Annotated in this window: 46 protein-coding genes, 1 tRNA gene, 2 pseudogenes and 1 CRISPR repeat array (2 of these 50 cut by a window edge); of the genes and pseudogenes, 23 read left to right on the top strand and 26 right to left on the bottom strand. The window is 39.2% G+C overall.

The annotated features are described in order from the left end of the window. Positions 1–548, top strand: the end of a protein-coding gene (gene cbiE, locus IQ236_RS00530; RefSeq protein ID WP_322744060.1) for a precorrin-6y C5,15-methyltransferase (decarboxylating) subunit CbiE. 748 nt of this gene lie to the left of the window's left edge; the window shows 548 of its 1,296 coding nt (coding positions 749–1,296); its start codon lies off the left edge, out of view; its stop codon occupies positions 546–548. A gap of 178 nt (positions 549–726) precedes the next feature. Continuing rightward, positions 727–2,439: direct repeats of the CRISPR family, unit length 36 nt; unit sequence CTCCCCACTCGTTGGGGAAATTAATTGATTGGAAAC. A gap of 126 nt (positions 2,440–2,565) precedes the next feature. On the opposite strand, the gene IQ236_RS00525 is transcribed toward cbiE, so the two are convergent. Both IQ236_RS00525 and IQ236_RS00520 read right to left on the bottom strand, forming a co-directional pair. After that, entirely contained in the window at positions 2,566–5,310 is a 2,745-nt protein-coding gene (locus tag IQ236_RS00525) for an efflux RND transporter permease subunit (protein ID WP_193867473.1), read from the bottom strand. An 84-nt stretch (positions 5,311–5,394) separates the two neighbouring features. Continuing rightward, a complete protein-coding gene (locus IQ236_RS00520; RefSeq protein WP_193867472.1) occupies positions 5,395–5,754 on the bottom strand; it encodes a hypothetical protein in 360 nt (119 codons plus the stop codon). Positions 5,755–5,820: 66 nt separating this feature from the next. On the opposite strand from IQ236_RS00520, the gene IQ236_RS00515 reads away from it, so the two are divergent. The 8 genes from IQ236_RS00515 (at position 5,821) to IQ236_RS00480 (ending at position 15,536) form a co-directional block, all read left to right on the top strand. Further along, the gene (locus IQ236_RS00515) at positions 5,821–6,522 is read left to right on the top strand and encodes a YdcF family protein (protein ID WP_193867471.1); all 702 of its coding nucleotides are present in this window, start codon (positions 5,821–5,823) and stop codon (positions 6,520–6,522) included. 116 nt (positions 6,523–6,638) lie between these two features. Further along, on the top strand, positions 6,639–7,706 hold the full coding sequence (locus IQ236_RS00510; RefSeq protein WP_193867470.1) for an AAA family ATPase: 1,068 nt from the start codon (positions 6,639–6,641) through the stop codon (positions 7,704–7,706). Between the two features lie 3 nt (positions 7,707–7,709). Continuing rightward, a complete protein-coding gene (locus IQ236_RS00505) occupies positions 7,710–8,366 on the top strand; it encodes a DUF3226 domain-containing protein (protein WP_193867469.1) in 657 nt (218 codons plus the stop codon). Positions 8,367–8,953: 587 nt separating this feature from the next. Beyond that, positions 8,954–12,022, top strand: coding sequence for an ABC transporter transmembrane domain-containing protein (locus tag IQ236_RS00500; protein WP_193867468.1), 3,069 nt, complete (start codon positions 8,954–8,956; stop codon positions 12,020–12,022). A 361-nt stretch (positions 12,023–12,383) separates the two neighbouring features. Continuing rightward, entirely contained in the window at positions 12,384–14,069 is a 1,686-nt protein-coding gene (locus IQ236_RS00495) for an HlyD family efflux transporter periplasmic adaptor subunit (protein ID WP_193867467.1), read from the top strand. A gap of 30 nt (positions 14,070–14,099) precedes the next feature. Next, positions 14,100–14,486, top strand: coding sequence for a HetP family heterocyst commitment protein (locus IQ236_RS00490; RefSeq protein WP_193867466.1), 387 nt, complete (start codon positions 14,100–14,102; stop codon positions 14,484–14,486). A 436-nt stretch (positions 14,487–14,922) separates the two neighbouring features. Beyond that, positions 14,923–15,150: a hypothetical protein gene (locus IQ236_RS00485; protein ID WP_193867465.1), complete on the top strand. Its 228-nt coding sequence runs from the start codon at positions 14,923–14,925 to the stop codon at positions 15,148–15,150. 113 nt (positions 15,151–15,263) lie between these two features. Further along, entirely contained in the window at positions 15,264–15,536 is a 273-nt protein-coding gene (locus tag IQ236_RS00480; protein ID WP_193867464.1) for a hypothetical protein, read from the top strand. A gap of 124 nt (positions 15,537–15,660) precedes the next feature. Here the strand turns inward: IQ236_RS00480 and IQ236_RS00475 are convergent, their stop codons facing one another. Next, the gene (locus IQ236_RS00475) at positions 15,661–15,864 is read right to left on the bottom strand and encodes a hypothetical protein (RefSeq protein ID WP_193867463.1); all 204 of its coding nucleotides are present in this window, start codon (positions 15,862–15,864) and stop codon (positions 15,661–15,663) included. Between the two features lie 283 nt (positions 15,865–16,147). Here IQ236_RS00475 and IQ236_RS00470 point away from each other — a divergent pair, with 283 nt between their 5' ends. Next, entirely contained in the window at positions 16,148–16,888 is a 741-nt protein-coding gene (locus IQ236_RS00470) for a peptidylprolyl isomerase (RefSeq protein ID WP_322744057.1), read from the top strand. Between the two features lie 57 nt (positions 16,889–16,945). Here IQ236_RS00470 and IQ236_RS00465 read toward each other — a convergent pair. Continuing rightward, positions 16,946–17,032: transfer RNA gene (locus IQ236_RS00465), tRNA-Ser, on the bottom strand. Positions 17,033–17,117: 85 nt separating this feature from the next. Here IQ236_RS00465 and IQ236_RS00460 point away from each other — a divergent pair. Genes IQ236_RS00460 through IQ236_RS00450 form a run of 3 tightly spaced genes read left to right on the top strand, consistent with a single transcriptional unit; the run spans position 17,118 to position 19,006 of the window. Beyond that, the gene (locus IQ236_RS00460) at positions 17,118–17,486 is read left to right on the top strand and encodes a 2Fe-2S iron-sulfur cluster-binding protein (RefSeq protein WP_072721363.1); all 369 of its coding nucleotides are present in this window, start codon (positions 17,118–17,120) and stop codon (positions 17,484–17,486) included. Then, a complete protein-coding gene (locus tag IQ236_RS00455) occupies positions 17,416–18,144 on the top strand; it encodes a thermonuclease family protein (RefSeq protein WP_193867462.1) in 729 nt (242 codons plus the stop codon). Before IQ236_RS00460 ends, IQ236_RS00455 begins: the two co-directional genes overlap by 71 nt. 40 nt (positions 18,145–18,184) lie before the next feature. Further along, complete coding sequence (locus IQ236_RS00450) at positions 18,185–19,006, top strand: inositol monophosphatase family protein (RefSeq protein WP_193867461.1); 822 nt, start codon at positions 18,185–18,187, stop codon at positions 19,004–19,006. Between the two features lie 71 nt (positions 19,007–19,077). Here the strand turns inward: IQ236_RS00450 and IQ236_RS00445 are convergent, their stop codons facing one another. From IQ236_RS00445 to IQ236_RS00425, 5 genes are all read right to left on the bottom strand, one after another. Further along, positions 19,078–20,058, bottom strand: coding sequence for an AAA family ATPase (locus IQ236_RS00445; RefSeq protein ID WP_193867460.1), 981 nt, complete (start codon positions 20,056–20,058; stop codon positions 19,078–19,080). Between the two features lie 26 nt (positions 20,059–20,084). Beyond that, on the bottom strand, positions 20,085–20,747 hold the full coding sequence (gene pnuC, locus IQ236_RS00440) for a nicotinamide riboside transporter PnuC (RefSeq protein WP_193867459.1): 663 nt from the start codon (positions 20,745–20,747) through the stop codon (positions 20,085–20,087). A 254-nt stretch (positions 20,748–21,001) separates the two neighbouring features. Then, a complete protein-coding gene (locus IQ236_RS00435; protein ID WP_193867458.1) occupies positions 21,002–21,286 on the bottom strand; it encodes a translation initiation factor in 285 nt (94 codons plus the stop codon). Between the two features lie 63 nt (positions 21,287–21,349). Beyond that, positions 21,350–21,844 (bottom strand): hypothetical protein, encoded by a 495-nt coding sequence (locus tag IQ236_RS00430; protein ID WP_190524959.1) that lies wholly within the window; start codon positions 21,842–21,844, stop codon positions 21,350–21,352. A 347-nt stretch (positions 21,845–22,191) separates the two neighbouring features. Further along, positions 22,192–23,052, bottom strand: a complete 861-nt coding sequence (locus tag IQ236_RS00425) for an SDR family oxidoreductase (RefSeq protein WP_193867457.1) — start codon at positions 23,050–23,052, stop codon at positions 22,192–22,194. Between the two features lie 565 nt (positions 23,053–23,617). Between IQ236_RS00425 and IQ236_RS00420 the strand changes: the two genes are divergently transcribed. The 4 genes from IQ236_RS00420 (at position 23,618) to IQ236_RS00405 (ending at position 28,296) form a co-directional block, all read left to right on the top strand. Then, on the top strand, positions 23,618–27,127 hold the full coding sequence (locus IQ236_RS00420) for an N-6 DNA methylase (RefSeq protein WP_193867456.1): 3,510 nt from the start codon (positions 23,618–23,620) through the stop codon (positions 27,125–27,127). A 17-nt stretch (positions 27,128–27,144) separates the two neighbouring features. After that, complete coding sequence (locus tag IQ236_RS00415; protein WP_193867455.1) at positions 27,145–27,342, top strand: hypothetical protein; 198 nt, start codon at positions 27,145–27,147, stop codon at positions 27,340–27,342. Between the two features lie 111 nt (positions 27,343–27,453). Continuing rightward, a complete protein-coding gene (locus IQ236_RS00410) occupies positions 27,454–28,035 on the top strand; it encodes a Uma2 family endonuclease (protein ID WP_193867454.1) in 582 nt (193 codons plus the stop codon). A 51-nt stretch (positions 28,036–28,086) separates the two neighbouring features. Further along, entirely contained in the window at positions 28,087–28,296 is a 210-nt protein-coding gene (locus tag IQ236_RS00405; RefSeq protein WP_193867453.1) for a type II toxin-antitoxin system HicB family antitoxin, read from the top strand. A gap of 316 nt (positions 28,297–28,612) precedes the next feature. Here IQ236_RS00405 and dxr read toward each other — a convergent pair whose 3' ends face one another. Both dxr and ltrA read right to left on the bottom strand, forming a co-directional pair. Continuing rightward, complete coding sequence (dxr, locus tag IQ236_RS00400) at positions 28,613–29,797, bottom strand: 1-deoxy-D-xylulose-5-phosphate reductoisomerase (RefSeq protein WP_193867452.1); 1,185 nt, start codon at positions 29,795–29,797, stop codon at positions 28,613–28,615. A gap of 46 nt (positions 29,798–29,843) precedes the next feature. After that, positions 29,844–31,654: pseudogene (gene ltrA / locus IQ236_RS00395) on the bottom strand (group II intron reverse transcriptase/maturase). Between the two features lie 729 nt (positions 31,655–32,383). Here ltrA and IQ236_RS00390 point away from each other — a divergent pair. Further along, positions 32,384–33,979, top strand: a complete 1,596-nt coding sequence (locus IQ236_RS00390) for a DUF2079 domain-containing protein (RefSeq protein WP_193867450.1) — start codon at positions 32,384–32,386, stop codon at positions 33,977–33,979. Positions 33,980–34,053: 74 nt separating this feature from the next. Here the strand turns inward: IQ236_RS00390 and IQ236_RS00385 are convergent, their stop codons facing one another. The 3 genes from IQ236_RS00385 to IQ236_RS00375 are packed head-to-tail and all read right to left on the bottom strand — an operon-like array spanning position 34,054 to position 40,080. Continuing rightward, positions 34,054–35,232, bottom strand: a complete 1,179-nt coding sequence (locus IQ236_RS00385) for a hybrid sensor histidine kinase/response regulator (RefSeq protein WP_193867449.1) — start codon at positions 35,230–35,232, stop codon at positions 34,054–34,056. 13 nt (positions 35,233–35,245) lie between these two features. Next, positions 35,246–38,008, bottom strand: a complete 2,763-nt coding sequence (locus tag IQ236_RS00380) for a hybrid sensor histidine kinase/response regulator (protein WP_193867448.1) — start codon at positions 38,006–38,008, stop codon at positions 35,246–35,248. Positions 38,009–38,046: 38 nt separating this feature from the next. Beyond that, on the bottom strand, positions 38,047–40,080 hold the full coding sequence (locus IQ236_RS00375) for a GAF domain-containing protein (protein WP_193867447.1): 2,034 nt from the start codon (positions 40,078–40,080) through the stop codon (positions 38,047–38,049). A gap of 231 nt (positions 40,081–40,311) precedes the next feature. Between IQ236_RS00375 and IQ236_RS00370 the strand changes: the two genes are divergently transcribed. Continuing rightward, positions 40,312–41,058, top strand: coding sequence for a pantothenate kinase (locus IQ236_RS00370; protein ID WP_193867446.1), 747 nt, complete (start codon positions 40,312–40,314; stop codon positions 41,056–41,058). Here IQ236_RS00370 and IQ236_RS00365 read toward each other — a convergent pair. From IQ236_RS00365 to aat, 4 genes are all read right to left on the bottom strand, one after another. Further along, positions 40,961–41,860: an alpha/beta fold hydrolase gene (locus IQ236_RS00365; protein ID WP_190524929.1), complete on the bottom strand. Its 900-nt coding sequence runs from the start codon at positions 41,858–41,860 to the stop codon at positions 40,961–40,963. The genes IQ236_RS00370 and IQ236_RS00365 overlap by 98 nt on opposite strands. A 27-nt stretch (positions 41,861–41,887) precedes the next feature. Beyond that, a complete protein-coding gene (locus tag IQ236_RS00360) occupies positions 41,888–42,355 on the bottom strand; it encodes an NUDIX domain-containing protein (protein ID WP_193867445.1) in 468 nt (155 codons plus the stop codon). A gap of 54 nt (positions 42,356–42,409) precedes the next feature. Next, a complete protein-coding gene (locus IQ236_RS00355) occupies positions 42,410–42,571 on the bottom strand; it encodes a hypothetical protein (protein ID WP_228041350.1) in 162 nt (53 codons plus the stop codon). A 214-nt stretch (positions 42,572–42,785) separates the two neighbouring features. After that, the gene (gene aat / locus IQ236_RS00350; RefSeq protein WP_193867443.1) at positions 42,786–43,361 is read right to left on the bottom strand and encodes a leucyl/phenylalanyl-tRNA--protein transferase; all 576 of its coding nucleotides are present in this window, start codon (positions 43,359–43,361) and stop codon (positions 42,786–42,788) included. Between the two features lie 55 nt (positions 43,362–43,416). On the opposite strand from aat, the gene IQ236_RS00345 reads away from it, so the two are divergent. Together IQ236_RS00345 and IQ236_RS00340 are read left to right on the top strand one after the other, a co-directional pair. After that, positions 43,417–43,836: a hypothetical protein gene (locus IQ236_RS00345; protein ID WP_190524923.1), complete on the top strand. Its 420-nt coding sequence runs from the start codon at positions 43,417–43,419 to the stop codon at positions 43,834–43,836. Positions 43,837–43,885: 49 nt separating this feature from the next. Continuing rightward, positions 43,886–44,212: pseudogene (locus IQ236_RS00340) on the top strand (hypothetical protein); the annotation flags it as partial. Positions 44,213–44,282: 70 nt separating this feature from the next. On the opposite strand, the gene rpsN reads toward IQ236_RS00340, so the two are convergent. Genes rpsN through rseP form a run of 3 tightly spaced genes read right to left on the bottom strand, consistent with a single transcriptional unit; the run spans position 44,283 to position 46,419 of the window. Next, positions 44,283–44,585 carry a 30S ribosomal protein S14 gene (gene rpsN / locus IQ236_RS00335; RefSeq protein ID WP_072721335.1) on the bottom strand — a complete coding sequence of 101 codons (303 nt, stop codon included), beginning with the start codon at positions 44,583–44,585 and terminating at the stop codon, positions 44,283–44,285. Positions 44,586–44,622: 37 nt separating this feature from the next. Next, a complete protein-coding gene (gene nth, locus IQ236_RS00330; RefSeq protein WP_193867442.1) occupies positions 44,623–45,306 on the bottom strand; it encodes an endonuclease III in 684 nt (227 codons plus the stop codon). Positions 45,307–45,315: 9 nt separating this feature from the next. Continuing rightward, positions 45,316–46,419 carry an RIP metalloprotease RseP gene (gene rseP, locus IQ236_RS00325; RefSeq protein ID WP_193867441.1) on the bottom strand — a complete coding sequence of 368 codons (1,104 nt, stop codon included), beginning with the start codon at positions 46,417–46,419 and terminating at the stop codon, positions 45,316–45,318. A 290-nt stretch (positions 46,420–46,709) separates the two neighbouring features. On the opposite strand from rseP, the gene gcvT reads away from it, so the two are divergent. After that, a complete protein-coding gene (gcvT, locus tag IQ236_RS00320) occupies positions 46,710–47,831 on the top strand; it encodes a glycine cleavage system aminomethyltransferase GcvT (protein WP_193867440.1) in 1,122 nt (373 codons plus the stop codon). A 180-nt stretch (positions 47,832–48,011) separates the two neighbouring features. On the opposite strand, the gene mrdA is transcribed toward gcvT, so the two are convergent. Further along, a complete protein-coding gene (gene mrdA / locus IQ236_RS00315; protein WP_193867439.1) occupies positions 48,012–49,853 on the bottom strand; it encodes a penicillin-binding protein 2 in 1,842 nt (613 codons plus the stop codon). 942 nt (positions 49,854–50,795) lie between these two features. On the opposite strand from mrdA, the gene cysE reads away from it, so the two are divergent. Further along, positions 50,796–51,611 (top strand): serine O-acetyltransferase, encoded by an 816-nt coding sequence (cysE, locus tag IQ236_RS00310; protein ID WP_193867438.1) that lies wholly within the window; start codon positions 50,796–50,798, stop codon positions 51,609–51,611. Between the two features lie 74 nt (positions 51,612–51,685). On the opposite strand, the gene IQ236_RS00305 is transcribed toward cysE, so the two are convergent. From IQ236_RS00305 to zds, 4 genes are all read right to left on the bottom strand, one after another. After that, on the bottom strand, positions 51,686–55,954 hold the full coding sequence (locus IQ236_RS00305; protein ID WP_193867437.1) for a response regulator: 4,269 nt from the start codon (positions 55,952–55,954) through the stop codon (positions 51,686–51,688). A 336-nt stretch (positions 55,955–56,290) separates the two neighbouring features. Next, a complete protein-coding gene (locus IQ236_RS00300) occupies positions 56,291–56,728 on the bottom strand; it encodes a DUF4079 domain-containing protein (RefSeq protein WP_193867436.1) in 438 nt (145 codons plus the stop codon). Positions 56,729–56,945: 217 nt separating this feature from the next. Continuing rightward, entirely contained in the window at positions 56,946–57,398 is a 453-nt protein-coding gene (locus IQ236_RS00295) for an SRPBCC family protein (protein WP_193867435.1), read from the bottom strand. A gap of 102 nt (positions 57,399–57,500) precedes the next feature. Then, a protein-coding gene (gene zds, locus IQ236_RS00290) for a 9,9'-di-cis-zeta-carotene desaturase (RefSeq protein WP_193867434.1) crosses the window boundary here: on the bottom strand, positions 57,501–57,671 show its final stretch. The gene runs 1,296 nt beyond the window's last position; 171 of the gene's 1,467 nt are visible here — the last part of the coding sequence; the start codon falls outside the window, past its right edge; the stop codon is at positions 57,501–57,503.

Genomic DNA, 57,671 nt, shown 5'->3' with positions numbered 1-57,671 from the left:
TGACAAAACGGGAAGTTAGGACTTTAGTATTAGGAGAACTTGCTTTACAGCCGAAACAAACGATTTGGGATATTGGAGCCGGGACGGGTTCAGTTTCGATAGAAATTGCCAGACTTTTTCCTGATTCTACAGTTTATTCTATTGAAAAAACAGCCGCCGGAACAACTTTAATTGAACAAAATCGCCAACGATTTAAAGTTAATAATGTCGTTTCTATTCATGGGGAAGCTCCCGAAATTTTACACCATTTACGTTCACCAAATCGGATTTTTATTGGGGGAAGCGGAAATAATTTAAGCGAAATATTGGGGATTTGCAGTATTCGTTTATCTCCGGGTGGTGTGATGGTTTTAGCTTTAGCAACCATTGAACATTTAAACACGGCGTTAAGCTGGTTAGACCAACGAAAACGCATTGAGCGCAGTTGGAGTTATCGAATGTTAACGGTACAATTATCCCGTTCTGTTCCCGTTGCTAATTTAACCCGTTTTTCTCCCCTCAACCCCGTGACCCTATTAACGATTTTTCACCATAGTTTATTTGCTTGATGAGGCTCAAAGAAAATGGCTGGAGTGCTTATAGTTTCGTTGGGAGCCCCGACATCCCTCTAGGTAAGGGTTCTGGCGATTTTAGAAAAAGGCAAAATTCCGTTTCAGCCTCTGACTTTTCTCAGCCTCGAAAATGCCTACTAGACAGCCGATGGTGTATGGGTTTAAAATAGGAGGACTCCCCACTCGTTGGGGAAATTAATTGATTGGAAACTTGATAGCTCGTTCCGCTGATAGTGGTTTCAACCATCTCCCCACTCGTTGGGGAAATTAATTGATTGGAAACCTGACAGCTTCAGGATTCTTTTAAGGATAACTACTCGATGGTCTCCCCACTCGTTGGGGAAATTAATTGATTGGAAACAAGCAGCAGCAGTCAAAATGGCAACGGTCGTGGTGATAACTTCTCCCCACTCGTTGGGGAAATTAATTGATTGGAAACCCTGGAGCTGCAGACCGTGTTTCCATGATTGAAGAGTTTATATCTCCCCACTCGTTGGGGAAATTAATTGATTGGAAACCTTCTGGTGTCCTCCGGTTAGCAGTGGATTAAGTCCTCTCCCCACTCGTTGGGGAAATTAATTGATTGGAAACAATATCCTGATGGACTAACTTCTACACACATTTCATCATTACTCCCCACTCGTTGGGGAAATTAATTGATTGGAAACTGTCTGGGTGATACCCCAGAACTAACCGCTTGTCCCCTTCTCCCCACTCGTTGGGGAAATTAATTGATTGGAAACTAGAATTGGTACCCGGCCTGGTACAACTCTGCAATCCAAGTCTTTACTCCCCACTCGTTGGGGAAATTAATTGATTGGAAACTTCATTCAAGTTTCCATAATTGAGAATATGAAATTAATACACTCCCCACTCGTTGGGGAAATTAATTGATTGGAAACAAATGCACCACCAAACAACTCGTCAAAGAGTACCATCTCCCCACTCGTTGGGGAAATTAATTGATTGGAAACAATATTCCCATCCGAGTTTAGTTGTCATCGTCTACGCCCCCCTCCCCACTCGTTGGGGAAATTAATTGATTGGAAACTTGGACGGACGCGATCGCAGCTTCCCACGTCGATTTGGCGGTCACTCCCCACTCGTTGGGGAAATTAATTGATTGGAAACGGTTCTGATTTGTACCCAGTCACCAATCGCATATTTACCTCCCCACTCGTTGGGGAAATTAATTGATTGGAAACTTAATTGCCTTAATCCGTGCGCTATCTTCTTTCAGTCTCCCCACTCGTTGGGGAAATTAATTGATTGGAAACAAGCACCAGCGCGAACAAAATATTAGATCAATTAAAACAACTCAATCTCCCCACTCGTTGGGGAAATTAATTGATTGGAAATGTTCAGTCACATGAGGGTAAACATACTCCCCACGCAACTTACCTCCCCACTCGTTGGGGAAATTAATTGATTGGAAATTTCAACTACCTGCTTACGCATGGTAGTTTCTCCTTCAGCATACTCCCCACTCGTTGGGGAAATTAATTGATTGGAAATTTGTACTATAAGGAACTAACTGATAATTGGTTCCTTATTTTACCTCCCCACTCGTTGGGGAAATTAATTGATTGGAAATCATACTGGTATGTACAGGATACCGCCCTTCAGTCGTCTCCCCACTCGTTGGGGAAATTAATTGATTGGAAATTGATGTTCGCTTGAGATTGTTTGGACAATCCTTTCTCTCCCCACTCGTTGGGGAAATTAATTGATTGGAAATTGGATTGCAACTGCACCAACACTCACGCCTTTGATAACATTCACTCCCCACTCGTTGGGGAAATTAATTGATTGGAAATATGTCCATTCAACACATGTATCCCGGTTTTTAGCCCTCCCCACTCGTTGGGGAAATTAATTGATTGGAAACAAGAGTCCCCTGTAGAGACGTTGCATGCAACGTCTCTACAGGGGTTTAGGGAATAATCTGTAGCGCTGATTTAAGAATGGAATATTAATGAATTGGAAACCCAATATTTTCTAAATCTCCCTTTATCTATCGTTTAAATCGTTGTTTAATTTTTAACCATTCATCCTCTAACAACGTATTTAAAACAGGAACAACAATTAAACTTAATAAAGTCGAAGTCATTAACCCCCCAATAATAGCAACAGCCATCGGTTGTCTTAATTCTGCTCCGGCGCCTAATCCTAATGCAATGGGTAACATTCCTAAAATCGTTGAGGCGGTGGTCATAATAATCGGTCTTAAACGCACAACTCCGGTTTCAATAATGGCATCATTTCGACTCATGCCTTTTTGACGAAGTTGGTTGACATAATCCATCAGAAGTAAGACATTTTTATCTAATAATCCTAATAGAAAAATTAACCCAATTAACGAGATAATTCCAAAGGCACTTTGAGTAATTAATAAGGCTAACATAGCCCCAACTAAACATAAGGGAAGGGTTAACCCCACCACCGCAGGTTCGACCCAACGACCAAATAATAGGAATAGTAACCCCAACATACAAACCACAGAAAACAGCAGCGTTACCAGAAAACTATTTAAAACTTGACCAATTCTGGCAGAATCTCCAGTTAATTTTAAGGTTATCCCATTAGGAATTAAAGGTTTAGCAAGATTCAGAACTTGATTAGTGGCATCTCCTAATAATTGACCTTGGCTTAAATTAGCCGTAATATAAGCCGCCCGTTGACCATTAAAGCGTTCAATTTGGTTAATCTCATTGGATGTATTTTCTTCTCCCGTTGCTCGGACATCCACAAAACCGGGTAATTTTGCGACTTTTTCTTGCAGGGTTTTAGCAGTCTTTTTTAAAAGGTTAACATCATCTCCCACTAACACAATTTGTAAAGGTTTTTCATCTCCTGTTTCCACAAATTGTAAATCTTCCACACTCACCGTAACGTTATTAATAGAAGGTAAATTTTCTCTAATTTGATCTTGTGCTTCTAAGGTGGTGAGTTGACGATCATTTTTTAATTTTACATAAATTCTGCCTTTATTCGGTTGTCCTTTAATGCCAATAATAGTAAACGCTTCTTCCACATCAGGAGTATTTAAAACCACCTGTTCAATTTTGTTCCCCGTTGTCCGAGTTTTTCTCAGAAATAATTGAATAGGATTTCGAGCTAAATCAGTTAACCAATTAAACGCCCCAGGTTGTTGAAAAATATCCGTTTCTGCGGTTGGTGTATCGGTGGGGGTTTCTTTGGTTTGAGAATTATTTTGAACCTTAATATTAGAAATTTGAGGTAAAGGATAGGAATAATTAATCACAAATTCTCCTCGGTCTAATCGAGGTAAAAACCCTTGAGGAACTAAAGGAATTAAAGCTAAACCTGCTATAAAACTTAAAATAGCAATTAAAATAACCAGTTGACGATGGTGAAGTGACCATTGTAATAATCGACGATAGGTTTCGATGATAAGGTTAGATTGAGGATGATAATTTTCGGGTTTATTTTGAATCGGTTTTAACCAATACACGGCTAAAACTGGGGATAAAGTTCTAGCCACTAATAAAGAGATTAAAACCGCCGAAGAAATGGTTAAGGCAAAGGGTTTAAAAAACTGTCCTAACGCATCTCCCATAAAGGCAACGGGGAGAAAAACAGCCACAATTGTTAAGGTAGAAGCTGTCACCGTTAAACCAATTTCATCTGTTCCTTTAAGGGCGGCATCTCTGGGGTTTTCTCCCGCATCAATTAATCGGGCAATATTCTCCACATCAACAATAGCATCATCAATGACAATTCCAATCACTAACGCTAACGCTAATAGAGTAATGGTTTCTAAATTAAATCCCGCTATTGCCATTACAATACAAGTCCCTAATAACGATGTGGGAATGGCTAAGGCGGTGATGAAAGTAGCTCTTAAATTTCTTAAAAAAGGAAAAACAATGGCAATCGCTAAAATTATCGCTAATAAGAGTTCTTCAATTGTCGAATGGGTAGCTTTTCTAATATAATCCGCTTGAGTTTCTGCTAAATTTAGCTTGACATTTGGTAGGTTTTGTTGTATATTATTAATAACAGTTTCAACTTGATCTACAACTTCTAAGGTATTAGCATCACTGCGTTTGATCACCTGAACTGCTATAACATTTTCTCCCTGATATCGAACCAACGTTGGCGGGTCTTGAATTAAGGTTTGAGAACTGGATAAAGAAGCGATATCCGATGTTCCTTTCCGGGTTAATCCATCTCCTAATAAATTTACCTTGAGCACACCCGGTAAAGCGTTAAGTTGAGGAATAATTTCAGTTTTTGTTAGTTCTGTTAATTCTTTTAACGTTAGACTTTGACTTTGAATGGCGTAGGTAATGGCTGTTGATTCATTTAAGTTTAAGGGAATAACAGTATACGTTGTTTTCGTAGGGAATTGAATATTTTTTAAAGTTGTCTCTACCTGGTTTGTAGAAGATTCTAAACTCGTTCCGACTAAAAAAGCTAAACTGATAATACTTCGACCTGGATAAGTCGATGAGCGAAAATCATAAACTCCTTCAATAGATTTTACTTGATTTTCAATAGGTAAAGTCACCTTTAATTCCGTTTCTGTTGCGGTAGAAATCGGTGCAGTGGTACTGACGACAACCACCGGAAATGTCACCTCTGGAAATAAGGCATATTTGAGACTACTAAATGCCAGCATTCCTGCTATAATTACGCCAATCCAAAACCCAATCACAATTCGAGGATGAGCAATACAAACACGAGAAATATTAAACCGTTCTCGAACAGCAGGTTGTAGAGGAGACTGAATCATAGGGAATCTGGACAATTAATGAGCCTTAAACTATTTATTGTATCGTTAAGGGTTAATTTTGAAGGGTTAACCCTCAACATTCGTTTAGTTAAGCAATTGGGTCGCACAGTCAATGCCTACATCCACAAACTCATCAGGGGATTCTTTGGTTTTTTGAGCTTGAGTATAGAGCTTTAGAAATTGATCTAACCTATACTGAGATTGAAAGCGATTAATGGTACATTGACAAACAATTTTTGCCTGTTGTTCGGTTAAACCTTCCTGAACACTGCGTTGACTACAACCGTTTAGATAACCTTTAACAATTTCTTGCGGATATTGATATTTTGGCTTGGGTTGACTCGCATTATTTTGGGCAAAAGTCGAGAGCGGATAAAGTCCAAACCCCCAGAAGAATGTTAAAGAAAACAAACTAACAACAACAAGAGGATTGATAATATTCATAGAGAATTGGTTCTAAATCCTAGAATAACTTTCAATTTCCAATCCTAACGAGAACAAGACTCCCAGATGAATTGGCAACGTTTACAATTTAAACACAAATTCGGTCTCAAAATTTTACTCCTCAGCATTGTGGTGGTGTTGATTGTGTTGCTGAATCGTGTATTCCATCAAACTCAAGGGTTGTCTATGGCCTCTCAACAACCTGTGGATACATTTTTTGTCCTGGGGGGAAGTATTCGACGGGAAATGTATGTGACGCAACTGGCCAAACAAAATCCCGATATTCGCATTTTAATCTCAACGGGATCAGATGATCCTTGTATTGTAAAATTATTTGAACGCGAACAAGCATCAACGCAACAAGTTTGGTTAGAAAAGTGTGCAAAGTCTACCTTTGATAATTTTTTTTACAGTCAACCGATTCTCAGCCAATGGCACGCTCATCATGTTAAATTAATCACCTCTGGCACCCATTCACCCCGTGCAAAATGGATGGCTCAAATTTTGTTAGGATCTCATGGAATTTGGGTCGATGTAGAAACTGTAAAAGAAACGGGGGTTCCTGCTAATCGAGAATTATGGTTAAAAACAGGACTTGATCTCACCCGAACTGTTTTATGGGCCTTAGCCAGTCAAGTGATTCAACCGTCCTGTTCTAATTTTATTCAGCTTCAGGAAGTGAATCTTAAAAAGTGGTGTCAGGAAGAATTTAGTTGTGAATATCAAAGTGGTCTTAATCGGAAATCAATCTGTGAAGCTCAGAATTAAGATTTATTTTTTACAAGAAAGAGCTTGATTGAAGCAATTATATCTTAAAATAGAACAATCTAAGATCCATTCTCTTGAGTTAGCATGATTGATAATTCTTGTTGTTTGATTAAGTTATGTTAAAGTCATTAAAAATCGAAAATTTTCGATGTTTTTCCACGTTTGAGCTACAACAGCTTGGGCGGATTAATCTGTTAGTTGGAACTAATAATAGTGGGAAAACCTCTATTTTAGAAGCGATTCAACTTTTTTACAAACGAGATAGCCTAGAAGGTTTATCTGAAATTATGATCAGTCGAGGTGAATATCTTTGGAGTGATGAGGAACAAAAAACTCGTGAGCTTGATCTTCGCCATTTATTTTATGGTCATCAAATAAATTTAGGGAGTTCTTTCTCAATTTCTGGAGAATATGATGATTTTCGAGAAAATCTTTCGATTGTTATAGAACAAGATCAACAACTTCAATTATTTGATTATCTAAAAGATTTTGTCCTGTTGATCAAATGGCTGGGCAAAGAAAAGGGTAATTTAGAATTCCCCTTATCGTCTAATTTAGGTTTGTCTACAGATTTAATCAGAAGATTTCGTAGAAATCCTGTAAAATCAACACTAAAAACCCAATTTATTACCTCATCTTCTTTGAGAACTGAAACAATGATGGAGTTGTTTGATCAAGTTGTTTTAACCCCAGAAGAAGATTTGATTACAGACGCACTAAAAACCCTTGATCCTAAAATAGAACGAATTGCTGCCCTCGGTTCTGACAAAAATAGTTTCAGATCAAATAGAGGATTTGTTATTCGTTTATCGGATAGCGATCAACGCATTCCAATTGGAAGTATGGGAGATGGGATATGGAGAATTTTAGGTTTAACATTAGCCCTTGTCAATGCGAAAAATGGCGTTTTATTAGTTGATGAAATTGATACGGGATTACATTTTAGTGCCATGTCTGATATGTGGAAATTAGTCTGGAATACTGCCAAACGACTCAATATTCAAGTATTTGCTACAACTCATAATAGTGATTGTTGGACAAGTTTAGCTGATCTGGCTAATTCTGAAATCCTAGATGGAGATGGAATTAAAATTCATAGAATAGAGAAAAATAAACCCAACAGTATTGTTTTTAATGAAAATCAAATGGTAATTGCGGCTGAACGAGGGATTGAGGTACGATAAGAAATGACAAAAAATAGTCGTTCTCATAATGTATTACTGGTCGAAGGAAAGGAAGATGTTCGCGTCATCCCGGAATTAATCGAAGCTAATGGAATTGCTTGGGGAACAAAAAAGAATCCTGTTGTCTATATTAAAGAAAATAATGGTTATGATAACCTGATCAAGCCCGATGTGATTTGTACTGAATTAAAAGCATCGGGATTATCTGCTTTAGGTATTATGATTGATGCAGATGATGACCCTAGAGGACGATGGCAAAGTCTTAGAAATACTTGTTTGAGTAGTATCCCTGATCTTCCCGAAAAATTACCTGAAACAGGTTTAATTCATCTGACATCTAATCAAGTTAGATTTGGGGTTTGGATGATGCCGGATAATCAAATGCAGGGGATGTTAGAAAACTTTATTGCCTATATGATTCCTGATGAAAGTGAATTAATTTGGCAATTTGCTCAAAACATCACAATAGAAGCAAAACAAAAAGGAGCATTATTTAAAGAAACTCATCAGGATAAAGCAAATATTTATACTTGGTTAGCTTGGCAAAATCCTCCAGGACGACAACTTCATCAAGCAATTAATCAAAAAATTCTTAACCCTAAACATCCCAAGGCACAGAAATTCGTGAATTGGTTTAAAATTTTATACAATTTATCCTAGTTTTTGGGGTTGATTAACCCATTCAAGGGTCGATCAGCAAAAAAAGCAGCAAACCCTTGCCACTACTGGATTGTTTATCGTTCAAGCTGGAATCCTTTTCCTATATGCTTTTGAAGCCGTTTTTAAGGCAATTTTTGTCTAAGTTCCACTAACCGTAACCTCCGAATCCTAACTTTATATAAACTTTTGTTTCAAAAGTCCCTCAACCTTCCATCTCATAGGTATTACAAGCCCTAGGATTTCACCTATCAATGTAAAGATCAAGTTAAAGATTTAATTAACTTGAGCGCAATGTCCTGAAATGGAAGGACACCCTAGATCAATATATGCCATGATGGCAACAGATCTTACGTCTATAGACAACTGGGTTGAATATCAGAATCCTCTACTCATCTGAAAAGCAATCTTGTTGTTAGACCGCAGTTTTTACTGAATTCCGCTTGACTCTTGTTTGTGGGAATCTTCCTAATCAAGGGGGTTTCACCTTTGCTAAGAAGCATGGAACCGAAGGCTAGAGAAGCCTAATTTCATATTTCTACGGGTTGTTTCACGGATTGCTAATCTACACTATTTATTCCCTCGAAACAATGATTAATCCCAACTTTACAAAACGGGATCGGCTGTCTAGCTCTAGCTCAAACCGATCTCCATTTTTATTAATGACAACCTTAGAAAATTTATTAACACAAATCCAAGCCGATACTACTCATGTTAAAGCGTGGAGTCAACACTGGCATTTGCAATCGTTCCAATTCGGAGATTGTATTGATTGTTTACCGCCTTCGGCTGAAACAAAAGTTAGTAATGTTTACTTAGTGCTTGAAGGTCGAGTTCGACTTCTGGCTGAGGACAAACATCTCAATCGAGAGGTTTCGGTTTCAGTTGTTGAACCGGGTGAAACCTTTGGCGGAGATCAAGCAGGATGGAAATATGCACCTTTATCCTATCAAGCGATCGCCGCCAGTGATGTTATCGTTGCTTCAATTCCGATGGTCGAACTCCAGACCCAAATTAAACAGATTCCTCCGCTCCAAACCTATTTACAAACCACCCTTGAAAACCGACAACGGTTATTATTCTTTAAAACCCAAACCAACTTGCGACGGTTCACCAGTCACCGACTCCAAGAGATTTTATCGAACTGCACCGAACATCGCATCAGTGCTGGAACTGCCTTACAGAAGGCGATCCCAACGGAACAAGGACGATTTTGGCTGTATCAAGGACAAATTACAGGGGCCGATACTGTTCCCCAAGTGGGCGACAGTTGGGGAGAACCCGATCCTATCCCCCCAGAATGGATAGCGTTAACGGAGTTAGTTTTGTATCAACTTCCCTCTGAAACCTTACAGACCACATCTGTACACGGGGGGAAATCCCCGATTCGGAAACAACAGATCACCGTATCTTCTCAACCTGCAACCGTTAACCCCCCTGCGGTTATTGTTCCCCAAACCGCGCAAATTCTCAGCTTTCCCCAACCTAAACGTCAACGAGTCTGGCGAGGATTTTGGCAACGCTATCCGTTTATTGAACAGCAAAGCTCCTCCGACTGTGGGGTTGCTTGTTTAGCGATGATTAGTCAGTATTGGGGGAAATACTTGAGTATCAATACCCTGCGTAATATTGCGGATGTCGGACGCTCAGGGGTATCTTTAAAGAACCTCACCCTTACCTCCGAACGCTTAGGGTATCAGGCGCGACCTGTACGAGCCAGTTTGAATCGTTTAGAAACTGAAAAAAACCCTTGGATTGCCCATTGGCAGGGGGATCATTATATTGTGGTCTATAAAGTCCGTCGTCATCAAGTGGTGATTGCTGATCCCGCCGAAGGCAAAAAAACCCTCTCTCGTCAGGCGTTTTTAACAGGATGGACGGGTTATGCTTTACTGTTAGAACCCACCGATCAATTCTACGAACTTAAGGAGCAAAAACGCTCTCTCGGTCGGTTTGCGGGGGTAATTTGGCCTTATCGATTTTTGGGATTACAAATTATTCTGTTATCCCTCTTAATTCAGGTCTTTGGGATTGTCACTCCGTTATTAACCCAGATTATTTTAGATCGGGTTGTGGTGAATAAAAGCGTCACGGGTTTGAATGTATTTACCTTGGGATTGTTATTATTTGGTCTGTGGAGTTTAGGATTATCTTCGATTCGACAATATCTATTAAGTTACTTATCAAATCGTTTGGATTTAACCTTAATTGGGGGGTTTATTTATCACGCGCTACAACTTCCTTTAAAGTTCTTTGAGTCCCGTCGTGTCGGGGATATCATTACTCGCGTTCAAGAAAATCAGAAAATTCAACGGTTTCTCGTCGGTCAAATTTTGTTGTCTGCGTTGAATGTTATAACGGGGTTTGTGTATTTGGGATTGATGCTTTATTACAATTGGAAGCTGACAATCTTAATTTTAGGAATTGTGCCTTTAATTGTTATCCTAACTTTAGCAGCAACGCCAATGTTACGGCATATTTCCCGTCAAGTCTTTAATGCTGCGGCTGATCAAAATTCAACTTTAGTAGAAATGATGACGGGAATTAATACGGTAAAAGCCGTCGCGGCGGAACCGGAATTACGATGGCGTTGGGAAGAAAAATTAACCCAACAAATTAATGTTCAGTTTAAAGCCCAAAAATTAGGAATTAATTTGGGATTTATGAGTGGGTTAATTAATTCTATTGGCAGTACATTTTTACTGTGGTTTGGTGTCAATTTAGTGATTCAAGATCAATTAACAATTGGTCAGTTTGTCGCCTTTAATATGATGCAGGGTTATGTAATTAGTCCGATTCTGGCTTTAGTGGGATTATGGGATGAATTGCAAGAAGTTTTAATTTCTGTAGAACGGTTAAATGATGTATTTGAACAGGAACCGGAAGAAAGCCCTCAAAAACCGTTAATTATATTACCCAAAATTCAAGGAGAAATTCATTTCGATAACGTTACTTTTCGTTATCAAGAAGATGCAGAAACGAATACTTTGCAAAATATTTCCTTTCATTTTTTACCCGGTCAAACCATTGCCATTGTTGGGCGCAGTGGTTCAGGAAAAAGCACTCTAGTTAAATTACTGCAAGGGTTATATCATCCCACAACCGGACAGATTTATGTGGATGGACATGAAATTCGTCATGTTTCTCCCCCGTCTTTACGCACACAAATGGGCGTTGTTCCCCAAGACTGTTATTTATTTTCAGGAACGCTTTTAGAGAATATTACTCTCTATCGAGATGAATATAATTTAGATCAGGTGATTGAGGCGGCTAAATTAGCAGAAGTGCATGGGTTTATTCAGAGTTTACCATTAGGATATTATACCAAAGTTGGAGAACGGGGATCAAGTTTATCGGGAGGACAACGGCAACGAGTTGCGATCGCGAGAGCCTTATTAGGTCATCCTAGAATTTTAATTTTAGATGAGGCTACCAGTTCTTTAGATACTGAAAGTGAACACCGTTTTCAACGGAATTTAGAACAGATGCAACGAGATCGCACCACGATTATTATTGCCCATCGTCTTTCAACGGTCAGAAGTGCTGATTGTATTCTGGTTTTAGACCGAGGGATTTTAGTCGAAAAAGGAACCCATGAACACCTGATGGCGACTCAAGGACTCTACTACCATTTAGCCCAGCAACAACTCGATTTGTGAAAATCAACAAACCCGAAATAGAAACATCAAATTGAGACGTGAAGTTTCCCCTGTCTCCTCTGTTTACAAAACTTCGTAAATAAAGTTGCCAAATTGGCAGTCTCAAATTAGAAGTTACCCTAGTATAAATACAGAGGATTCTGATCAAAACCGAAACACTAGCCTAAACGTAAGATTACTGAAACCCTGGGTGGCAGGCTACAGCGCGTTTGTATGCGGTTGTGAGTCTCAGTCACCCTGTAATCTGTGCCGTTCTTTTTTTGTCAACAGTCAATTTTAAATCCCTGTTTTCCAATTCAACCTAATTTCATAAAAAACCATTGAACTATCAATTTTTATCGGCTAGTTTTTACATCACCTTATGAAACCGTATCAACTGTTTTCCTGTTTTAAGGCAAATCTTGATCATGACCCAGACCCCCAATTGTCGATAACTAAAGAGGAGGAATACTTACAGGATCTACAATTCAGTCGGGAAGAGCAAGAACAAATTGATCAGATTTATGGCGGGATAGCGGGTTCTGTTCCCTTTCCCGGAGTGACACCTCCCTTAACAGATTTTGTCGCCAAAAAATCTTCCCATTTACCCAGTTTTTCGGCTCCAAAAGAAGACTGGTCAAGTGCTTTACAATCTTTACTTGATCAACCGCCAGCGTCTTTTCCTCTGCAATTAATGTTAGGAGGATTGATTTTTTGTGTGGCGTTTGTCACCTGGGGATATTTTGGAACCGTTGATGAAGTAGGTCAAGCCAGAGGTCAATTAGCACCCCAAGGGAAAGTTTTCAAAATTCATCCCGTTGAGTTAGGAAAAGTTTCTCAAATTCTGATAAAAGAAGGACAAATTGTTAAAAAAGGTGAGGTTTTAGCCGAACTGGATCGACAGATTGCCACAACAGAATTAACGAGATTACAACAACAACTCACCGCCTTGAAAGCTGAACAAACTCAAAAACAAGGCTTAATTGAACGGATTGATTTAGAAGCACAAACTCAATCGGCAATTGCCAGAGCTCAAATTCAAGCTCAACAGGCAAGTATTGAACGAGTGAAAAGCCAAATTGCTTCAAATCAACGGTTACTAGATCAACTCGATTTTGAAGCCAAAGCTGCTCAAGAACGAGTTAAATCTTTACAACCCTTAACAGCAGAAACTCAAACCTTAATTGAAAAATTGCAGGAGGGAGAATTAGCGGCGCAAGAACGACTAGAACGGTTAAAACCTTTGTTAGAAAGTGGGGCTATTTCTAAAGACTTAGTGTTTCAAGCGGAACAAAATCTACGGGATCAACAACGAGCCATTGTTCAAGCGCAATTATCAGAAAAAAATAGTACCCAAGAACAGATTTTTCAAGCGGAACAAAGTTTCCGGGATCGACAACGATTAATCACCCAATCTCAAGGAGAATTACAACAATCGCAAGTTGAAATTGAACAATTAAATGCGGAATTAGCCCAAAGACAAGCGGAGGCGAAAACAATTCAAGTCGCAACCCAGCAAAAAATTCAACAAACTGAGTTAGAAGTGACGCAGTTGCAAGCCCAAATTAAAGATACTCAAAATTTGATCACAGTGGCTGAAGCAAAACTTCAAGAACGATACCTCTATTCCCCTGTTGATGGTATTGTTTCTACGTTGAATGTGTTTAATCAGGGAGAAGTGATTCAACCCGGACAAACCGTTGCTGAAATTACACCCAAAAATGCGGCCTTGATTTTAACCGCGAGTCTCCCCAACGACAAAGCTGGATTTGTGAAAACTGGAATGTCGGTTAAAGTCAAATTTGATGCTTATCCCTATCAAAATTATGGGGTGTTTGAAGGGAGGGTTAACTCCATTTCACCCGATACGAAAATTGATCAAGGAGTTGGCCCTGTTTATAAATTAGAAATTGTGTTAAAAAAGAACTATGTTTTGCAACAGGAGCAGAAAATTCAGTTAAAACCCGGACAAACGGCTAGTGCGGATATTATTATTCGTCGTCGTCGGATTCTGGATATTCTGCTTAACCCAATTCTGCAATTGCAGAAAAATGGTATAGATTTGTAGAACACCACTTACAGATTAGGAGTAAAGGAAATGTCGGCTCAATATTCCTACAATAACTCGAAAGTCGCTAAAACGATGAGTGAAGAACAATTTGAACAAATCCTAGATGCAATTCTATCAGGAAAATATTCTTGGGCTTGTGTTTTAATTCTTCGTTTTGCTGGGTATAATCCACTGCACTATATTCCGTATCGGACTTACAACCGACTGACTAAGGATAATAATTCTAATCGTCAGTCTCCCAGTAACCCTGTTCCGGTTCAGTCCAGCATTAAAACTAAGACCTCTGCTAATGTTACCCAAATTCGGGACTTAACTTATTTAGAGCCAGTTCCTGAAGTGGGTCATGGGGTTTCGGGGGGATGTCGGAATTTAGAGATTCACGAAGGTTTGTCTACCCATTGGACATTTAACTAAACCCCAAATCCAATTTCAATTTTCTGTTTGTCTGAATTTAAAATAATTTTTTTGAGTCTCTTTTTCAAAATTGTTTAAAAAACCACTTTTCTACATCTTTCCATCTTTTACAATCACCTGCGTTCAAGCAGGTTTTTTTTGAACCTTCTCTAAAAAAATGCCATTATGGCAACAAGCATCCTGAAACTTAATTACAATACTATTTGATGACCTTGAATAAAATGACCCACTCTGAAAGTTATTTTTAATTTTCAGAGCTTACTTATGGTCATAATTTATTGCAATAAATTTATTTTTATTTATTCCGCTCAATTCCAAAAATAATCTACAAATATGCCAGAATGGCAACACATCAAAGGGAAAGCAAATTATATTATAAACATCAACAAAAAACAAAGTTGAAACCTCAAAAACTTATCCTTTTAGGAGAAAAACAATGTTAATTCAAGATTTAAACCATTTAGAAGTCGTTACCGAAGAAACCAATGTTGAAGGCGGTATTGTTTTTGCTGATGCTTATGCTAATGCTAATGCACAGGGTAGTTCTTTTGCTGCCACTTTCACCAGCACTTATGCCTCTGCATATACAGGATATGACTGGTGGTCTGGAAGCTATTATACCTCCGCCAACTCTAGTTCTAGCAGTAATTCGGCTGCTGCTTAATCCAATTCCGAGTTTAGCTTGGATATAAAGCTAGTTGCAATACCATCGCTGAAAGCTAGTTCAATTTAATCATTGAAAGCTTTCAGTGCTTTTTTATATTTGTGGAGAAATTTATGACTAAGATGACCATTGCCGATTTAAGTTTTTGTGAAAATACGGGTACTAATGCACAGGAAATAAAAGGTGGCGATTATTTTTCTGTTCCTTCTACATCTGTCAGTACCGATCATAGTTCTAGTCACAATGCCTTCTACATTATTCAAAGATCTGATGACAGCTACTGGATATATGCTAGTTATAGTAGCTCTGTTTCTGGTGCGGTAGCTGGTGCGATTTCAGATGGAATTACATCTACCTATGCCTATGCTTCCACCTATGCCAGTTAACCTTTGATGGAGTGGTTTTGTTTCTCAAGATTCACTTTTTGATTAAGTAAAAATATTCAACACAGAAAAATCCCTATTCTTGATAAAATAGGGACTTTATTATTTTAAAAGTGTTAATCACAAATTAATTAGGATAACTAGAGGTTGAGGAAGAACTAGAACTCGATTTAGCCTGACTGTAACCCTTAACAGATGAACAATTGACAAAAACACTTTGACTAATTTTATTTTCTTGATCATCTGATGTTGAAACTACGCTTTTCGCCTCTGCAATAACTTGACCATCGGGTGAGACTATCCGTTTGAATACAACTTTATAGTTAGACATGATTTTAACCTCAATGATTAAAATATAATATAAACTAATTCATTAAACAAATATTGCCAAAATGGCAACATTGATCAAAATAATTTAGTTACACTATAATTTTATAACTTGGCTACAAAGAAAGTTAGGAAAATTATCTACTTTGAAAATAATCTAGTTTTTGTCGAAATCAATTAATAGGAGAAGCAGGTGCGGATGTATTTGTTGTCAACACAAATCCCGACTTCACCCTAATTTCTAACAGTCTGCTCATGTTAAGCTAAAAGAGTTGGGATTTCCACAAATGATCATGGTGCAACTTTCCAAGGATTTACTTGATGATGAAGAAATTATTAGCTTCCTGAAACGCAATCTGGAATTCAAGGAAGTTTATCAGAAAATATTGTCTCAAAAAGTTATTAATCAAGTCGCTGAGGAAAGAGGTATTATTGTAACGGCTGAAGAAATTCAAAACCAAGCGAACCAACAACGTTATGCTAAACGCTTAGAAAAAGCGGCGGATACCTTAGCTTGGTTAGCTGACCAAATGATCACCTCCGATGACTGGGAAGCGGGAATTCGAGAACATCTTTTAGCGCAAAAATTAGCGGAATCTTTATTTACTAAAGACGTTGAAAAATACTTTATTCAAAATCGCTTAAATTTTGAGCAAGTTTCCTTCTATGAAATTATTGTTCCCTATGAACGCTTGGCTAGAGAGTTATTTTATCAGATAGAAGAAGAAGAAATTAGTTTCTATCATGCCGCCCATTTATATGATATTGAGCCCAGACGTCGTGAACGCTGCGGATATGAAGGTAAACTCTATCGTTGGGAATTAAAAGCGGATTTTGCCGCCATTGTATTTGCTGCAACCCCTGGAGAAATATTAAGTCCCTTCAAAACTGACCAAGGTTATCATTTAATCTTAGTTGAAGAGTTTATTCAAGCTGAACTGACCCTTGAACGAACTCAAGAGATTATTCAAAAATTGTTTAAAGATTGGTTAGCGAGTGAGTTAAATTATCGGCTTTATAATGCTTAAAATACAAACAGAGACAGAGGCGCAGCTTGTTGATCAACTGCGCCTCTGAATTGAAAACGGAGAGGGAGGGATTCGAACCCTCGTTAGAGTCACCCCTAAACGACATTTCCAGTGTCGCGCCTTCAACCGCTCGGCCACCTCTCCAGGGGGAAATATTTCGTTTTTTACCCACAAAAATATATATTATCATAAGTTCTGGAAAGTCAACACTCTCTCAAAAAATTTTTTTATGTCCCGTTCCCACCGAATAGAAATTCATTATCGCCAGACGGGTGAACGCTATTACGTCAACGTTCCCGAAGATCGCTATATTCTGCAAAGTGCTGAAAATCAGGGGGTAGATTTGCCCTTTTCCTGTCGCAATGGTGCCTGTACGACCTGTGCGGTGCGGGTGGTTTCTGGCCAGTTGCACCAGTCGGAAGCGTTGGGACTCACCCCAGAGTTACAGAAACAGGGGTATGCGTTATTGTGCGTCAGTTATCCCCGTTCAGATTTAGTTGTGGAAACCCAAGACGAGGATGAAGTATATGAACTTCAATTCGGCCGCTACTTTGGTAAAGGCAAAGTTAAAACCGGATTACCCTTGGACGAAGATTAGTTTACTCAAATTAAGAAACTCTGAATATCAATTCAACTTCCTCAGCTTTTTTAATTGGGAAAGTCAAGGTCGGTTAATTGATTTCAGGTTTCCAGTAAAAGGGTATGGTGGAATATTCTTGGGAATTTTGCTGTTTTTAACCAGTTGTTCTCAACCTGACCTTCCTAAAGGAATCTTTACTAAAGTTGAACGAGTGATTAGTGGTCAAACCCTGGAAATTCTCGATAAAACGGGTAAAATTCCGGTATTGCAACAAGTTCGGTTAGCAGGAATTACTGCACCTGACTTGAAACAAGACCCTTGGGGGATTAATGCTAAACAATATTTAAAACAACTGTGTGAGGGTAAAAAAATTCTCTTAGAAGCGGATTTAAAAAATAAAGATCGCTATGGTCGTATTTCCGGCTATATTTGGTTAAATCAAACGTTGGTTAATGAAGAATTAGTTAAAAGCGGATCTGTCTTAGCAGAAATTTCATCCGTTTATCGATCTGTTACATCCAATTTTCAAACTCAGTATCGTCAACGGTTGAACTATGCTCAAGAATATGCTCGACTCATGGGAAATGGCATCTGGAACCCGGAAAAACCCATGCGTTTAACTCCAACTGAATTTCGACAACAACAGCCGCAGAGTCATTCTAATAGTCCTTTTTAACAGGCAAGATGCCTGTTCCACATACCTGGAATCTAATAATATGAGTAAAAACGAATTACAGTTTTTTTTAGATATTGCGACTTTAGCGGCTCAGGCGGGGGGTGCAGTTTTAAAAACTTATTTAGGGAATTTAGAAGATATTCAAGAAAAAGGACGGTCTGGGGATTTAGTCACGGAAGCGGATAAAGCTTCAGAAGCTGCAATTTTATCGGTGTTAGAACGTCATGTCCCTGAACATGGCATTTTAACAGAAGAATCTGGAGAATTAGGCGATCTAACAAGTCCCTACCTGTGGGCTATTGACCCGTTAGATGGAACTACAAATTTTGCTCATCAATATCCGTTCTTTTCGGCTTCCATTGGGTTATTAATTAATGGTGTTCCTCAAGTGGGAGCTATATATGATCCGTTTCATGATGAATTATTTCAAGCCGCCAAAGGATTAGGCGCAACTTGCAATAATCGTTTAATTAATGTTTCTAAAATTGATACTTTAGCTAACAGTTTATTAGTTACTGGCTTTGCTTATGATCGCCGAGAAACGGCGGATAATAATTATGCGGAATTTGCCCATTTAACCCATTTAACTCAAGGGGTTCGTCGTAGTGGTGCGGCTTCAATTGATTTAGCTCATACCGCCTGTGGACGTTTAGATGGCTATTGGGAACGGGGTTTATCTCCTTGGGATATGGCGGCGGGAATTGTATTAGTAGAAGAAGCCGGAGGGAAAGTAACGGCTTATGATACCAGTCCCTTTGAAATACGTTCGGGTCGAATTTTAGCAACTAATGGTTATTTACATGAACGTTTAAGTCAAGCGTTAATAGAAACCCCACCGTTATCGAGTTGGAAAGATAAATAAGTTACAGATGATCCCCTGTAGAGACGCGCCATGGCGCGTCTCTACAGTAGACTGTTCCCTATTGCTACGCACTATAGCTTCAAAATGGGGAAGTTTGGTAATGTATTAATAATAGCGATCGCATCAGCTAAACGCTTTTGGGGAGAACCTCCAACACTGATCCAAAATTTACCCAATTTTGTTAATTGTTCCCTAAACCATTGGTGCATTTCCAGCCGCAAATGTTCACTTTCTCTCGTGCCATCTTGAACAAACTCAAAATCCGGTTCTGTGAGTAAATATAACGCATAATTTCGGTGCTGTGCTATTGTTTCTAATTCCAGGTTATAAAACCCTAAATATCGTCGATGCCAAATATGGGTTGCTAAAGGATCAGTATCACAAATCATCCGTTGATTAGCTTGTAAAGCCAGGGCATCTTCCATCAGAATTTGAGTTTGAGCAATGTGTAAAAATTCATGACTTTGCCATTGTTCAGACTGGGGAATATATTGCCGTCCTTCCCAATAGTTGCGACCATATTCAGGAACCCAAACCGTTTGATAATATTCAGCTAAAGCTTGAGCCAGGGTTGTAGTTCCACTTGATTCTACTCCTAATACACAAATGCGTTGAGCAAAATAAGCTTTTGCAGGGGGAGTTAACATTAACCAATAGCGGGCTAAATCTTTCCGCAATTGAGTTCCTGAAATCGGAAATTGTTGACGATGTAAATCAATTGTGATCGGAATAGCCCCCATTGCTTTCGCCCAACGTTCCCCATAAAGTTCTGAAGTAAAAGCAAAATCTGGCTGACGACCTTCTAACAATTCTAACGCTTTTAACGCCCAAGGTTCAGGAGCTTCGGGTAAATCATCTAATACTTCTATGACCTCAACATCGGGGTGCATTTGCCTGATCCAATTGGCTCTAATTGCACCTGAAACTGTTTCATTAAGTTTATAACCCACTAAAACAACCAAATGATTAACTTGGGTTTTAGCAGTCTGAATTAAATAATCATGTCCGAGATGAAATGGATAAAACTTGCCAACGGTGATTCCTAGGGTCATGATAATTTGTAATTGAACAATAAGGGTTAAATTTTGGATTTAGATTGCTGTTTATAAAGCGCTTTAAAATGATATAATCCTGAAATTGCCATCCCTAAAAATACCGCATATAATCCACTGGTTAAGTATAACCCCCGTGAAGCATATAAGGGAACATAAATCACATCAACCGCAATCCATAAATACCAACTTTCCACATAGCGTTCCATTAAATACAGTTGAGCGATCGCACTGACAACAGTTGTTAACGCATCCCAAAATGGTGCCGCTCCTTGAATGGCAATTAATACAGTTCGTAATCCCAAAACACTGGGAATAAATGCGATCGCACTGATAATCAATCTGAATTGAGGAACATGACTAATCTGTTTTTCCGTTTGATTTTCTCCTCCTTGTAACCAAATTAAAATTCCTTGAATGCTGGTGATCAAATAAAAGATTTGAATTCCCACATCTGCATAGAGTTTAACTTGATAAAATACTATCGCATAAGTCACAACTCCGACTAACCCAATCCACCACCCTAAAGGATTATTTCGTGCTAATAATCCCACACTCCAGGCACAAGTTACACCCGCAACAGCTTCTAATAAACTCAGTTGTACGCTCCAAATTTGTTGAAAAGGTAAGATTAAAATCAATCCTGTTCCGATAACAGCAAAAACAAGCATTATTCTATTTTTATTCATGGTTTTTTAGGGATGGGGATTAGTTCAAAAACTCAGTCAAGTTCTTGAATCTAATCTGTAAACCATGATAATTTTATCAGAATTCCTATTAATTCTTCATCCATAAAAAAAATCGTCCTGATTATTCATCAAACGGACGATTATAAACCTTCGTAGAGATAATCTAGCCTGACTCAAGGTAACAAATGAGGGTAAATTTAATCCTCTATTTGAAGAAAGATTTACCCTTCACAGAAACCGGTGATCAAGCTTTACTAAGCCCAACGATTTTCCTCATCGGCGGGATCACCATAGGGATCTTCACTGGCTGGGCGAACATTGCCAAACTGTCCATATTGCCCATAATCGGCGGGATCACCATAGGGATCTTCACTGGCTGGGCGAACATTGCCAAACTGTCCAAATTGTCCCTGATCAGCCGGATCACCATAAGGATCTTCACTAGCGGGATAAACTCGCTGATTTTCATCATCATTGTATTGCTGCTCATCGGGATTTAAGAAAGAATCAGCCATTTTTCGTAAAAAACCATCAACCATGATTTTGTTCCTTTTTCTATGAATTGAATTAGTGAAAAAATTGTTAATGAAGCGATCGCTTTTTTAACGAGCCGGGACAGAATTTTGTACAACATCATTGATATCTAAACCTGAAGTTCTGCCGTTATATCCCTTAAAATCTTCATAGGCACGGGCTTCTTCTTCAGGAACCTGAATTCCTTCTGGCGGAGGAGTAACCCAATGGGCGCGACCTTCTGCATCTCGATAATAAACACGACCATTTTTAGATAAATAATGTTTACCTTGTGGCCCGTTTTCTGGTCGATTTTTATGCTGATTATAGATGTAGTAAAGAGCCGCCGCCCCGACTAAAATAGCCACTTTTTGACCATTAGATAATCCCGGTCTTGCTTGAGATTGTCGTGAAGGTGGAGGCGCAACAGTTCCCCCCCTGGTATCGTCCACCGGAGGCGGAGGACTATTATAACTTTGAGAACCGCCACAAGCATTTAAAAAGGGAACCATCAACAACCCAGACATTAATAACGCCATAGGTTGTGAAAATTTGTGACGTTTTGGGGGGGATAGTGTTTGCATTGCGCCTCCTATTTTTCAAGGGAAACAGGATAAAGGATAAAAACAGTTTTTTTGATTGGTGCTGTTATTAAATGTTTTAAAATTCAGGCTAAAAAAATTAAAACAAAAACAGCGTTCTGTCATCAAACAGCACGTAAACTATGGGCTGTTTATATGCTTTAATTTTGAACGAAATGATTTAATTAAACATCTGACTATAGAAATAAAAGCAAAAACAATATTGAACCAGAAGGACTATATAGAACGGTGTGTACTCCTGTCAGCTAGATCACAAAAACCCGGTTTCATAAAAGTTACCGGGTCTTTAATGTTCACTGTCTGAGAAGAGATTGAAAACGAATCAATGCTTATCCATTGACCACTTCACCCCCGTTGGGATGCAGCACTTGTCCGGTCATATAAGAGGCATCTTTTGAAGCTAAAAACACATAACAGGGGGCAACTTCCGCAGGTTGACCGACCCGTTGCATGGGGACTTGTTGACCGAAGGTGGCGACTTTATCTTCAGGGAAAGTTGCCGGAATTAACGGAGTCCAAATCGGGCCAGGAGCAACGGCATTGACCCGAATATTTTTCTCAACTAAATTTTGAGAAAGGGCGCGAGTAAAGGCAACAATAGCTCCTTTTGTTGAGGAATAATCGACTAAAGTGGGATTACCTTGATAAGCTGTAACCGAGGTGGTATTGATAATAACGCTACCTGGATGCAGGTGATTAATGGCCGCTTTGGAAAGATAAAACATTGAAAAAATATTGGTGCGGAAAGTCCGTTCTAACTGTTCTGCACTAATATCTTGGAAGTTTTCTTGAGGATGTTGTTCGGCTGCATTATTGACTAAAATATCGAGATGTCCGAACTCTTCGGCGGTTTGTTTAACGGCTTCCCGACAGAAATCTTCATCCCCAATATCACCCGGAATTAATAAACAACGCCGACCTTCTTGTTCGACGAGTTTTTTTGTTTCTTCTGCGTCTTCTGTTTCGTTTAAATAAATAATAGCAACATCAGCGCCTTCTTTAGCGTAGAGAACGGCAACAGACCGCCCAATTCCACTATCACCACCCGTAATTAAAGCGGCTTTATCTTTGAGTTTATTACTGCCTTGATAGTCAGGATCAACAATTAAGGGAGCCGGATTCATTTCCGTTTGCAATCCCGGTTGTTGATTTTGATGCTGGGGGGGTCTTTCTTGTTGTTGAGTTGGCATAATTAGATTCTTCAAAGATGAGGTTTACACCAGAAATTAGAATTCTTTTCTCTGTTAAAAACAGTAGGGATTTTAAGAGGCTTTCTTCCTCTGTCAGAAGTTATAAATTAATGTAAATTATAAAAATATAACGGTTTTAACTAGAGTTGGATAGCTACACCCATCACTCTGCTCATGATCAGGTTAAAACTTAACTGAATAATCCAACAGATCTAATTGTGAGATTAATTTTAAAAATATAGCAAGTCTAAATCAATCCTATAAAATAGTAAACTTGATTATTAATGCCCAAAAATACTGTAATTTCTAGGTAGGGGCGAGGCGCGCCTCGCCCCTACAATAATTTTGTAATCAAAACAGTTGTACAATTGATTTATACTTACTATAGATCTAATTAGATCAGGGGTTGAGTTATGAAAAAGATCATGGTAAAATTCATTCTATTAAAATGAATGATGATTTAAAATAAGGCTTTCAGGGTATTCATAAAATCTCTTGGGATTTTCCCTAACGGCGTTATAATTCTTAACTCATTAAACTTTGAAAATTGACTCTATAGTATCTCATGAACCTAGCCTATATTTTGAAAGACTCGAATTACAAGCTATCACAGTTTAACTCTAGGGAAATTGAACAACTAGAACAGTCAATTATCCTCAAGTCCAGTAAAAGCGGTGAAATTCCCTACACGGTTTGTTTGGTTCGCAAAAAAGATGTAAAACTGACACCAGAAGAAGCAATTCGGCAATTATATTTACGAGTGTTAACGGGACGATTTCACTATCCCATTGATCGTATTCAAGTAGAATATGGTGTGAATTTTGGGCGAGAAGTCAAACGGGCTGATATTGTGGTGATGGACAAAGACCGTTTGAATACGGTTTATATCATTATTGAACTCAAAAAGCCAAAACTCAAGGACGGTAAAGATCAGCTTCGCTCTTATTGTAACGCTACGGGCGCGCCTATTGCAGTCTGGACAAATGGCGATCAAATTTCTTATTACCAACGCAAAGATCCCAACTATTTTGAAGATATTCCGGGTTTACCTAATGCTAACCAAACCTTAGCCGATATTCTACAAATTAAGTTTACCCTAGAAGATTTAATCGCTAATGATAAGTTAGTCAAAGAAAAGAAATCTCTCAAAGCCTTAATTGAAGAAATGGAAGATGAGGTCTTAGCTAATGCGGGAGTAGATGTATTTGAGGAACTGTTTAAACTGATTTTTACTAAACTTTATGATGAGTGGTATTCAGGACAAGGAAACCGCCGCAAAACTCGCTCTTTAGAGTTTCGCAATACGGGACAAACGGAAGCAGCCCTCAAAACTAAGATACAAAGTTTATTTGATAGTGCCAAGAAGAAATGGGAAGGGGTTTTTAGCGACGATGCCAAAATTAGTCTCACGCCTTCTCACCTTTCCGTTTGTGTTTCATCTTTAGAAAATGTCAAACTCTTTAACTCTAATTTAGATGTTATTGATGAAGCATTTGAATATTTGATTAACCAAAGTAGCAAAGGAGAAAAAGGGCAGTTTTTCACGCCTCGTTATGTAATTGATATGTGTGTCAAAATGTTGAATCCTCAAGAGGATGAATACATGATTGATACGGCGGCTGGTTCTTCGGGGTTTCCTGTCCATACAATTTTTCATGTCTGGCGGCAGATTTTGGAGGATGAGGGATTATCAGCCAGCCATTTATTCTCATTAGAAGATAAGCCTCCCCGTTGTCGAGAATATGTAGAACAAAAGGTGTTTGCTATTGATTTTGATGAAAAGGCGGTGCGGGTTGCGCGGACATTAAACCTGATTGCTGGAGATGGACAAACCAATGTATTGCATTTGAATACTTTGGATTATGAAATGTGGGATGAAGTCACCCAGCAGGAAGATTGGCAAAACGTTTATTTTGAGGGTTTTAAGCGCTTAAAAAAATTGAGATTGAAAGGTAGTCAAGATTATCGAGAATTTCAGTTTGATGTGTTGATGGCTAATCCGCCTTTTGCTGGAGATATTAAAGAACCACGCATGATAGCCCGTTATGATTTGGCTAAAAAAAGCGATGGTAAATGGCAAACGAAAGTCGGGCGAGATATTTTATTTATTGAACGCAATCTCGATTTTTTGAAGCCGGGAGGACGAATGGCGATTGTTTTACCCCAAGGACGGTTTAACAATTCTTCTGATAAATATATTCGAGATTTTATTGCAGAACGTTGTCGAATTCTGGCAGTAGTTGGGCTACATGGAAATACGTTTAAGCCGCATACAGGGACTAAAACATCGGTGTTATTTGTGCAGAAGTGGAATGATGATCCCAAAGCTGGGGTACTCTGTCCACGTCAGGATGATTATAATATCTTTTTTGCCACGATGCAAAGGTCGGGTAAGGATAATTCGGGGGAAAAAATTTATGTTAAAAACTCTGATGAATCAGGTGAGTTTTTGTTAGATGATAACCTCCATTTGATTGTCGATCATGATTTATTTAATCATGAAGGAAAGACGCAAGATGGAATTGCTGAGGCGTTTATTGAGTTTGCAAAAAAGGAGAATCTCAGTTTTTTTAAGTTAAGCCCATCTGTTACGCCGTTTGATGCTGTGAAGTATCAAAGGTTGATGGATGGGCTGGAAGCGATTAATTTAACTCTCTCTGAAGTTCTCAAAGAAAATGATGTTTTTAGGATTGACAATGATTTCTTTCAAAAAGAGTTTTTGTTAATTAGTAAGAAATTTAAGAACAATCACACTTTAGAAGAGTACACAAAATCAATTGTATGCGGCCCATTTGGATCGACCATTCAGGACGATACATATCAAGAGACTGGCGTAATAGTAGTTAGACCTTTCAACTTGGTGGATTTCAAAGTTGAAAATACTAATCTAGTTTATATTTCTGAGAACGACATCGTAAAAAAGGGTTTAAAGCTCTTTAAAAAGGGAACTTTATTTTTCTCTAGAGTTGGCGACGTCAGATGTAGTGTTCTTACACAGAACGAAGTCACCATAAGCCCAAACATTATTGCTGCCGAACTAAACAACGAGCAATACAGTCCTTACTTCCTAAGTATATTTTTTAATTCAAGGTTTGGGATGTTACAGATTTTGAGAGCCGTCAAAACAGTTGCCCAACCAACAATATCTACCGATACTGTAAGGCGTTTAAAATTACCGAACATTAGTAAACAGTTTCAAAATCAGTGTGAGAAGTTACTGCTGTATGCCTTTGAAATAGAAATAAAAAGTCAAGAATTCTATCAACAAGCCGAAGACTTACTATTATCAGAACTCAACTTTAAAAACTGGCAACCTACTGAAGAAAATATTGCTGTCAAGAGTTTTAAAGAGTCTTTTTTGTCGTGCGATCGCCTAGACGCTGAGTATTACCACGCAAAATATGATCAAGCAGAAAAGGTCATTAAAGATTGTGGCTTTCCGACTCAAAAATTAGGTTCATTGATTGAACCCATTCAAAACGGTTTTGACTATCGAGAGTATACGGAGGAAGGTACACCTTACATTCGTGTTGGTGATATAAAAAACGGACTCATTAACCTCGAAAGTGCTGTAAAAATTCCAATTACAATGGCTGATGTTAATAAACCTGTCGGTTTACAATTAGGAGATATTCTTTTCACTCGTAAAGGTAGTTTTGGTAATTCCGCAGTTGTTACAGAACAAGAAATCAACGGGATTATTAGTAGTGAAATTATGCTTATACGTTTAGCCCCAATTTATAAAGAAGCAATTCTACCAGAATATGTCAGCTTATTTTTAAATTCAAAATTTGGCTATTTACAGGTTGAGCGTAGAGTTCATGGTGTGGCTTACTATAGTATTTCTCAACCAGATTTAGCCAATGTACTAATTCCAATCTTGCCGAAAATTCAACAGCAAAAGATTGTTGAGAAGATCAAATCATCATTTTTACTAAAACAAAAATCCAAACAACTCCTCGAAATTGCTAAAATAGGAGTAGAACAAGCAATAGAAACCGATGAGGAGACAGCGACTATTTGGATTAATCAGCAACTTAAATTATTAGGAGTCAATCTAAAAACTACCAGTTAAACCATTTTGGAGTAGCAATGAAAGCACTTAAAGTTATGGCAATGATTAATGAGCAAGGACAACTAACCTTAGATCATCCTCTCCTAACAGATAAAAATAGTCGTGTAGAAGTTATTATTTTAATTCCAGAACAGACAGATCTGGATGATAAATCTCAAGCAGAAGTCTTAAGAGAATTTGAACAACAGACGACACAAAGTAAAGAAGATGCCTAAAAAACTCCTCGAAATTGCTAAAATATGAGTAAAACGAGCAATGGAAACCGATGAAGAGACAGCGACTATTTGGATTAACCAGCAAATTAAACGATTAGGAGTTAACCTACCATGATTGCTCAAACTGAGACAAAAACCTATACCCCTGAAGAATATTTAGAACTTGAAATTGCCTCTGAAACCCGCAATGAATATCGCAATGGAGAAATTATTCCGATGACTGGTGGAACACCCGACCATAACGAAATTGCAGGAAACCTTCACACTTTGCTTAAACTAACCTTAAGAGGTCAATCTTATCGTATTTTTATCACGGATCAACGCCTTTGGATTCCAGCAGTTAGCCTCTATACCTATCCTGATGTAATGGTACTTCAAAAGCCCTTAGAACTGCAAACTGGACGCAAAGATACGGTATTAAATCCTTGCTTTATTGCGGAAGTTCTATCTAAATCCACCCAAAACTATGATCGTAGTGAAAAATTTGCTTCCTATCGCACCATTCCCACTTTCCAAGAATATCTGCTCATCGATCAATATCGAATTCATATCGAACATTATGTTAAAACTGCTGTCAATCAATGGATGTTTTCGGAATACGACGATCCCAATATTACCCTATCTTTTAGTAACTTTGAAACGCAAATTTTAATTGCTGATCTCTATGAAAATATCGACTTCGATAACCAATAATTTAACAATTTAAAAATCAGGAATTAATCTAATAAAATTAAGTATAAAATCATGAAAAATAGAGAATTTTATGTTGTTATTGAACGGGATGAAGAGGGAATTTATATGGGTGAAGTTCCACAACTGAAGGCTTGCTACAGCCAAGGAGAAACTATTGATGAACTCATCCAAAATATCCGTGAAGTGATTGAAATGTGTCTTGAAGAATTAGAAGAAGATTCAACCACCGAGTTTATTGGTGTGCAGAAGGTAGTGATCTAATGGCAAAACTTCCAAACCTAACTGGAGAAGAACTGATCGCTGCGCTGCAAAAAGTAGGCTTTTGTGTCGTCAGTCAAAATTATGATTTTAACTCAAATATTTAAGACGTTCAACAGCCTCTAAAGCTTTTAAATAGTAAGCAATATTTCCTGTGTCTTTAAATAAACTAGCTGCTTTCTCCAAAAATGAGTTAAATTCCAAAAAATACCGAGATTCCCTTGTAGGGGTGAGGCGCGCCTCACCCCTACAGTTTGTTGATCTCAGGTAATTTATAAAACAGATTCAGATTTAAGCTAACTACCCCTTTTATTAAAACTTAAACCGCAACTTTTTGACCCAGTTTTTCAGAAGCAGTAATCACTTCTTGTCTTGACCAACGATCTGCCTCTATAATATCTTCTAAAGTCGGATTTTGACGATTATCAACTTGATGGCGATCGCAAGTTAATTCAATCACACGAGGAATATCTAAAAACTCAATTTTTTCCTCTAAAAATAAAGCAACCGCCTGTTCATTTGCTGCATTTAAAACCGCAGGCATCGAACCCCCAGCCCTGCCAGCAGCATAAGCTAGAGACATACAAGGATATTTTTGATCATCCGGTGCTTTAAACGTTAAACTACCCGCTTTAACGAGATCCAAACGTTCCCAATTCGTGTAAATTCGTTCCGGCCAAGACATGGCATATAATATCGGTAAACGCATATCCGGCCAACCCAATTGAGCTAAAACAGACGTATCTTGTAATTCAATTAAAGAATGAATAATACTTTGAGGATGAATCACAATTTCAATATCATCATAATCCAATCCAAACAAGAAATGAGCTTCAATAACTTCTAAGCCTTTATTCATCATTGTTGCTGAATCAACGGTGATTTTTTTACCCATTGACCAGTTAGGATGGGTAATGGCATCCGCCACTTTTACGTCTTTTAATTTCTCAACAGGCCAATCTCGAAATGCACCCCCAGAAGCGGTTAAAATAATTTTCCTTAATCCTCCTTTGGGTACTCCTTGTAAACATTGAAAAATGGCTGAATGTTCGGAGTCGGCGGGTAATAATTTAACCCCATGTTTTTCGATTAACGGATTGACAACGGGCCCCCCAGCAATTAAAGTTTCTTTATTAGCCAAGGCGATATCTTTTCCGGCTTCAATGGCGGCAATGGTGGGTAATAATCCCGCACAACCGACGATTCCGGTAACAACCGCTTCCGAGTCTCCATACCGAGCAACTTCGATGATTCCCTCATCCCCAGCTAACAAAATCGGTTGGGGATTAATATCGGTGATGAGAGCTTTTAAGTCCGGTAACTGGTTGGAATCACAGATAGCAACAATCTGAGGGCGAAAGGCGCGAATTTGTTGGGCTAACAGGGTGATATTGCGTCCGGCGGCGAGTCCGACAATCCGAAACTGTTCGGGAGATTCTGCTACAATGTCTAAGGTTTGAGTCCCGATGGAACCTGTAGAACCCAAAAGTGTAATTGCTTTCATCTTTTCTTAAGAACTATTGTTAGAGTCGATAGGAGCGTTACCACTCCTACCTCTCGTTCAGAACCGTGCGTGAGACTTTCACCTCACACGGCTCCTTGATAATTCCATCCTTGTTATGGATACGATTCAAAACGGATTATTGTCATAGCTCTCAACTATTGTTTTAGCTAGAGAACTATCTTTAGCCGTTTTTGTGTCGTGACAATGTTTGTGTAGAAGTTGAAGGTTTTCGTAGGTGTCTTTTCCACCTAATGATGTTGGTTGAATATGGTCAACTTCTACAATGTCTGTACTTGTGAAATACAGACCACAGTGAGGACAAATCCCTTTTTGTTTCTTAATAAGTGTTGCCACTCTTTTAGGAGTTTCTGGATATTCGCCTCGTCGTTTACTCCAATAAATCCAGTTGCCATCGAACGGACTAGCTTTTCCCCTAACCTTTGTATGCCTTACGATTGGCGTACTGACATGAGTGATTAATTCTAATCCATCTTCTGTACTGAAACACCAATTTCTGTCGCCTACTGTTCTCCAGTATTTGTCTTTATTGATGCTCCCTTTTCCCCTCCTTCTTGTCCATGCTCTCAGCTTGTCACAAATTAGATGGTCAACTTTTGAGAAGGTTTCCTTACTAACTACTGTTGAGTAATAGTTTGACCAGCCTCTAATAATTGGATTCAGCTTACTAATTAAAGCTGCTTGTGGTGCGGTCTTATGGGTATCTATTACTTCAGCTATTTTGACAAGATGAGTTTTGATTTTAGTTTTTGAGGGTGTGATTAGTGTCTTAAAACCTAAAGGTGTTCCCTTCTTGTTTTTTGCACATCGGTAGTTGCCTACTTTGTGTTGTTGAATGTGGAATCCTAAAAACTCAAACCCAACGTTTCCATCAATTTCGTTGAAGGTGTGGGTTATTTTTGTTTTACTTGGTTTTAATTCTAGTCCCAAGTCACTTAACCAATCAGCGATTATCTCTTGACATTTTTTGACAACTTTTAAATCCTCATGGATGATTACAAAGTCATCAGCATATCGGATTAGACTAAGGGCATTACGGTTACTCTGTTTTTCCCCTTTTAGAGTTTCTGCATATTGCTTGACTCTTTCTTCCATTCCATGTAAGGCAATGTTTGCAAGTAGAGGTGATATTACCCCTCCTTGTGGTGTACCATCATGGGTAGGAAAAGGTTCTTTTCCTGCACAGTACCCTGCTTTAAGCCATGATTTAATTTGGCGGTTTAATGTAGGGTATGTGTGTATTTTTGAGATTAACGCTTTATGGTTAATGCGGTCAAAGCATTTTGAAATATCAGCATCTAGCACATATTTGGCTTTTTGATTGATACTGCTGAATATTGCTCCGATTGCATCGTGACAGGAACGTCCGGGTCTGAAACCATAGCTGTTTGGCTCGAATTTAGCTTCCCATTCTGGCTCTAACGCTAGTTTAACTAACGCTTGTAATGCACGGTCGTCTATTGTGGGTATCAAGAGTGGACGAGTTTCGGTTGTTCCCGGTTTGGGTATCATTACTCTACGAGTAGGTTTTACCTTGCCTGTCAACTTGAGTCGTCCTACAAGGCTCATCCGTTGTTTTGGTGTTAGAGATTGGATTCCATCCACCCCTGCGGTATTTTTGCCTTGATTATCTTGCGTTACCCGACGGACAGCGATACATTTTGCCGACCACGACCTAATCAGGGTTTTTTGAAGTTTGCGAACTGCTTTAACATCGCCTCGAGAACTCGCTTGAAATATGCGCTTTTGCAACTTGAAAGTCACCTTCTCTAGCTTGCGCCAGTTGATGTCTTTCCATTCCACCGTCTGATTTTTATTCAGCGTTTTAGATTTATTCATTGCTACTTGTTCTATTTCTTTGGAATTACCGAGTATCTGTCAGCATATCCTTGTCATTACAACAAGGCATTCGCTTCTGATACCATCCCTTCCCTACCTATCATTCGTTAGCTACTTACTGGTTATCGACCTTTACCAGAGATAGTTAGGGGTTACTTCGTTCCGATTACACATTTGTTTGAAGTCTTTAGCGTGATGCTATCCACCGGGTTTGTTGGGCGGTGCTTATAAGTCGATCATCAACTCGCTTATGCCCTATCCTTGCCTTTTTGGCTTGGTGTTTATCAGTTCTTTACCATGTTTTTCAATGGTTTTATTCCTGATTCAGCCATTACACCATTTACGGTCACGATGGTTCAGACACATCTTTGCTTACGCTACGCATGGACTTCTGGCTCGATAGTTACCAGATTTGGCTACCAGTAGTTCTACCTTTTAACCCCGCTTTAATCTGTTGGTTGCTACCCAGACAAACTAGGGGTTATGCTTTCACCTCCGCACTTGAGGGGTGGGACTTAACTCACGGAGTTTCACCCACAAATGTAATCAGTTGTCCTTAACTGTTTAGACAGTTAGGCTAACCGTCCCATAAGCCAAAAGGCTTATTTTAGGTTAAACGAATCGCACTGATATAACCATAGTACGATGGTTGATCCCCATTGCTGAATTCCCCTTGACAAATGTTTCAGAAGATTCACAACTCAGGTAGACTAAATTGCGGTGTGAATCATGAACAAAATGCAAACTTACCCTGACCATTCCGAAGTTTCAACGTCCATTAACACGAAGGGCTTATTTTCTTTTTCGATTTGGAAAATTATAGCGATTGCCACAATTATTCTATTTTTATATAGCAGTCTGCGTCATTTCTTATTTCAATCAACAGCTTATGATTTAGGAATTTATGATCAAATTATATACTTAATGAGCCAAGGAAGTCAACCTATTTCTTCCTTTTTAGGGTTTCATTTTTTAGGCGATCATGCTGCCTTAGCTATCTATCCTTTAGTCTTCTTATACAAGCTATATCCAACGGTTTATTGGTTATTTCTAGTTCAGGCAATTTGCTTGGCTTCAGCGGCTGGAATTACTTGGAAATTAGCGCGTTTATCGGGATTAGATCAACGATTAGCATTAGCGGTTGCCATTGCTTATTTGCTGTATCCTGAAATTTTTAATATTAATTTATTTGATTTTCACCCGGATGTTTTAGCTGTTCCGGCAATTTTTGGGGCAGTTTTAGCAGCCAAACAGAAAAAATTTATCTGGTTTATTCTAGCAATTCTTTGGATTTTAGCTTGTAAAGCGGTGTTTAGTTTAACGGTAATTGCCATTGGCTTTTGGTTAATCTTTTTTGAACAACGTCGTTTCTCTGGAATGATAGCCATTGCGTTAGGAATTGCTTGGTTTTTACTGGTGACTCAAGTTATGATTCCGTTTTATAGTGGTCAAGAAGCCGCCGGAGTCTCTCGCTATCCCTATTTAGGAAATTCAGTTTTAGAGGTTATTTTTAATACCCTTTTCAAACCTCAATTTGTTTTAGGGAAATTACTGTCTATTGAGACTTGGGTTTATTTCTTGGAATTTAGTATTGCAGTAATTTGGTGGCTAAATCCTCAAAAATTCATTGCTTTAATTCCAGCCATTCCCACGTTATTACTGAATCTATTATCTATTGACCCCATGCAACGCAGTTTAATCTATCAATATTCCCTTCCGGCTTTACCGTTTTTATTCTTAGTAATGATTAGAACCTTAGCCGCAGAAAAGCCGGGACTGGGGAATAGTTTATGGAGTTTATGGAAGAAATTTCAGAAGAATACTCTCCCCAAACCCCCCTTATCTTCAGAGGAAATGAATATAAATTCTCCCAATTCTCACCCTCCTTTAGCACAGAAGGGAATTGAAAAACCTTATTCTAATTTATTCACAATTCCCCATGAAAAACTCCCCCAATGGATTGTACTTTGGTCAAGTTTAGTCTTCTTATTATGGGGAGATCATACCCAAGTTTTAGGCTATTTTACTCGCATTGATAATTGGTCAGCAACCCGAAATGCCGTTACCCAAATCCAAACTAAAGGAGGCGTTTTAACCGATAACCGACTTGCACCCCATTTCACCCATCGAGAAACCATTAAATTACTGAATCAAGTGTCACCGGACTTTGATTTAAAAGAATTTGATTATGTCATTTTAAATTTACGCCATCCTTGGCCGGATACAAAAGATTTAGGGGAAAAATATGTCACTCAATTGAAAGCAAAATCTAATTTTAAATTATCCTATGAAAAAGATAATGTGTTAGTGTTTAAGCGAATTTAATCGAATTCCCATCGGTAAAAGCGAGAACAATACCTTAAAATATTGCCCTCGATTTTACCGATTTTATACTCTATTTATTCGAGCCAAACTGGAAGGGTAAACCAAAAAGTTGCCCCTTGGTTAGGACTAGAAATTACCCCAATTTTGCCCCCATGAGCGGTAATAATTTGCCGACACAGATATAAACCTAATCCTAACCCTTTTATTTTGCTGAGATGGTTTTCTCGTTGAGAAAGGTGAAACAAAGTTGACCGATCTTCGCTATTAATTCCCACCCCATTATCAGAAACAGTACAGCGAACGAAAGACGGATGATTTTCTACTGAAATTACTTCGGCTGCAACCGTTAAAGTAATCCCTGGAGCGTTATATTTAATTGCATTAGAAAATAAATGTTCAAATATTCGCAAAAGTTGGTGAGAATCTGCTTTAACTAAAGGTAAATTTTGAGAAATATTACTTTTTAATAAAGCTTGATTTTTGGTAATAATCGGTTGCCAATCTGCTACTAAAGTCTGAATGAAAGTATAGATAGACAGGGGTTTACACTCTAAAGAAACCCCTTGAATTTCGATATCCGTTGTTTCTACTAAAGAATTAATCAAGGTTAATTGGCGATCGCAACTATTCACCATCCGTGCTATAATATCTCTAGGGACGATAATACCCGATGAATCTGACACTAAATTTTTGGTCAGTAAACTTTTTAATCCTTTCAAGATTATTGTCATCGGATTTTTTAAATCCTGGGATATGGCATGAATCAACAAGCTTAATTTAGATTCTATATTTTGACGGTGTTGAATTTCCTGTTTTAACTGTTCATTTTGTGCTTGTAGTTGTTTTTGTTGTTGACGAATCATCAATTGAGTTTTCACCCGAACTAACACGTCCTGAACATGAAAAGGTTTACTAATATAATCGACTCCCCCCACATCAAACGCTAAAACTTTATCTAAAGGGTCATTTAAAGCACTCAGAAATATAATCGGAATATCCTGATAATTAACAGACTCTTTCAGAAATTTTGCCACTTCATAGCCATTCATTTCTGGCATCATAATATCTAATAAAATTAAATCAGGAAGAATCGCTTCCACCGCTTGAATAGCGCGTTTTCCATTCATGGCTTTGCGAACTTTATAACCTTGTTCTAATAACATGGAAGATAACAAACGTAAATTATCGGGGGTATCATCCACGATTAAAATATCTACAGGTTGAGCAGGAGAAGAATCAGAAGAATGAGTCATAACTTTAAAAAGATTAAATTACAAGTTTTGTGATATCACTAATGGTATCTAATCGAAATTCATCTACTAATAATGTCAGAATTTCTGCTAGTTCTACTTGAGAATCAGGAATTTGTTGAATTAACTCACTAACCCAGCTATCATCTCCACTCACCGCCGCCTGATGCAATTGTTGAACCCATGCTAACGGTATTTTCTGAAACATTTCTGGCGTTAAGGATTGAATTGAGTTGACCGATGGGGAATCCTGGGGACTTTCGTTTTCATAGATATATTGAATTCCCAAATATTGAGCCATTTTATCAAATAATTCCGCCTCTTGAAAAGGTTTTCTGACAATATCATCACATCCGGCTTCTAAAATAATATGTTCTTCATCCTGTAACGCACTCGCCGTTAAAGCAATAATCACCGTATTTTTTCCTTGGGGTCTTTGTTTAATCTGACGAGTTGCGGTATATCCATCCATCACAGGCATTCGCATATCCATCCAAATTAACTGCGGTTGATATTGTTCCCAAACTTGAATTGCTTCTAACCCATTCTCAGCCTCAAGAACTTCAAATCCGATGTTTGTTAATAACCGTTTCACTAATAACCGATTTTCAACAACTTCATCAACAACTAATATTTTATAGTTGGGTTGATTCGGTAATAAACCAATAACTTTACCGAGAGGTTGCTGGCGTGAACTTTCTGAAAATTCTGCCTGAGTTGTCAATATTGTAAATTGAAAAATACTCCCCACCCCAAATTGACTACTAACGGTAATATCTCCCCCCATCATCTGCACAAACTTTCGACTAATTGCTAACCCTAACCCTGTGCCTTGTTGGGATTTTTTGCCGGATTCTGTTTGCACAAAAGCATCAAATAAATCCTGAATTTCTTCGGGTCTAATTCCCATTCCAGTATCTTCTACTTCAAAACTCAGATACAGTTTATTATTGCTGTTTTCTCCAGGTAAATGTTCCTGAAAGGGTAAGGGTTTTACCCGCAATATTACTTGACCTTTTTTCGTAAATTTAATCGCATTCCCCAATAAATTAATTAACACCTGACGTAATTTTTTTTCATCACTAATAATATACCGAGGAACCTCCTCACTAGATTGAACTATAAACTGAAGTCCCTGAGAAGTCGCTCTAATTTTCAACATTCCTTCTAAGGTATCCAAGAATTGATAAAGATCAAAACTTTGTTCAATTAATATAATTTTTCCCGCTTCTATTTTGGATAAATCTAAAATATCGTTAATCAGTTCTAATAAATGTTCACCACTGCGATTAATAATCTTTAACTCTTGAGAACCTTGGGAAAAAGTGGGGTTGCGGGACATCAATTGACTAAACCCTAAAATGGCATTTAATGGCGTTCTTAACTCATGACTCATATTCGCCAAAAAGGTACTTTTAGCACGATTCGCTGCATCTGCGGCTTGTTTTGCTTCTTCTAATTCATGGGTTCGTTCTGCAACTTTCTGTTCTAAACTTTTTGAATATTCTTCTAATTTATTATAAGATTGTTTTAACTGAATTCGCATTTGATTAAACGCTTGTGCTAACCGTCTTAATTCATAAATGGGTTTGCGCTGAACAGGTGTTCCCCAATTTCCTTTGGATAACCCATCCGCCGCTTGACTGAGTTCAAAAATCGGTTGACTTACCCAACGACTGGTAATAATTCCTAAAATAATAGCGGCTCCTAACGCTCCTAAACATAATAAAATAGTAATGCGATTATTGTCATGGATATGTTTCATAAAATCTGATTCAGGAATCACCACGACGACGAACCAGTTTAAACCATACTGATCTTTGTAGGGAAGCACTTGTAGAAAATGTTTTTGTCCATTCCAAGTAAATTCTAATTGTTGTAATGTTTGAATTTGGTTAAATTGATGAAAATTTTGAATTAAATATTTCACCGTTGATTGAGTTAATTGATTAGAACTTTCAATCGCTTTTAAGGGTTTTGCGATTTGATTTTCTTCCGATTTAATATAGGGTTTTTCTTCTGTAGAAGTAGCGACTAACTGCCCTAACTCATCTACAATAAAAGTCTGAGCAGCAGGACTAATTTTAATATTATGTAAAAAATCTCCAATTAATTCTAATAGTAAATCAACCGCTATTAATCCTTTAAGATTACCCGTTTGATCATAAATCGGTGTAGCCAAAGTAATTCCTACATCCCCTCTGGAAAAAGTATAAACACCACTCCATTTTGTTTGATTCGCTTGCATTGCTTGTTGATACCAAGGTCGAGTTTTAGCATCATAAAGATCAGTAGCAATCCGTTGAGTTCGATTTCCTTTTTCATCTAATTGATAAATCGCTCGTTTGGGAAAATTTTCACTAATTAAAGAAAGAAATCCTTGAGAAGAAGTATAATTAACTAAAACAATTTCTCCTTGAGGATTAGCAAAATAAATCCCTTGAATAGATTTTAATAATTGAATTTGTTTAAAAAATCGTTGTTCTAAAAGCTGAGAATTGTTTAAATTTAAAATTCCCAATTGAACGGCTTCTGCATTAATTTGATTTAAAAAATAAGGTTTAGCTAAATAGTTATCCAAACGTTCTTGAATCCGATTGGCAATTTCTTGTTGTAATTGCGTGACTAAATCATTAATTGCTTTTTGTCCATTCCGATAGGATAAATACCCCGTTAATCCGACCGCAACAATAATTTGTAGCAGAAACGGAATAATTAAAACTGTTCGCAACCGAACTTTCCCTGATAGTTGCCTGATATAATGATTAAAAGGGTTCATGGTTAGCCCTCAAGGGGAATTGCCCTGATAATATCATGTTATTGGCAGGGAATCTCAATGATAAATTCTGTTCCTTGTCCGTCTTGACTCTTAAATTCCAACTTCCCGCCATGACCTTTAACAATCACTTGATAGCAGATAGCCAGTCCCATTCCTGTCCCTTGACCTACAGGTTTTGTTGTAAAGAAAGGATCAAAAATCCGAGATTTAATGTCATCGGGAATTCCTAAGCCATTATCCTGAATAATAATTTGGATAAAATCGGAGTTTTTATTAGCAATTTTAATCGTAATTTTTCCATCTTTACCTCGCTCCTTAACGGCATCAATCGCATTATTTAACATCTGAAAAAACACTTGATTAATTTGACCCGCAAAACACTTGATTTTAGGAATTTTTTCATATTGTTTATGGACACTAATTTGATTCATTTTATGTTCTAATAAACTTAGACTACTTTCTAACCCTTCTGTTAAATCAACAAATTTTAATTCCGATTCATCCAAACGAGCAAAATCTTTTAAACTATTCACAATTGAGCGAATTCGCACACTGCCTTGTTCCATAGAATCGATTAAGTTAGGAAAGTCTTCTTGAATAAAATCTAATTCGATTTCTTCACTAATTTGACTGACAAACTCTGCCATTTCAGGACTAAATTCTCGACATTGATTTAAAGCATTCACCAAATTATCAACATACCCTCTGGCATGGGAAATATTAGCATAAATAAAGTTATTAGGATTATTAATTTCATGGGCAACTCCCGCTACCATTTGACCTAAACTTGATAGCTTTTCACTTTGAATCAGTTGCATCTGGGCATTTTTGAGTTCTTCTAAGGTCGCTTGTAACTGTTGAGTTTGAAGTTGATATTGCCAAGCGGTTTCTTGAACTTGGGTATAAAGTTGTGCTTGTTTAATAGCAATAGCTAATTGATCTGCGAGTTGTTGTAATCCTTCAATTTCCCAGGATTTCCAATAGCGAGGATGACTACATTCATGAGCAATTAATAATCCCCAAAGTTGATTATTCGATTGATTTTGTTCGGTTTCTCCCCCCATTAATATCGGGACAACTAAATTAGCTCGGACTTGTAACGCAGCTAAAAAATTCAGATGACAGGGATCTAAATCCGATTGATGAATATCATTAATTGCCCGAACTCGTCCATTTTTATAGAGGTTTCCATGTTGTTCAGGAAAACAATTATCTGTGATTTTATCCCCAAAAATTGACGGCCAAGGCACTCGATAATCCTCAACTTTAATTTCTCCTTGCCAACCGTCTATAAACTGATAAATTACGACTCGATCTGTATTCAAAACCTGCCGAACCCCTTGAACAGCCGTTTTTAAAATGGTATTTAATTCTAAACTACTGCGAATTTGATTAATCACTAACCGTAATAACGCTTCTTGTTCCGCTTTACAGCGAGTTTCTTGATATAATTGAGCATGATGAATGGCGATCGCTAAGGGAGATGCAATTCCATCTAACAGTTGAATTTCCCAATCTTGCCATTCCCGTTCTCGATCACATTGCTGAAGTCCAATAATCCCTTGAACTTCCCCTTGATAACGAACAGCAATGGCTAACATGGATTGAATTTCTAACTGATCAATTAAAGCTTTTGTTGTTTCTCCTAAACCCGGAAAGTCTTGAAATTTTGTCACCGCCAAAGGTTGCGATTGAGACAATAAAACCTGTAAATGCCGATTATCATTGACGCTGAGTTTAATTCCCAGTTGACTCGAATATTCCCCCGAATTATATTCACCTCGCGTCATAAATTCCTGCTCAGAGTTAGATTCTTTGACTAAAACACTCACCCGACTACATTTTATAATTTGACCCAGTTGTTGACAGGCAGAACTTAAAACTTTATCTAAATCTAAGGTACTAATAATTTCTTTATTAATCTGATTGAGTAGATCATAAAATTGAATCTGATGTTGATCTATATCGTCTTGCGATAAGGCAATCGAAGCCAGTTTTTCAGATTCACAATAGCTGAACATAGAGTTTTTGGGCCATGAACAGTAAGGAGCATCTAAATGAAGTATAGACATAGGAATGTACCCCATAAAAATCAAACTTTGATTTCCAATTTTTTAAGTTAAAATGAAGAAAAAATATCAGGTTAAAGGGGTTGATATTAAGAGATTAATCATCCGGGCGATCATCAGATTTTCGTCTTCACCGGAAACAGATCAGGTTTGAAGATGCACCCTCAACCCCAAAGGTTCTGTAAAGATATCTTAAGATATTGTTACATAAAAAAAAACTATTTCTTAAGATAGATGCGTCAATTCTCTTCATCCTCGATAGTCAGTGAACAGCCTTGGTTTGGATTAATGCTGGGAAATTCCCGCCGCCATTGGGCCAAACTAGCGGGTACAACCGTATTAGAAGCTTGGGATGAGGAAAATACGGAGCAACCCCCAACCTTCACAGACAATCTGCCCTTACTGGTGGCCTCTGTGGTTTCCGAACCCACTGAATACGGGGCAACATCCCCCCAGGTGCGAGCGTTAACCTTGGCAGACGTTCCCCTGAAGGGGATGTATTCAACTTTAGGCATTGATCGAGCCTTAGCCGTTTTCGGAGGCGGAACCTGCTATGGATGGCCAATTTTAGTCATTGATGCCGGAACAGCCCTGACTTTAACTGGAGCAGATGCCCACCAACGGTTAGTCGGCGGCGCGATTTTGCCCGGTTTAGGTCTGCAACAATCTTCCTTAGCCCAAAGAACGGCCACGTTACCAACGATTGAATTTTCCCAAAATCTACCCCAACGCTGGGCAACCGACACCCCAGAAGCCATTCAGAGTGGAATTATTTATACGCTATTGGCGGGAATGCACGATTTTATCAAAGCATGGCAAACAGAATATCCTAATAGTGCTGTTATTCTCACAGGAGGGGATCGCACCCTCTTACACCGTTACTTTACCAAGCAGTTTCCTGATAGGAAGACTCATCTTTTGGTTGATCCTCATCTAATATTTCGGGGGATGGTGGCTCTGAAAACTGAACATGGGTGGTAATAAACGTTCTAATCGATTGAGCAATCACTTCTGGCATTTGTACGGGTAAATTCGGTTGTCCGCCCTCAATAATTTGACATTGAGCCATCGGTGTAATTTCGGAATAGGTTTTACTGTGTTGATCAGCAATGGCAGTATCTTCATTTCCTTGTAAAACCAAAGTCGGCAACCTCAACTCATGGAGACGTTGATTCAGCATTTCCCCGTGAATTTCCGCCCACCGACGCTGATATAACAATTTATTCGCAACGGGCCACTGCAACATCATCTGCCGTTGGTTTAACTCAGCCTTAATTTTTTTTCCTTTTCCAAATAGACACGCTAAGGGATAAATCAGTTTCAAAAACCAAACCAAGGGGGAAAAATTAGCCGCTAATTGTCGGATTCGTCCCCATTCTTTTTTATAGTTGGGAAATTCCACTCCCTCCGGGGCAATCACCACTAAGCCTTTGACAGCATCGGGATATTCTAAAGCATAACGAGTGGCAATCCATCCGCCCAAACCGTGACCCACTAAACAAAATTCCTTCAGTTTCAGGGATTTAATTTGTTCGGCTAAACACTCCACTTCCAAACTAATAGAAGGGTGAATTTTCGTAAAAGATCGAGATTCTCCGCATCCCAAAACATCCGGTGCAACACAATGATATTCAACACTTAAATGCTGCATTAACGGAATCCATTGACTACTATCAGCCCAAGACCCATGCAGAAAAATAATCGTAGGGCCATAGCCTGCTTCACGCCAAAAAATCTGGCCTTGAGGAATTTGAACCCGGAAATGATGGAATAATTGATACATCCTAATTATTAATACAGTGGACAAACCTTAAGCTAACGTCGTCAGACCGTTTAAATAGTCCTGAAGATGACGTTCACAGTCATGACTGAAATCCGTGGGCAGGGATGTGATATCAAAGGCTTTAACCTCCGTAATTTCATGGATGTCCTGAACTTGACAGTTTCCTTGAACATCCGCTTCCACAACCACACAGATAGAATGAATTCGAGGATCTCGATCTGGCGACGAATATACACCCACTAAACGTCGAATTTTCACCAATTCTAACCCAGTTTCTTCAGCCAATTCCCGTTGAATGGTGGTTGAGATTTCTTCGCCCCAGTCTACCATGCCTCCCGGTAAAGCCCATTTGCCATTATCTCGACGTCGCACCAAAACAATTTGGCCATTAGGCAGAATGGGAATAATACTGGTTCCAGGGACGGGATGACGAAAAATAATCCCTAATACCGTTTGTCCAAAATTCCAAAACTGTTTCGCCCGTGATAAAACCAAAGTGCCTTCCTTCTCCTCTGATTAGACAACTCTCAACCCTTTATAGCTAGATCTTCACAGTTTTACATTCTTGGGACTTTGCCTCCTATCCGTATAAAAAGCATCAAATTCAAACACCGCTATTCTTTCGCCTAGGGCTTGCAAAATTTCTCGGTTATGGGTTTCGGGTTTAACTGGGCGGTAGATGGCTTGAATGGCACTCTCAGCATCAATCACAAAGCTATGACAACACACACCGATAAACTCTCTAAGATAATAGTATTATTTTCTGGGTATTTTCCCTAGAGGGGAACAAGGTTAATCCTGTTGGCTGCTTCAGCAGATGTTGTGTAGGGGCGAGGCGCGCCTCGCCCTTACGATGAATTGGATTTTAAGTCATTTATACAATTGATTTAGACTTGCTATAGAACCATTAGCATATCAACTGAGCCTAAAAAGAACAAGGTTGAATAATGGCTTTTTTGAGAAGTTTTTTATAATCTTGATTTTTAATAATATAAGAGCCAAATCGTTCTAAATGGGGATTATTCATTTGAGCATCAAAGAGAATAAATTTTCTTTCAATTAATCGTTCTACTAATTTAACCATTGCCACTTTAGAACCATCAGGAATATTAAAAAACATCGATTCTCCAATAAACGCTCCCCCAATCACAATACCTAATATTCCTCCGGCTAACTCACCTTCTTTCCAGGTTTCAAAACTATAGGCAAATCCCGCTTGATTTAAGGCGTGATAAATTTGCTTTAATTCCGAGGATATCCACGTTTCTTCCCGATTAGCGCACCCTTCCACAACAGCGTTAAAATCTTGATTAATCGCAACCGTAAACCGATTTTGATTCAAAACCCGTTGCAAAGAACGCGGATAACGAAATTGTTCATTCAGGGGAATCAGCGCCCGTTCTCGACTAGAATACCATCCCAGGCTATCTTCCCCGTCATTTGCCATCAAAAAGTATCCTTGTGCATACCCTTGGATAATGGCGCTAACATCATATTGCATAGGTGACAAACTTTGCTATGATTTGAATACGATATTAACGGCTATTACCTCATCTATGCTAAATCTTAATTCATCCTTTATGTTGGAAAGTACCTTAACGAAACTCCTCAACAAAACCGAGAAAACTTGGGGTTATCTGCAAATCTATCAACGGGGGGAATTTTACTATCTCAGTATTCCCGGACATGGGGAAGATATTCTTAAATTTAAAGGAAATGATTCCACCTATTCTTATCAATTATATTGGTATAAACGTCCGAATCCTTCTGTCTTTGTCGAAGCCAAAACTCAAAAAACCTATAGAAAAGAAACGAAAACTTATGATAAAGCCAAAAGCTTTCAAGTTTGTTTTAAACGAGAAGCGAATTCTATAGAGTCTGCCATTAATCGACTATTTGCTGAATTAGTTAAAACTAAAATTTCTGAAGAATACACCGGAAAAGACTCTCCTATTATCACCCTGGTTCAAGACTAGAATCCTTCAATTTTATCGTCAACTATCAACTTTCAACTTTCAAGCCTATATGAATGAACCGATTACCCCAATTACCTTACCCCCTAGTGAAAATCTGCAACAGGAAGGAGAATGGTTAAAACAAACCTTACACACTTGGTTAGATGAACAATTTATCCCCGAAGCTGTCAATGAAACTATAGCAGAACGCGCCGCTAAAATTTATATTCGTCAGCGCATGGAAGGAGAAAATGATGTCGGTTCTTTAGTAATTGCTATTGTTACCGAAATGGAATCCTTTGATTTTTCCAAAAGCTTTTTTGGGGAATTTGCAATTGCCAATGCCGTTAGTGATTTGTTATTAGATAGTTTAGGCATTGAGCGCTGCTGTGGACGGGAACGATTCGTACACCAACCGTTATCAGGGCGAGAAAACCTCGCCCCGAAAACGGATGAGGAATAGTCTGTTACCAACTGGACTTGACAACGCCCGGTAATAACCCTTGGTGCGCCATTTCGCGGATGACGTTGCGAGATAATCCAAAATCCCGATAATAGCCTCTAGGACGTCCGGTTAACCAGCAACGGTTACGCACCCGGGTTTTAGAACTATTGCGAGGTAATTGTTGAATTTTGCGGTGAATTTCCATTTTTTCCAGTTGAGACTCTGCTTGCTCAAACTGTTCTTTTAGTTCAGCGCGTTTTTCAGCATATTTCTCTACTAATTTTTTGCGCTTTTTATCGCGCTCAATCATGCTTTTCTTAGCCATATTAAGGCTGTCTTCCTCCTAAATGATTATTTATGCTTTAGCCTAGACGTTTTTCTGCGTTGGGGACGGTTGCCCCTTGAACAGATGGGCATAAATCAGACAATTCACAATTATAACACGCTGGACTCCTGGCTGTACAGATAGCGCGACCGTGATAAATTAAGCGAATTGACCAATTTTCCCAGTCTTCTTGGGGAATCAACTCCATCAAATCCCGTTCTATGCGAATGGGGTCAGTCTGGGTTGTCAGTCCTAACCGTTGACTTAGGCGTTTGACATGGGTATCCACCGTGACCCCCAGATTAATCCCATAGCCATGACCTAACACCACATTAGCCGTTTTCCGAGCCACTCCAGGGAGTTCTAACAACTGTTCCATCAATTTTGGCGGTTGTCCCCCGTATTTTTCGGCGATGAGTTGACAGGCGGCTTTAATATGGCGAGCTTTATTGCGATAGAACCCCGTTGACCGGACTAAGGTTTCCAGTTCTGTAATATCGGCTTTCCCTAAACTTTCGGCGTCAGGAAATCGAGCAAATAAGGCTGGAGTCACTTGATTGACTCGTTCATCTGTACATTGGGCTGACAGAATTGTTGCCACTAATAATTGCACTGGAGTTTGATAATTTAAACTACAAGTGGCATCAGGATAAAGGCGTTTGAGTCGCAATAAAATTTCTAAAGCCCGTTGTTTTGTTCCCCGCTTTTTCTGAGTTACCATATTGATTCTTTACTGGGGAAAGAGCGATCGCACCCAACTCAAATCGGCTAAATTAACGGTATCTCGAATAATCAAGAAAACCCCTAATCCCAATAACAGCATTAACCCCGTTTGCATCACACTTTCTTGGACTTTATCGGGTAAGGGTTTCCCGCGCAACGCTTCAATTAATAAAAACGCTAATTGACCCCCATCTAAAGCCGGAAGGGGGAGAATATTAATGAACGCTAAGTTAATACTAATTAAAGCCGCAAATTGAAACAAATTTCCCGCATCTGAACGGGCAATATCAGCCCCAATTGCCACAATTCCTACAGGGCCAGATAACTGTTCTGCGGTTTCACTAAAGTTACTAATCAGTTGACCAAAACCGGATAGGGTTAAATTAATAATCCGTTGAAATTCCGTTGCTCCTTCGGTAAACGCCTGAATGGGGTTTGCAGCCCGATGACGAACGACAGTTCCATTAGACGTTAACTGTACTCCAATGCGACCTTTCCCATCATTTCCCGGTTCAGGAACGACTTTGACGGATACAAGTTGATCCTGTCGTTTAATCTCCATCGATAAGGGTTGATTCGGATTATTTTGAATCACATTAATTAAGGTTTTAATGGAAGTTTCCGAAGCTCCTAAATCCTGACCGTCTACAGCCAAAATAATATCTTTCGATTCAATTCCGGCTCGGTTAGCAGCAGAGTTGACATCTTGAGCGACTTCGGCAACTTTCACCCCCGGTTCATAATTAAAACTGGGAACCCCAATAATCCCAATTTGAGTCACCAATAGAAAATAGGCAAAAATTAAATTAGCAATCACCCCCGCACTAATCACAATTGCCCGATCTAAAACGGGACGATTACTCAGTAAATTGGGGTCATCTTTAGGAATGGTACTCTCAGGATCTTCATCAGGAAATCCTACATATCCTCCTAATGGAAGACCTCGAATAGCGTATTCGGTTTCTGGGCCTTGATATTTCCACAATATCGGGCCAAAACCAATGGAAAACCGATTAACATGAATATTTTGGAAACGAGCGGCTAAAAAATGCCCCAATTCATGAACGACAATTAACACTGCAAGAACTGCGATCGCTGCCAATACTGACATGAATAAGTCCCGTAAAACAACATAAGAGCGGTTCTAACTATTCTAATATCAGTTGCTGAAGGTTGACCGCTTTGCACTGAGCTCACGCTGAAGTATCGCAGTGTTGACTGTTGGCATGGGGTTATTCAACAATCGGTTTTAACAGTATTATGATCAAACAGGAGTAATTCAACGATTGACCTAAAACCCTATCAACAGTCAACAGTCAGTAGAGACGTGCCTTGGCGAAGCCATGCCGTAAGGCTTTTGGCACGTCTGTACACAGTCAACAGCTAACAGTCAACACCAATATGACAATGACCCTTTCTCGTACTCCCCTGTATAACGTCTCCGTTGAACTTAATGGCCGCATGGTACCTTTCGCCGGTTGGGAAATGGCGGTTCAGTTTACAGGAATTAACCGAGAACATGAAGCCGTCCGACAAACTGTAGGAATGTTCGATATTTCCCACATGGGTAAATTTATTCTGCGAGGAGAACATTTGATTGAGGCGTTACAGTCCCTTGTGCCATCAGATTTAAGCCGTTTACAACCGGGTGAAGCCCAATATAGCGCTTTGTTAAATGTTCAGGGAGGAATATTAGACGATATTATTTTTTATAACCAAGGTCTTGATCCGATTACCAACCTCCCCCAAGGGTTAATGATTGTGAATGCAGCAACTCGCTCACGGGATAAAGCTTGGATTAGTGCTCATATTGAGGATCACGGGGTAACATTAGAGGATTTATCCAAAGATCAAGTTTTATTAGCAGTTCAGGGGCCACAAGCAGAAGCAGTATTACAACCCTTCGTTAACCATAATCTTTCTGACGTTAAATTTTTTGGTCATATTAGTACAACAATTTTAGGACAATCTGCTTTTATTGCCCGCACAGGATACACCGGAGAAGATGGATTTGAAATTATGGTTGATCCGGCTATGGGTGTGGAATTATGGCAAAATTTAGCTACAGCCGGGGTAATGCCTTGCGGTTTAGGGGCAAGAGATACCCTGCGTTTAGAAGCAGCAATGGCTTTATATGGGCAAGATATTGATTTAACCACAACTCCTTTAGAAGCAGGTTTAGGTTGGATTATTCATTGGGAAACCAAAGGAAAATTTATTGGTCGTCGAGCATTAGAACAACAAAAAACAGCCGGAGTCAAGCAAAAATTAGTCGGGTTAGAAATGCAAGGAAGACATATTGCTCGTCACGGATATCCGGTTTTATTCGATGGAGAAAAAATCGGAGAAATTACCAGTGGAACCTTATCCCCAACTTTGGGAAAAGCCATTTCAATGACTTATGTTCCTACCCCATTATCCAAAATAGGTCAATCCTTAGACGTGGAAATTCGCGGTAAAACCTACCCCGCCGTTGTTGTCAAACGTCCTTTTTATCGTTCTCCTCATCGGATGAAGAAATAGGACAAGGGGATGAGGGGACAAGGGGATGAGGGGATGAGGGAAAAGTAAGTAATAGTCATTAGTCATCAGTCATTAGCTGATTGATGCTTAACTCTTAGACTGATAACTGGTAGAGACGCGCCATGGCGCGTCTCTACACTGATAACTGTCAACCGTCAATAGCCAAAGGTCAATCCTTGGTTATGGAGTTGGGGGTTCCTCGGTATTTTGGGCGTTGACGGCTTCAGAAGCGGGTTTGTTTTTATTAAAATAAGTTTGGAAAATAGCTTTAGCAATAGGGGCAGCGGATTTAGAGCCATAACCCCCATTTTCAACCACAACCGCGATCGCAATTTCAGGTTTGCTGGCGGGCCCAAAACCCACATACAGAGAGTGAGAGGTTTGTCCTAACACTTCTGAAGTTCCAGTTTTACCCCCCGTTAAAGGAATAGACCCATCATTCATCACAGTGGCTGTCCCATACTCAACTACAGAAATCAAGCCTTCTTTGATCACCTGAACAACTTCTGGCTTCATCCCAGTAGGCTCCGGTTTTGCTTGTGCCGTATGGGTTAATTCCTCTAACAAATGGGGTTTCACCCGATATCCCCCATTGGCAATGGAAGCCACCATGACCGCCAACTCTAATGGCGTTGCTAACACAGCACCTTGACCAATGGACATCGTAACAGTATCCCCTAAATACCAAGGTTCGCCATAGGTTTTTTCCTTATTCTCCGGGGTGGGAATAAATCCTTCTGACCCTTCTTGTAATCCTAAAAGGTCTAAACTGGTATTTCCAATCCCCAACCGTTTACCCCATTCGGCAATAGCTTCCGGGCCAACAGCCATCCCCAGTTGATAATAAAAGGTGTTACTACTGAAGGCTAGGGCATCTCGAAATCCAATCACCCCATAACCTCCACTATGTTCGTTAAAGGTAATCCCCCCCACCGTAATGGAACCATAGGTTGCTTGCATGGAATCAGGACTAAATTTACCCGAACCCATCCCCGCCGCCGAGGACACAATTTTAAAGGTACTCCCCGGTGGATAGCCTTGTAGCGCTCGATTTAAAAAGGGATCATCCTGGTTTTGTAGTTCTTCCCATTGTTTTTGGCTAATGGGTTTTGTAAACATATTGGGATCAAATCGGGGGCTACTAGCCATCACCAAAATTTCTCCCGTTTTGGCATTTAAGGCAACGGCGGCCCCCCGTTGATCTCCGAGGGCTGCTTCTGCTGTTTTTTGTAAGTCTAAATCGAGGGTTAATTTAACATTTTTTCCCCCTTTAGAGGGACGTTGACCTAATTCTCGCAATTCTTGGTTCAAACTATTCACTTCAATTAAGCGAGAACCCCAGACCCCAGAGAGGGCTTCATTGGCTCTGGCTTCAATCCCCAACTGTCCGACAATCATCCCCATCGGCCATTGTGGGTGTTTTTTCAACTCCTCCGCCGTCGCTTCACCAATATAGCCCAAGACCTGTGAAGCTAAACTTCCTTGAGGATAATAACGGTTAGATTCCGTTCGGACTTCCAATCCGGGTAACTCGGCCGATTTTTCTCCTAACCAAACAAAGGCCTCTGGCGTTAGAAACTGGGTAATTCTGACGGCCGTAGGGGACTGATACCCGGCTTTTTGAATGGGGGCTAAAATCTTTTCCGGGGTCATGTTCAGGACAGGATTAAGCATTGTGGCAATTTGTGACCATTGTTCCGGGGTTTGTTCCTTGGGCCAAACGTATAAGGCACGGGTTAAATGATTCGCTGCTAAGGGTTTATTGTTGCGATCTAAGATATAACCCCGATTAGAAGGAATGGGGATTAACCGAATCCGGTTTTCTTCGGCTCGTTCTCGGTTTTTCGGGCCATCTATCAGTTGCAATTGCACCAGACGAAAAGAATGCACACCCATTGCCAGGGTTGCTAATACCATCAATAACACCGCACGATATAACGGACGAATCTGTCGTCTTTGATGATTCCGCAAAGGAATTGTGGTTTGATGAACATCCGTACCCCAAGAATAATTGCTCTCCATATCCCCAAATTTATTACGGTATAGACTGTTAACTGTTGACAAATGGTTCGTGCGTGGTGCTTAGACCCCACCCGATTAGTTCCCCAAGCACCAAGATAGTACGACTAATATTACGACTAAACTTATCCAATGGGGCAAGTGTAGACTACCGATTACATCCAGGGGAAATAAAACAACCCCCTGAGTAATCCATAGCGTTGCCAATATGATCACACTCATGAAGAATAACAGCATAATCGTCAGGGAAAAAACGAATAATCAGTGGACTCAACCCAAAAAGCTGAATTTCAAAACCGGGAATTGCCCGTAAGTCGATGCAAAATCTGATATAATTTAGGTTCGATCTGCAACTTCAATACCATAAGCGATCATCAGAAAAATGGGTAAAAACCCCGTGCTAAAAGCACGACTTTACAGTAGAATTGTCTTAGACACATTGACCTCGAACGGTGGGTGAGACTCCCAGTAGCGGGACGCTGTAGTTAAAAGGCGGTTGACCGAAATGGTGAACCCGGTACTTCGGGACTCTACTTCTAGCCCCTACAAGTAAAGACATTCGAGCGAGTGAATCAAACAAGACCAAAAAGTAGCCCCAATGGTGGCAACACCGGAGGGAGTAGTGGCAATTGGCATCGCTAGGGGAGTAGGAGTAGTGTCCTAGTTCGTACACAATGGTTTTCCATGAGTGCCTTCCTAAAGAATCCCCTCGCATGACGGCAGGGGTGTGTCAACCAAGCTAATCGGTAGAGGTTGAAAGATAAAGTTTTTGGCTCTTGGGAACCTGGATTCCTGCCTTGGGAAGGAATGTAAGTCCAAAAAAACTACGGAGTTTTTAAGGTATTTCCTACTGAAGCGGGAAACCCATTAGCAACCGTATAGCGGAAGTTTGGGGAGTTCACAAGGGGAAAAGTGGTTTGTATAATAAAAATGGGTTATTAATCGATGCTCAAGACCCTTCAAGATGATTTTCGTATTATTTTTGAGCGTGATCCTGCCGCTCGCAATTGGTTAGAAGTCCTGTTTTGCTATCCAGGTCTTCAGGCTTTGGTCTTCCACCGTTTCGCCCATGGGTTGTATGTTTTGGGACTGCCCTTTATTCCTCGTCTGATTTCCCACATCGCTCGGTTTTTGACAGGAATTGAAATTCATCCGGGTGCTGTGATTGGTAAAGGGGTCTTTATTGATCATGGCATGGGTGTGGTCATTGGTGAGACGGCTATTCTAGGGGATTTCTGCCTAATTTATCAAGGAGTAACTTTAGGGGGAACCGGAAAGGAAAGCGGGAAACGTCATCCTACCCTGGGAGAAAATGTTGTTGTTGGAGCCGGAGCTAAAGTTTTAGGCAATATCCAACTGGGTAACAATGTTCGGATTGGGGCCGGATCGGTGGTACTGCGGGATGTTCCTTCTAATTGTACCGTTGTGGGTGTTCCTGGTCGCGTTGTCTATCGCTCTGGGGTTCGGATCGAACCTCTCGAACATGGCAGTCTTCCTGACTCAGAAGCCCAGGTGATTCGGATGTTAGTAGATCGGATTGAACTATTAGAACAGCAAGTCCAAACACTGCAACAACAATCTTCTACTGATCCGAATCAACTAGAAGCGGCTCTCAAATTAGACTACTCCCCTGACTCAAATCAGTTAACCTTTGGAGAACCGACAACCGATATTGATGAAGAATACTCGGTTTTGGCAGCAACCCATTGCCGTCTTAAAGATCGCACCATTCAAGAGTTTTTAGATGGTGCTGGAATTTAAAGCGGGCTTGTTATAGCACTCTAGGCTAAGGTACTAAAACCCTGCACTTTTGCTCAAACATAAGTGGGGGTCGTTTACTGATTACGGCTTAATTGCTCTTGCAAGGCAATTTTGACTTTCTCAAACTCGATTTCAATTTGGCCATAAATCGTTTCACTTTCACTTTGGGGTAAGAGATTTTGAGCTTGATTACAGTGACGAGCGAGGAGTTCTAATTTTTGACATTGTTCTGATAAGTTGAAAGCACCCAGAGTACCACTAATGGATTTTAAAGAATGAGCCGCCGGTTGTAATTCCTGAGCATCCAGATTAGCAATGGCAACGGCGATCGCTTCTAACAATTCCGGGGCGGTATGAAAGTAAATCTCAATCACTTCTTCTAAAGCTTCTACTTCCCTTAAACCCTGTAACACTTTATGATCTAAAATGGGGGGGTTGGGACTGATGAGGGTTAAAGAATAGGGGGAATTTAAAACTCCATTATATGTTTTATAGTTGGTTATTTCTGAGTCTAAGGTAACGGCAAGTTCTTGAAGTGGTTGACATTTACTCAGAACTTGGATCAATTGTTCCATGCGAATGGGCTTACTAATATAGTCATCCATACCTGCATTAATACATTCATTGCGATCGCTTTCCATGGCATTTGCCGTTACCGCAATAATTCGAGGTCGCATCACTTGAGATTTTTGGGGATTTCCATATAATTTTTGAATCTGACGAGACGCTTCTAACCCATCCATTTCTGGCATTTGCATATCCATTAAAATCACATCATAGGGTTGACGACGTAACGCTTCTAAGACTTCAAAACCATTTCCAGCGACATCCGCCCGATATCCCATTCGTTGTAAGATTTGTAAGGCAACTTTTTGATTAACCAGATGATCTTCTGCTAATAAAATGCGTAGGGGTAACTTCTCCGCTAATAACGGAATATCCTGAGATGCTCGCAAACTTCCTCGATTTCGACTATGTAAATAAGTTTGACTTTGAACATGAACCTCTAAAGGTTCGCCGCCTAAAATATTAATTAAAACGTTGTAAAGTTGGGATTGTTTAATCGGTTTATTTAAACAAGCTGCAATTTCAATCGATTTAGATTTCCCTAAGTTTTTTTCCCCTACGGATGTTAATAAAATTAAGGGTAAATTTTGACAGGTGGGTAATTGACGAATTTTTTTGGCTAAGGTTAATCCATCCATCGCAGCCATTTGCATTTCAATAATGGCAACATCAAACTGTTTGCGCTGTAAAAAGTCCAATGCTCTCGCCCCATTTTTAACAGTTTGGCTTGACATTCCCCAAGCTTGGGTTTGTAACTTTAACATTTGGCGACTGCTGCTGTTATCATCTACAATTAATAATCGTTTTCCGGCTAATTCATGCAGCGTTGACCATTCAGAAGATAAATTAGAACAGGACTGAGCCAAAACCGTAAAATAGAACGTTGAACCTTTGCGAGTTGTTTTGATTTTTTCCGTTTTATTTTCCTCCTCATCCCCCCCTTCTCCATCTAATAAACAAAAGGAATCTAAAGATTGTTCTAGTTTAAAATTAGCCGGGGGATCTCCGGCTGTTGCGCCTTGACTTTCAACCCACATTTGCCCCCCCATGAGTTCAGCTAATCGTTTACTAATCGCTAATCCTAAACCTGTACCCCCATATTGACGATTAATTGAAGAATCTACTTGACTAAAGGACTGAAAGAGACGTTCCATTCCGGTCGGAGAAATGCCAATTCCCGTATCCTGAACAGCCACTTTAATTTCATAAAAAGAACAAGGAAGGGGATAATGAATTGAACTGTCTTGATGGGGAGATTTTTCTCCGTTAATCTCTTTCTCAGCGATGGAGTCATCCAGTTTTTCGGCGGTGACAGACACAACCACTTCTCCCGCCTCCGTAAATTTCACCGCATTACTTAAAAGATTAACTAAAATTTGACGTAATCTTGCCATATCCCCAATAATTTGATTCGGGGTACACGGATCAATTAAATAAACTAAATCGAGATTTTTACTCGCCGCTTTGGTCACTAATAAATCTAAGGATTCTTCAATACAGGTTCTTAAATTAAAGGGATGATTTTCTAAATCCAACTTTCCTGATTCAATTTTAGAAAAATCCAAAATATCATTAATTAAACATAATAACGCATCACTACTACTGCGAATCGTTTCTACAAAATCTTGCTGAATAGGGGTTAAGGTTGTATCCAAAAGTAACCCGGTCATCCCAATGACAGCATTCATCGGAGTCCGAATTTCATGACTCATGGTGGCTAAAAATTCACTTTTTGCCCGGGTTGCTGCTAAGGCTTGATCTCGTGCTTTTGCTAAAGCCGTTGCTGTTTCTTGACGTTCAATTTCACCGCCAATCCATTGAGCCATTAATTTTAATAAATCTCGATCCACCGCTTGAAAGGGGTCAGATAAGGGTTGAGAACTCCAAAAACAGAGGGTTCCATAAACCTCTCCTTCAACAATCACAGGAGTCCCCATATAGGCTTCAATGGGAAAGATTTTATAGGCTGGACAAAAGGGTAAACCGGAAAATTTAATCGATTCAAAATAAAGAGGTTGTTTAGCTTGAATGGTAATTTTACAAAAGGTATCTTCTAATTTATAAATCTGTCCCTTTTGAATTGATTCATCGGGAGCAACAACGGCAATAATATGATAAAAATAGTTTCTTTCTTCTGGCAATTCTGAGAAGGAGGAAGGGTCAAGGGTTACATGGGATAAAATGCCATATTCTAAACAAAATTTAGCACAGCCTAATGCTAAAATTTGTTGCAGTCGTGTTTCAAAATTTAAGTCTTGACAGGACGTAATTTGATACAGGGATCGAATCGAGGCTTCACTGTCTTGAAGTTGTTGTTCTCGTTGTTTACGTTCGCTAATATCGCGGGATACCCCAATAATTTCATGAACGCTCCCTGTGGTGGAATTACGAATGGCACTACTGGTGGTTTCAAACCAAATATAATCCCCATTTTTATGACAAATTCGATATTCTATGGTGTAGATAACGTTCTGTTGTAGAATAATTCGATAGGCTTTAATAATCACATCTAAATCATCAGGATGGATGAAATGGGGTAAAGGATTTCCCACTAATTCTTCCGGTTCATATCCTAATAACGTGCGACAAGCAGGAGACGCATATAAAAAGACTCCTTCTGGAGAATGACGGGTAATCATATCTGTAGAGTTTTCCGCCATTAAACGATAACGCTGTTCACTTTCCTGTCCTTGAGATTGGGCCTCTGCTAAGGCTTGTAACATTCCATTAATCGCCTCTGCCAAACTTGATAATTCATCCTGTCCATTAACATCAATTCTTAAGGCTAAATTCCCACTTTCCCCAATTTCATTAACCGCAGTATTCAAATCGGTTAGGCGAGATAACACTAATTTTTCTAATAATAATAGGGTGATCCCTCCAAAAACTAACCCAACTACAAATAAAAATAACGTGAAATAAGCTAAGGTTGTTTGACCTTGTTTATAAATCGGACGATGAACTTTAACCCGTAAAAATAATTTCGGTTGACCATATAAATCCCCTACGGGAACCGATGCGATCGCCATTTCTGTATTCAAAGATTCCAGGCGAATGGCTTGGGTTGCAATAATGTCTTCCGTATAAGGTTGGGTTTGAGGAAATAATAAAAATTTATGATTTTCTGTGTCTTGAGTAATGGAGTCAACGGTTAAGGAGAGTTGAGTAATATCAGCTAATCGTTCAATTTCTGTTCCGGTCAAATACCGTCCTAAAATTAATATTCCTCGGCTTGGGCCCGATGCGGTACTGGTTAAAATCGGTCGGGCGACTACTAATAAAGGACTTTCAGGTAAAACAATAATACCTTGAATGGCAATGGGTGATAAATCGGATGGTTTGAGACTCGCTAAAAGGGGACTTTTTAAGGTAAGATGGGAAGATAGACTAGAGGGAATCGGTATTTCTTGGTGACGTTGCAAATCAAATCCTTTACTAAAAACAATTTCTCCTTGAGGATTGATTAAAATAAATAAATTCAGCCGCAGATCTGTAAAGGTGGTATCCACTAAGTTAGAAACCACATATTGAGCGTTATGAGCATCAATAAAGCGATAGGTATCATCCCATTTCGCTTGATCCTGAGCGATAATATCTAAACTATCTAAGTCATCATTAATCGCATTTAAAGCTCGCACTACATCTTGACGGACATACCGACTTTCCAGATGGCGGAAATCATGCACCAGCAACATCGATGCGGTAAGATACATAGCCACGATTAACCCAATCAGGGCTGCACCTATAATGAGCAGTGTTTTCTTTCGCAATTTCATGGCGGTGTGACCTTAGACGTGCTATTGAGCAATTAACGAGGTTGTATTTGCACCCATCCTCTAAAAACAGTGATTTTGGATCTAGGGAGATGTGGACATCAACAGTTACACCGATTTAAAGGGTTTAACGGGAGTTCCACAGATAGAATTTCTATCTTTTATTGTATCTTGGCTTTTAGAGTCCATAGAAATGCTCTTAAAACCTGTCGGATCACTGTCTCTGTTCCGGTTCTGTACAGCAGTCAAGAGTAAAACCGTTAACCTCAAAACTGACGGTTAAGATCGAGTGTAGGGAATGAAGCCAGACCAATGAGGTTGGACAATCGCTGAATCAAATTAAGGTAAATATTTCTGGACAATCACCCACCCGGATAAAGAAACCGCAGTAAAGGCAAAAAATAAACCGATATTCAAACTAATATGAAGCGATCGCGCCCAAGGATTTTTAGGATTAATTTGGGTGGCACTCCACGCTGATCCTAACACTAAACTCACCACAATTAATCCAGCAGCCAAATGAATCGAATGACCTAAACTGCCATAATATCCAAGGGTTCCCACTAAACCAATGGCCAGTAAAGCCAAAACTAAACACACCATCCCCCCACCCACAACATAATGGAGAGTTCTGAGTCCTTTGGGTCGAGGTTGCTTATTTTGGCGTGAATATAGCATCCATCCCCCGGTCATCGCTAATACAAGGTAAGCGAAGACCGAACATCCCATTGACCAAGCTGCTATTTTCCACAGCCACAAAAACGACGGTAAATTCATATAGCAATCCTATTTGATTTGTATCCAAAATTTCTGCTCAAAAGGGAATTACGAATTACGAATTACGAATTACGAATTACGAATGGGCAATGGGCAATAGGGAAAACTAGATAATACTTTTGACATGAAACAGCCAAAAGTAGAATGATTATTAATCTTATTAAAAAACTAGAAAATTAAAATCTGTTCCCTGTTAAGCTGTTCCCTCCGTTCAACATTAATTCAAAGAACCACTATAGGATTCTATGGCATAATCTCGAAACCGTTCTAAATCCTTTTGAATGGTAGACTCCACCACACCACCCAAAAATAAATTATCCATGAGTTGGCCTAAAATTCCGGGTATCGCATAAGAAATTGTCAATTTAACAATACTACTCCCATGTCGATCATAAAACCGAATTGCGCCTCGATTGGGCAAACCATCTACTGATTCCCATTGAATAATTTGATTGGGAATTTGTTTCAAAATTCGAGATAACCAACTAAATTCAAAATTTCCCGTTGCTAATTTCCAGCGAGATAAATCAGGATTATCCTCTAAAATTGTAACCGAATCAATCCATTTCATCCAACGCGGCATTTGTTCCAAATCTGACCATAAATTCCAAGAGATATCAATGGGAACGGGAACTTCAACTTGAACACTATGTTCTAACCAATCAGCCATAATATTGAATGATGTAATATAGAAACCGGGTTTCTGAAGGATATATGTTAATTTTATCCTAAATTACGATTAGAAACCCGGTTTCTTTAACGTGATCAATTCTTAAACAACGACAGGAGAAGGTTTAAGCGGAGGAAAGCTACTTTCTAATATCGCTTTAGCCGCTTGCCGTCCCGAAATCGTTGCCCCTTCCATACTATCAATATAATCCTGTTGTGTGTAACTTCCGGCTAAAAAGAAATTAGCAATGGGAGTTTTTTGACTCGGACGATA

This window comes from Planktothrix mougeotii LEGE 06226 (assembly GCF_015207485.1).
Taxonomy (GTDB): Bacteria; Cyanobacteriota; Cyanobacteriia; order Cyanobacteriales; family Microcoleaceae; genus Planktothrix.
Note: the sequence above shows the minus strand (reverse complement) of the source record. Positions and strands in the feature narration are given on the sequence as shown.

Coding starts and splice junctions, on each gene's coding strand:
- IQ236_RS00525 (WP_193867473.1), bottom strand. CDS start 5,310: ATGATTCAGTCTCCTCTACAACCTGCTGTTCGAGAACGGTTTAATATT.
- IQ236_RS00520 (WP_193867472.1), bottom strand. CDS start 5,754: ATGAATATTATCAATCCTCTTGTTGTTGTTAGTTTGTTTTCTTTAACA.
- IQ236_RS00515 (WP_193867471.1), top strand. CDS start 5,821: ATGAATTGGCAACGTTTACAATTTAAACACAAATTCGGTCTCAAAATT.
- IQ236_RS00510 (WP_193867470.1), top strand. CDS start 6,639: ATGTTAAAGTCATTAAAAATCGAAAATTTTCGATGTTTTTCCACGTTT.
- IQ236_RS00505 (WP_193867469.1), top strand. CDS start 7,710: ATGACAAAAAATAGTCGTTCTCATAATGTATTACTGGTCGAAGGAAAG.
- IQ236_RS00500 (WP_193867468.1), top strand. CDS start 8,954: ATGATTAATCCCAACTTTACAAAACGGGATCGGCTGTCTAGCTCTAGC.
- IQ236_RS00495 (WP_193867467.1), top strand. CDS start 12,384: ATGAAACCGTATCAACTGTTTTCCTGTTTTAAGGCAAATCTTGATCAT.
- IQ236_RS00490 (WP_193867466.1), top strand. CDS start 14,100: ATGTCGGCTCAATATTCCTACAATAACTCGAAAGTCGCTAAAACGATG.
- IQ236_RS00485 (WP_193867465.1), top strand. CDS start 14,923: ATGTTAATTCAAGATTTAAACCATTTAGAAGTCGTTACCGAAGAAACC.
- IQ236_RS00480 (WP_193867464.1), top strand. CDS start 15,264: ATGACTAAGATGACCATTGCCGATTTAAGTTTTTGTGAAAATACGGGT.
- IQ236_RS00475 (WP_193867463.1), bottom strand. CDS start 15,864: ATGTCTAACTATAAAGTTGTATTCAAACGGATAGTCTCACCCGATGGT.
- IQ236_RS00470 (WP_322744057.1), top strand. CDS start 16,148: ATGATCATGGTGCAACTTTCCAAGGATTTACTTGATGATGAAGAAATT.
- IQ236_RS00460 (WP_072721363.1), top strand. CDS start 17,118: ATGTCCCGTTCCCACCGAATAGAAATTCATTATCGCCAGACGGGTGAA.
- IQ236_RS00455 (WP_193867462.1), top strand. CDS start 17,416: ATGAACTTCAATTCGGCCGCTACTTTGGTAAAGGCAAAGTTAAAACCG.
- IQ236_RS00450 (WP_193867461.1), top strand. CDS start 18,185: ATGAGTAAAAACGAATTACAGTTTTTTTTAGATATTGCGACTTTAGCG.
- IQ236_RS00445 (WP_193867460.1), bottom strand. CDS start 20,058: ATGACCCTAGGAATCACCGTTGGCAAGTTTTATCCATTTCATCTCGGA.
- pnuC (WP_193867459.1), bottom strand. CDS start 20,747: ATGAATAAAAATAGAATAATGCTTGTTTTTGCTGTTATCGGAACAGGA.
- IQ236_RS00435 (WP_193867458.1), bottom strand. CDS start 21,286: ATGGTTGATGGTTTTTTACGAAAAATGGCTGATTCTTTCTTAAATCCC.
- IQ236_RS00430 (WP_190524959.1), bottom strand. CDS start 21,844: ATGCAAACACTATCCCCCCCAAAACGTCACAAATTTTCACAACCTATG.
- IQ236_RS00425 (WP_193867457.1), bottom strand. CDS start 23,052: ATGCCAACTCAACAACAAGAAAGACCCCCCCAGCATCAAAATCAACAA.
- IQ236_RS00420 (WP_193867456.1), top strand. CDS start 23,618: ATGAACCTAGCCTATATTTTGAAAGACTCGAATTACAAGCTATCACAG.
- IQ236_RS00415 (WP_193867455.1), top strand. CDS start 27,145: ATGAAAGCACTTAAAGTTATGGCAATGATTAATGAGCAAGGACAACTA.
- IQ236_RS00410 (WP_193867454.1), top strand. CDS start 27,454: ATGATTGCTCAAACTGAGACAAAAACCTATACCCCTGAAGAATATTTA.
- IQ236_RS00405 (WP_193867453.1), top strand. CDS start 28,087: ATGAAAAATAGAGAATTTTATGTTGTTATTGAACGGGATGAAGAGGGA.
- dxr (WP_193867452.1), bottom strand. CDS start 29,797: ATGAAAGCAATTACACTTTTGGGTTCTACAGGTTCCATCGGGACTCAA.
- IQ236_RS00390 (WP_193867450.1), top strand. CDS start 32,384: ATGAACAAAATGCAAACTTACCCTGACCATTCCGAAGTTTCAACGTCC.
- IQ236_RS00385 (WP_193867449.1), bottom strand. CDS start 35,232: ATGACTCATTCTTCTGATTCTTCTCCTGCTCAACCTGTAGATATTTTA.
- IQ236_RS00380 (WP_193867448.1), bottom strand. CDS start 38,008: ATGAACCCTTTTAATCATTATATCAGGCAACTATCAGGGAAAGTTCGG.
- IQ236_RS00375 (WP_193867447.1), bottom strand. CDS start 40,080: ATGTCTATACTTCATTTAGATGCTCCTTACTGTTCATGGCCCAAAAAC.
- IQ236_RS00370 (WP_193867446.1), top strand. CDS start 40,312: ATGCGTCAATTCTCTTCATCCTCGATAGTCAGTGAACAGCCTTGGTTT.
- IQ236_RS00365 (WP_190524929.1), bottom strand. CDS start 41,860: ATGTATCAATTATTCCATCATTTCCGGGTTCAAATTCCTCAAGGCCAG.
- aat (WP_193867443.1), bottom strand. CDS start 43,361: ATGCAATATGATGTTAGCGCCATTATCCAAGGGTATGCACAAGGATAC.
- IQ236_RS00345 (WP_190524923.1), top strand. CDS start 43,417: ATGCTAAATCTTAATTCATCCTTTATGTTGGAAAGTACCTTAACGAAA.
- rpsN (WP_072721335.1), bottom strand. CDS start 44,585: ATGGCTAAGAAAAGCATGATTGAGCGCGATAAAAAGCGCAAAAAATTA.
- nth (WP_193867442.1), bottom strand. CDS start 45,306: ATGGTAACTCAGAAAAAGCGGGGAACAAAACAACGGGCTTTAGAAATT.
- rseP (WP_193867441.1), bottom strand. CDS start 46,419: ATGTCAGTATTGGCAGCGATCGCAGTTCTTGCAGTGTTAATTGTCGTT.
- gcvT (WP_193867440.1), top strand. CDS start 46,710: ATGACAATGACCCTTTCTCGTACTCCCCTGTATAACGTCTCCGTTGAA.
- mrdA (WP_193867439.1), bottom strand. CDS start 49,853: ATGGAGAGCAATTATTCTTGGGGTACGGATGTTCATCAAACCACAATT.
- cysE (WP_193867438.1), top strand. CDS start 50,796: ATGCTCAAGACCCTTCAAGATGATTTTCGTATTATTTTTGAGCGTGAT.
- IQ236_RS00305 (WP_193867437.1), bottom strand. CDS start 55,954: ATGAAATTGCGAAAGAAAACACTGCTCATTATAGGTGCAGCCCTGATT.
- IQ236_RS00300 (WP_193867436.1), bottom strand. CDS start 56,728: ATGAATTTACCGTCGTTTTTGTGGCTGTGGAAAATAGCAGCTTGGTCA.
- IQ236_RS00295 (WP_193867435.1), bottom strand. CDS start 57,398: ATGGCTGATTGGTTAGAACATAGTGTTCAAGTTGAAGTTCCCGTTCCC.